The sequence below is a fragment of the Salininema proteolyticum genome (genome assembly GCF_042685645.1).
Classification (GTDB): domain Bacteria; phylum Actinomycetota; class Actinomycetes; order Mycobacteriales; family Micromonosporaceae; genus Salininema; species Salininema proteolyticum.
This window is the reverse complement of sequence record NZ_JBHUNX010000001.1, coordinates 1,980,608-2,038,278: the sequence shown is the minus strand read 5'-3', so window position 1 is coordinate 2,038,278 and position 57,671 is coordinate 1,980,608. Positions and strand designations below refer to the sequence as shown.

At 67.2% G+C, this 57,671-nt stretch carries 46 protein-coding genes and 3 rRNA genes (2 of these 49 running past the window's edge); 31 read left to right on the top strand and 18 right to left on the bottom strand.

The features are described 5' to 3' along the window. Positions 1 to 2,561 carry the 3' portion of a methionine synthase gene (gene metH, locus ACFTE1_RS09500; protein WP_380623452.1) on the top strand. The gene continues 994 nt to the left of window position 1, outside the view, so only the last 2,561 of its 3,555 coding nucleotides appear in the window; its start codon lies beyond the left edge, outside the window; it ends in the stop codon at positions 2,559 to 2,561. Positions 2,562 to 2,579: 18 nt separating this feature from the next. Here the strand turns inward: metH and ACFTE1_RS09495 are convergent, their stop codons facing one another. Beyond that, the gene (locus ACFTE1_RS09495; protein ID WP_380623454.1) at positions 2,580 to 3,275 is read right to left on the bottom strand and encodes a hypothetical protein; all 696 of its coding nucleotides are present in this window, start codon (positions 3,273 to 3,275) and stop codon (positions 2,580 to 2,582) included. 228 nt (positions 3,276 to 3,503) lie between these two features. Here ACFTE1_RS09495 and ACFTE1_RS09490 point away from each other — a divergent pair, with 228 nt between their 5' ends. The 9 genes from ACFTE1_RS09490 (at position 3,504) to ACFTE1_RS09450 (ending at position 14,973) form a co-directional block, all read left to right on the top strand. Further along, positions 3,504 to 5,504, top strand: a complete 2,001-nt coding sequence (locus ACFTE1_RS09490) for a hypothetical protein (protein WP_380623456.1) — start codon at positions 3,504 to 3,506, stop codon at positions 5,502 to 5,504. Continuing rightward, complete coding sequence (locus ACFTE1_RS09485) at positions 5,501 to 7,165, top strand: hypothetical protein (RefSeq protein ID WP_380623458.1); 1,665 nt, start codon at positions 5,501 to 5,503, stop codon at positions 7,163 to 7,165. Before ACFTE1_RS09490 ends, ACFTE1_RS09485 begins: the two co-directional genes overlap by 4 nt. A gap of 168 nt (positions 7,166 to 7,333) precedes the next feature. Further along, positions 7,334 to 8,344: a LacI family DNA-binding transcriptional regulator gene (locus tag ACFTE1_RS09480; protein WP_380623460.1), complete on the top strand. Its 1,011-nt coding sequence runs from the start codon at positions 7,334 to 7,336 to the stop codon at positions 8,342 to 8,344. Positions 8,345 to 8,383: 39 nt separating this feature from the next. Beyond that, positions 8,384 to 9,676 (top strand): sugar ABC transporter substrate-binding protein, encoded by a 1,293-nt coding sequence (locus tag ACFTE1_RS09475; protein WP_380623462.1) that lies wholly within the window; start codon positions 8,384 to 8,386, stop codon positions 9,674 to 9,676. 1 nt (position 9,677) lies between these two features. Then, positions 9,678 to 10,634, top strand: a complete 957-nt coding sequence (locus ACFTE1_RS09470) for a carbohydrate ABC transporter permease (RefSeq protein ID WP_380623464.1) — start codon at positions 9,678 to 9,680, stop codon at positions 10,632 to 10,634. A gap of 1 nt (position 10,635) precedes the next feature. Continuing rightward, complete coding sequence (locus tag ACFTE1_RS09465; protein WP_380623466.1) at positions 10,636 to 11,541, top strand: carbohydrate ABC transporter permease; 906 nt, start codon at positions 10,636 to 10,638, stop codon at positions 11,539 to 11,541. A gap of 14 nt (positions 11,542 to 11,555) precedes the next feature. Beyond that, positions 11,556 to 12,494: a family 43 glycosylhydrolase gene (locus ACFTE1_RS09460; RefSeq protein WP_380623468.1), complete on the top strand. Its 939-nt coding sequence runs from the start codon at positions 11,556 to 11,558 to the stop codon at positions 12,492 to 12,494. Further along, complete coding sequence (locus ACFTE1_RS09455) at positions 12,491 to 13,387, top strand: carbohydrate kinase family protein (protein ID WP_380623470.1); 897 nt, start codon at positions 12,491 to 12,493, stop codon at positions 13,385 to 13,387. The genes ACFTE1_RS09460 and ACFTE1_RS09455 overlap by 4 nt, the downstream gene beginning before the upstream one ends. Before the next feature lie 35 nt (positions 13,388 to 13,422). Continuing rightward, positions 13,423 to 14,973 (top strand): glycoside hydrolase family 32 protein, encoded by a 1,551-nt coding sequence (locus ACFTE1_RS09450; RefSeq protein WP_380623472.1) that lies wholly within the window; start codon positions 13,423 to 13,425, stop codon positions 14,971 to 14,973. On the opposite strand, the gene ACFTE1_RS09445 is transcribed toward ACFTE1_RS09450, so the two are convergent. Further along, on the bottom strand, positions 14,954 to 15,607 hold the full coding sequence (locus tag ACFTE1_RS09445; protein ID WP_380623474.1) for a flavin reductase family protein: 654 nt from the start codon (positions 15,605 to 15,607) through the stop codon (positions 14,954 to 14,956). The genes ACFTE1_RS09450 and ACFTE1_RS09445 overlap by 20 nt on opposite strands. A gap of 411 nt (positions 15,608 to 16,018) precedes the next feature. Continuing rightward, positions 16,019 to 16,399 carry a winged helix-turn-helix transcriptional regulator gene (locus ACFTE1_RS09440; protein ID WP_380623499.1) on the bottom strand — a complete coding sequence of 127 codons (381 nt, stop codon included), beginning with the start codon at positions 16,397 to 16,399 and terminating at the stop codon, positions 16,019 to 16,021. Positions 16,400 to 16,529: 130 nt separating this feature from the next. Here ACFTE1_RS09440 and ACFTE1_RS09435 point away from each other — a divergent pair, with 130 nt between their 5' ends. From ACFTE1_RS09435 to ACFTE1_RS09415, 5 genes are all read left to right on the top strand, one after another. Then, positions 16,530 to 17,375: an NAD(P)-dependent oxidoreductase gene (locus ACFTE1_RS09435; RefSeq protein WP_380623476.1), complete on the top strand. Its 846-nt coding sequence runs from the start codon at positions 16,530 to 16,532 to the stop codon at positions 17,373 to 17,375. Between the two features lie 81 nt (positions 17,376 to 17,456). Continuing rightward, the gene (locus ACFTE1_RS09430) at positions 17,457 to 18,014 is read left to right on the top strand and encodes a thymidine kinase (RefSeq protein ID WP_380623478.1); all 558 of its coding nucleotides are present in this window, start codon (positions 17,457 to 17,459) and stop codon (positions 18,012 to 18,014) included. A gap of 72 nt (positions 18,015 to 18,086) precedes the next feature. Next, positions 18,087 to 18,740: an HAD family hydrolase gene (locus ACFTE1_RS09425; RefSeq protein WP_380623480.1), complete on the top strand. Its 654-nt coding sequence runs from the start codon at positions 18,087 to 18,089 to the stop codon at positions 18,738 to 18,740. A gap of 51 nt (positions 18,741 to 18,791) precedes the next feature. After that, positions 18,792 to 19,463 (top strand): HAD family hydrolase, encoded by a 672-nt coding sequence (locus tag ACFTE1_RS09420; RefSeq protein WP_380623482.1) that lies wholly within the window; start codon positions 18,792 to 18,794, stop codon positions 19,461 to 19,463. A gap of 52 nt (positions 19,464 to 19,515) precedes the next feature. Further along, positions 19,516 to 20,187: an HAD family hydrolase gene (locus ACFTE1_RS09415; RefSeq protein WP_380623483.1), complete on the top strand. Its 672-nt coding sequence runs from the start codon at positions 19,516 to 19,518 to the stop codon at positions 20,185 to 20,187. Between the two features lie 112 nt (positions 20,188 to 20,299). Here the strand turns inward: ACFTE1_RS09415 and ACFTE1_RS09410 are convergent, their stop codons facing one another. From ACFTE1_RS09410 to ACFTE1_RS09400, 3 genes are all read right to left on the bottom strand, one after another. Continuing rightward, a complete protein-coding gene (locus tag ACFTE1_RS09410; protein WP_380623485.1) occupies positions 20,300 to 21,847 on the bottom strand; it encodes a glycerol-3-phosphate dehydrogenase/oxidase in 1,548 nt (515 codons plus the stop codon). Positions 21,848 to 21,919: 72 nt separating this feature from the next. Then, positions 21,920 to 23,419, bottom strand: a complete 1,500-nt coding sequence (gene glpK / locus ACFTE1_RS09405; RefSeq protein ID WP_380623487.1) for a glycerol kinase GlpK — start codon at positions 23,417 to 23,419, stop codon at positions 21,920 to 21,922. A gap of 31 nt (positions 23,420 to 23,450) precedes the next feature. Continuing rightward, complete coding sequence (locus ACFTE1_RS09400) at positions 23,451 to 24,194, bottom strand: MIP/aquaporin family protein (RefSeq protein WP_380623489.1); 744 nt, start codon at positions 24,192 to 24,194, stop codon at positions 23,451 to 23,453. A gap of 298 nt (positions 24,195 to 24,492) precedes the next feature. Here ACFTE1_RS09400 and ACFTE1_RS09395 point away from each other — a divergent pair, with 298 nt between their 5' ends. Further along, on the top strand, positions 24,493 to 25,257 hold the full coding sequence (locus ACFTE1_RS09395) for an IclR family transcriptional regulator (protein ID WP_380623491.1): 765 nt from the start codon (positions 24,493 to 24,495) through the stop codon (positions 25,255 to 25,257). Positions 25,258 to 25,338: 81 nt separating this feature from the next. On the opposite strand, the gene ACFTE1_RS09390 is transcribed toward ACFTE1_RS09395, so the two are convergent. Together ACFTE1_RS09390 and ACFTE1_RS09385 are read right to left on the bottom strand one after the other, a co-directional pair. Continuing rightward, entirely contained in the window at positions 25,339 to 26,637 is a 1,299-nt protein-coding gene (locus ACFTE1_RS09390) for a KamA family radical SAM protein (RefSeq protein WP_380623493.1), read from the bottom strand. Positions 26,638 to 26,868: 231 nt separating this feature from the next. Then, positions 26,869 to 27,294 (bottom strand): OsmC family peroxiredoxin, encoded by a 426-nt coding sequence (locus ACFTE1_RS09385; protein WP_380623495.1) that lies wholly within the window; start codon positions 27,292 to 27,294, stop codon positions 26,869 to 26,871. Between the two features lie 1,389 nt (positions 27,295 to 28,683). Here ACFTE1_RS09385 and ACFTE1_RS09380 point away from each other — a divergent pair. The 4 genes from ACFTE1_RS09380 to ACFTE1_RS09365 all read left to right on the top strand — a co-directional run bounded on the left by ACFTE1_RS09380 (position 28,684) and on the right by ACFTE1_RS09365 (position 35,519). Then, a 16S ribosomal RNA gene (locus ACFTE1_RS09380) occupies positions 28,684 to 30,212 on the top strand. Between the two features lie 362 nt (positions 30,213 to 30,574). Next, positions 30,575 to 33,698 (top strand): 23S ribosomal RNA (locus tag ACFTE1_RS09375). Between the two features lie 129 nt (positions 33,699 to 33,827). Further along, positions 33,828 to 33,944 (top strand): 5S ribosomal RNA (gene rrf / locus ACFTE1_RS09370). The 16S, 23S and 5S rRNA genes sit together here, the layout of an rRNA operon. An 897-nt stretch (positions 33,945 to 34,841) precedes the next feature. Continuing rightward, entirely contained in the window at positions 34,842 to 35,519 is a 678-nt protein-coding gene (locus ACFTE1_RS09365; protein WP_380624649.1) for a hypothetical protein, read from the top strand. An 83-nt stretch (positions 35,520 to 35,602) separates the two neighbouring features. Here ACFTE1_RS09365 and ACFTE1_RS09360 read toward each other — a convergent pair whose 3' ends face one another. Beyond that, a complete protein-coding gene (locus tag ACFTE1_RS09360; protein WP_380624647.1) occupies positions 35,603 to 35,746 on the bottom strand; it encodes a hypothetical protein in 144 nt (47 codons plus the stop codon). A 300-nt stretch (positions 35,747 to 36,046) separates the two neighbouring features. On the opposite strand from ACFTE1_RS09360, the gene ACFTE1_RS09355 reads away from it, so the two are divergent. Next, positions 36,047 to 37,417: a sugar porter family MFS transporter gene (locus ACFTE1_RS09355; RefSeq protein ID WP_380624659.1), complete on the top strand. Its 1,371-nt coding sequence runs from the start codon at positions 36,047 to 36,049 to the stop codon at positions 37,415 to 37,417. Between the two features lie 57 nt (positions 37,418 to 37,474). On the opposite strand, the gene ACFTE1_RS09350 is transcribed toward ACFTE1_RS09355, so the two are convergent. From ACFTE1_RS09350 to ACFTE1_RS09330, 5 genes are all read right to left on the bottom strand, one after another. Beyond that, a complete protein-coding gene (locus tag ACFTE1_RS09350) occupies positions 37,475 to 39,970 on the bottom strand; it encodes an ABC transporter permease (RefSeq protein ID WP_380624645.1) in 2,496 nt (831 codons plus the stop codon). A 23-nt stretch (positions 39,971 to 39,993) separates the two neighbouring features. Beyond that, complete coding sequence (locus tag ACFTE1_RS09345) at positions 39,994 to 40,761, bottom strand: ABC transporter ATP-binding protein (RefSeq protein ID WP_380624643.1); 768 nt, start codon at positions 40,759 to 40,761, stop codon at positions 39,994 to 39,996. Between the two features lie 218 nt (positions 40,762 to 40,979). Beyond that, positions 40,980 to 41,654 (bottom strand): response regulator, encoded by a 675-nt coding sequence (locus ACFTE1_RS09340; RefSeq protein WP_380624641.1) that lies wholly within the window; start codon positions 41,652 to 41,654, stop codon positions 40,980 to 40,982. Next, positions 41,651 to 42,910 carry a sensor histidine kinase gene (locus tag ACFTE1_RS09335; RefSeq protein WP_380624639.1) on the bottom strand — a complete coding sequence of 420 codons (1,260 nt, stop codon included), beginning with the start codon at positions 42,908 to 42,910 and terminating at the stop codon, positions 41,651 to 41,653. The genes ACFTE1_RS09340 and ACFTE1_RS09335 overlap by 4 nt, the downstream gene beginning before the upstream one ends. Positions 42,911 to 43,001: 91 nt before the next feature. After that, on the bottom strand, positions 43,002 to 43,829 hold the full coding sequence (locus ACFTE1_RS09330) for a RecB family exonuclease (RefSeq protein WP_380624637.1): 828 nt from the start codon (positions 43,827 to 43,829) through the stop codon (positions 43,002 to 43,004). 123 nt (positions 43,830 to 43,952) lie between these two features. On the opposite strand from ACFTE1_RS09330, the gene ACFTE1_RS09325 reads away from it, so the two are divergent. Together ACFTE1_RS09325 and ACFTE1_RS09320 are read left to right on the top strand one after the other, a co-directional pair. Then, entirely contained in the window at positions 43,953 to 45,059 is a 1,107-nt protein-coding gene (locus ACFTE1_RS09325) for a site-2 protease family protein (RefSeq protein ID WP_380624635.1), read from the top strand. 52 nt (positions 45,060 to 45,111) lie between these two features. Next, positions 45,112 to 45,972, top strand: a complete 861-nt coding sequence (locus ACFTE1_RS09320; protein ID WP_380624633.1) for a tRNA (adenine-N1)-methyltransferase — start codon at positions 45,112 to 45,114, stop codon at positions 45,970 to 45,972. 110 nt (positions 45,973 to 46,082) lie between these two features. Here ACFTE1_RS09320 and ACFTE1_RS09315 read toward each other — a convergent pair whose 3' ends face one another. Continuing rightward, on the bottom strand, positions 46,083 to 46,385 hold the full coding sequence (locus tag ACFTE1_RS09315; RefSeq protein WP_380624657.1) for a ferredoxin: 303 nt from the start codon (positions 46,383 to 46,385) through the stop codon (positions 46,083 to 46,085). Between the two features lie 103 nt (positions 46,386 to 46,488). On the opposite strand from ACFTE1_RS09315, the gene arc reads away from it, so the two are divergent. The 6 genes from arc (at position 46,489) to pafA (ending at position 53,426) form a co-directional block, all read left to right on the top strand. Next, a complete protein-coding gene (arc, locus tag ACFTE1_RS09310; protein WP_380624631.1) occupies positions 46,489 to 48,264 on the top strand; it encodes a proteasome ATPase in 1,776 nt (591 codons plus the stop codon). A gap of 80 nt (positions 48,265 to 48,344) precedes the next feature. Further along, positions 48,345 to 49,853, top strand: coding sequence for a depupylase/deamidase Dop (gene dop, locus ACFTE1_RS09305; protein ID WP_380624629.1), 1,509 nt, complete (start codon positions 48,345 to 48,347; stop codon positions 49,851 to 49,853). Positions 49,854 to 49,956: 103 nt separating this feature from the next. Beyond that, the gene (locus ACFTE1_RS09300) at positions 49,957 to 50,172 is read left to right on the top strand and encodes a ubiquitin-like protein Pup (RefSeq protein ID WP_380624627.1); all 216 of its coding nucleotides are present in this window, start codon (positions 49,957 to 49,959) and stop codon (positions 50,170 to 50,172) included. A 160-nt stretch (positions 50,173 to 50,332) separates the two neighbouring features. Then, entirely contained in the window at positions 50,333 to 51,160 is an 828-nt protein-coding gene (gene prcB / locus ACFTE1_RS09295) for a proteasome subunit beta (protein ID WP_380624625.1), read from the top strand. Between the two features lie 14 nt (positions 51,161 to 51,174). Further along, positions 51,175 to 51,915: a proteasome subunit alpha gene (prcA, locus tag ACFTE1_RS09290; RefSeq protein ID WP_380624623.1), complete on the top strand. Its 741-nt coding sequence runs from the start codon at positions 51,175 to 51,177 to the stop codon at positions 51,913 to 51,915. Between the two features lie 152 nt (positions 51,916 to 52,067). Continuing rightward, positions 52,068 to 53,426 carry a Pup--protein ligase gene (pafA, locus tag ACFTE1_RS09285; RefSeq protein WP_380624621.1) on the top strand — a complete coding sequence of 453 codons (1,359 nt, stop codon included), beginning with the start codon at positions 52,068 to 52,070 and terminating at the stop codon, positions 53,424 to 53,426. 54 nt (positions 53,427 to 53,480) lie between these two features. Here pafA and ACFTE1_RS09280 read toward each other — a convergent pair whose 3' ends face one another. Then, positions 53,481 to 54,461, bottom strand: a complete 981-nt coding sequence (locus tag ACFTE1_RS09280) for a serine hydrolase domain-containing protein (RefSeq protein WP_380624619.1) — start codon at positions 54,459 to 54,461, stop codon at positions 53,481 to 53,483. A 167-nt stretch (positions 54,462 to 54,628) separates the two neighbouring features. On the opposite strand from ACFTE1_RS09280, the gene ACFTE1_RS09275 reads away from it, so the two are divergent. Further along, on the top strand, positions 54,629 to 55,318 hold the full coding sequence (locus ACFTE1_RS09275) for a GntR family transcriptional regulator (RefSeq protein ID WP_380624617.1): 690 nt from the start codon (positions 54,629 to 54,631) through the stop codon (positions 55,316 to 55,318). A gap of 156 nt (positions 55,319 to 55,474) precedes the next feature. Continuing rightward, positions 55,475 to 55,969: an AAA family ATPase gene (locus ACFTE1_RS09270; protein WP_380624615.1), complete on the top strand. Its 495-nt coding sequence runs from the start codon at positions 55,475 to 55,477 to the stop codon at positions 55,967 to 55,969. Here ACFTE1_RS09270 and ACFTE1_RS09265 read toward each other — a convergent pair. Both ACFTE1_RS09265 and ACFTE1_RS09260 read right to left on the bottom strand, forming a co-directional pair. Continuing rightward, the gene (locus ACFTE1_RS09265) at positions 55,961 to 57,187 is read right to left on the bottom strand and encodes an MFS transporter (protein WP_380624613.1); all 1,227 of its coding nucleotides are present in this window, start codon (positions 57,185 to 57,187) and stop codon (positions 55,961 to 55,963) included. The genes ACFTE1_RS09270 and ACFTE1_RS09265 overlap by 9 nt on opposite strands. 153 nt (positions 57,188 to 57,340) lie before the next feature. Continuing rightward, positions 57,341 to 57,671, bottom strand: the 3' portion of a protein-coding gene (locus ACFTE1_RS09260; protein ID WP_380624611.1) for a DUF3866 family protein. It continues 809 nt past the right edge of the window; only the last 331 of its 1,140 coding nucleotides appear in the window; its start codon lies off the right edge, out of view; its stop codon occupies positions 57,341 to 57,343.

Sequence of the window (57,671 nt, the reverse complement as noted above, 5' to 3'; positions counted from 1 at the left end):
TCTCCTCCTCCTACCACCACGTCCCCTTCCTCCAGGACGCCTCGATCCTCAACGTCGGCGAGCGCACCAACGCCAACGGATCCAAGGCCTTCCGCGAGGCCATGCTCGCCGCCGACTGGGACGCCTGCGTGGAGATCGCCCGCGAGCAGAACCAGGGCGGCAGCCACGTCCTCGACCTCTGCATCGACTACGTCGGACGCGACGGCACCGTCGACATGGCCGAACTCGCCGGGCGCTTCGCCACCGCCTCCACCCTCCCGATCATGCTCGACTCCACCGAACCCGAGGTCATCGAGGCGGGCCTGGAGAAACTGGGCGGACGCTGCGTCGTCAACTCCGTCAACTTCGAAGACGGCGACGGCCCCGACTCCCGCTACCGGCGCGTCATGCCCGTCGTCGCCGAGCACGGCGCGGCCGTCGTCGTCATGTGCATCGACGAGGAGGGCCAGGCCCGCACCCGCGACTGGAAGGTCCGCGTCGCCTCCCGCACCATCGACGACCTCGTCGAGAACTGGGGCATGGCCGTCGAGGACATCTTCATCGACACGCTGACCTTCCCCATCACCACCGGACAGGAGGAGACCCGCCGCGACGGCATCGAGGCGATCGAGGCAATCCGCGAGATCTCCCGCCTCTACCCGGCCGTCAACTTCACCCTCGGCATCTCCAACATCTCCTTCGGCGTCAACCCCGCCGCCCGCCAGGTGATCAACTCCGTCTTCCTCAACGAGTGCGTCGAAGCCGGGCTGACCTCCGCGATCGTCCACTCCTCCAAGATCATCCCCATGGCGCAGATCCCGGAGGAGCAGCGCAAGGTCGCCCTGGACCTCGTCTACGACCGCCGCGAGGGCGAGTACGACCCGCTCCAGAAGATCATCGAGATGTTCGACGGCGTCACCACCAAGGGATCCAAGGCCGCCCGCGCCGAGGCCCTCCAGGCCCTGCCGCTGTCCGAGCGGCTCTCCCAGCGCATCATCGACGGCTACAAGGACGGCCTCGACGCCGACCTCGACGAGGCCCTGGAGACGATGAGCGCCCTGGAGATCATCAACGACCACCTGTTGAACGGCATGAAGGTCGTCGGCGACCGCTTCGGTTCCGGACAGATGCAGCTGCCCTTCGTCCTCCAGTCCGCCGAGACGATGAAGACCGCCGTCGCCCACCTCGAACCGCACATGGACAAGGCCGACGACGCTGGCAAGGGCACCATCGTGCTGGCCACCGTCAAGGGCGACGTCCACGACATCGGCAAGAACCTCGTCGACATCATCCTCTCCAACAACGGCTACTCCGTGGTCAACCTCGGCATCAAACAGCCCATCAACGAGATCATCGACGCCGCCGAACAGCACCGGGCCGACGCCATCGGCATGAGCGGCCTCCTGGTCAAGTCGACGGTCATCATGAAGGACAACCTCGCCGAACTCACCGCCCGCGGACTGGCCGGACGCTGGCCCGTCCTCCTCGGCGGCGCCGCCCTCACCCGCGCCTACGTCGAAGACGACCTGCGCGACCAGTTCGACGACGGCGAAGTCCACTACGCGCGCGACGCCTTCGAGGGCCTCACCCTCATGGACCGCCTCATGGCCCACCAGCGCGGCGACATCGGCGAAGTCCTCACCGAGGAGCAGAAGCGCAAGATCGCCGAGCGCAAGGCCCGCCGGGAGAAGACCCAGGCGCTCAAACGCGACAACCTCCCGCCGCTGGACGACACCACCGTCCGCAGCGAGACCAGCCTCGACAACCCGATCCCCGAACCCCCCTTCTGGGGCAGCCGGGTGGTCAAGGGCATCCCGCAGGCCGACTACGCCGCCTTCCTCGACGAACGCGCCACCTTCCTCGGCCAGTGGGGCCTCAAGGGCACCCGCGGCGACGAAGGACCCGGCTACGAGGAACTCGTCGAGACCGAGGGGCGCCCGCGGCTGCGCTACTGGCTGGAGCGCCTCGCCGCCGACGGCGTCCTCGACCCGCAGGTCGTCTACGGCTTCTACCCCGCCTACAGCGAGGGCAACAGCGTCGTCGTCCTCGACGAGAACGCCCGCGACGAGCTGGCCCGCTTCACCTTCCCGCGCCAACGCACCGACAAGCGCCTCTGCCTGGCGGACTACTTCCACCCCAAGGACGGCGACCTGGACGTCATCGCGCTCCAGACCGTCACCATGGGCGGCGGGGTCAGCCCCTACACCGCGAAGCTCTTCGCGGACAACGACTACCGCGACTACCTCGAAGTCCACGGGTTGACGGTGCAACTCACCGAGGCGCTCGCCGAGTACTGGCACGCCCGCGTGCGCGGCGAGTGGAGGTTCCCCAGGGGCGGTTCCGTCGCCGACGGCGACCCGGAGCGGCTGGAGGGCATGTTCCGCACCGAGTACGCCGGCTGCCGCTACTCCTTCGGCTACCCGGCCTGCCCGAACGTGGAGGACCGCAAGGCCCTCATCGACATCCTCGACGCCTCCCGGATCGGAGTCGAGCTGTCCGAAGGAGACCAGCTCCACCCCGAGCAGTCGACCGACGCGATCGTCCTGCACCACCCGGAGGCGACCTACTTCGCGGCCAAGTGACCGCGCCGTCTCCGAGGACTACGGAGACGGCGCGGCGCGGCTCGGCCCAGACACCGCGTCAGGGCCGAGCCCGCCATTCTCCGCCTCGCGGAAGGAGGCGATCTCCCCGGCCGGCGAGAAGCGGACGACGTGCGCGATCTCGGTGAGGTACCGGCGCTCCCCCCAGGGGATCCGCTTCTCCAGTTCCTCCGGACCGGCCATGAGCGCCTGGAAGATCCGCTCGCCGTCGGCGAAGAACAGGTCGACGAACCTGGGTTCGCCCGCGGCGTCGGCCATGATGTTCCCGGGGTTGAGGTCCAGCCCGCCCCAGTAGGGGATCGACCTCTCCGCCTCGGCGTTCAACCTCTCGGCCGCCCGCCGCACCTCTGAGACGGGATCGCCGTCCGCCGCCCTCTCCCAGCGCTCCTTGAGGTCGGCGGCAGCGCCCGCCTCCACCGGGCGCATGAACTCCATGGCGGTGAACCGCCCGCCGCCGTCGAGGGCGACGTCGACGTCGATCACCGGGAGCAGCTCGTTCCCCGGCAGAGCGCGGCACAGGTCGGTGAAGACGCCGTAGGCCGGTTCGCACGGGCTCACCCGCGCGGCGCGGAGCCCCTCGGGAGACCGCCACACCGTAGCCCAGTCGCCCAGGCCGCAGACGTTCCAGCCGGCCGAGGCCAGTCGGACGGAGGCGTCCCGGTGCGAGAGGCCCTCCAGATCTTCGAACTCGGTCATGGAGGGAGCCTAGCGGCCCGTCCGGGCGGAGGCGATCCCTTTTCCGCGCTCCGGGACGTCGCGGAGGAGCGGCACCGCACGGCGCGACACACCTTGCGAAGAGTGCGAACCCGCCCAACTGTCGGGTCGCCGACATTGCGGCCCTTGGTTTTTCGCCCCGGGTTCGATAGCCTTGTATGCCCTGCCCGTTCCCCGCTCCGCGTGAGGCCCCGGATGAAGCTGCGACCCGTGTCCGCCCGAATCACCGTCCAAGGATCCACCCTTCTGCGCGGCGAACCCCTCGACGCGATCCTCGAGACCGTCCGCGACGACTCGGGACAAACGGAGAACCTGATCCTCCACGGCCCCTCCGGCTCCGGAAAGACCACGCTCCTGGCCCAGGCCAACACCCTGTTCCGCCTCCTCACGGCCACCGCGCTGATCGACTGCAAGGCCTACCGGCCGGACACCGTTCCCGAGATGATGCAGGACGTCCGAGACCAGATGGCCGCCCCCGTGCGGGGCCTACCCCGCTACCGGTTCCCGCGCCTCGACCTGGCGCTCGCGGCCGTGTCGCAGGGGCTCACCCCGTTGACCGACTTCGAAGCGGAGTGGAGGAACCTCACCCGGGGTTCCCGTGACTTCCGGCGGGAACAGCGCCGCAAGAAGAGGGCCGTGGCCGGGAGGGCGCAGAAGGAGATGGCGTTCAATATCCAGTTCGCCTTCAAACTGCCGTTCTTCGACATCAAGTTCAGGCCCGACCGCAAGGTCCGGGTCGGGCCGCCCCCGCTCCCGCGCCGCATCCCCCGGGAGGTCCGCCAGTGGTTCGCCTCGCACGGCTGGGAGCCGATGATCTACTCCTATCCGGAGAAGACCGGCTCCGACGACCCCCGCGAGGCGAGCGAACGGGAGTGGGCGGCCCAGACCAGCCGCAACGAGTGGCTCGTCCACGCGTTCCTCACGGACCTCCGCGAATCCAATGGGCGCGCCGGCCAGTACCGCTGCGTCCTCTTCCTCGACGATGTCGACAGCCTGCGGCGACCCGCGCGCTACGGCGGCGGAATCCCGGCCCTCTTCCGCTCGGCTCAGGCCGCCCCCGCCGGCGCCCGGGACGAACCCCTGCCGCTGCTTCTGGTGGGCAGCACCCCGGAGCCGGAGCGGATGGAGAAGACGAGGACGCTCGCGGTACCGGACTTCGGGCGCAGCGACCTGCACCGCCTGGCCGACCTTTCGCCCCACCCGATCGACGGGTACTTTCCCGAACTGGTCCACGGTCTCACCGGCGGATACGTCGACGCGGGGAGCACGCTGCTGCGCCACCCGGCCATCGCCCGGCTGCGGGCGCACGACGGCCTCCACCGGCTCCTGCGGGAGCCCTGGGAGGAGACCCGCGACTCGCCCACGCTGGAGGACCACCTCTGCCTCACCCTCGCCAAGGCCCTCTTCAAGGAGACCGACCTGGACCTCGACGAGGCCACCCTGGAGGCGCTGGCGATCTGCTCGCTGGCGAAGGTCCGCGAGGACGTCGGCTACCTGGTCGGGACGTACGACCTCGCGGAGGACCTGGTGGGGCTGGGAGACCGGTCCTGGTTGGCGTGGAACGAGAACTCCGGCCCCGCGCGGTCGGCCCGCGCGCTGCTCATGCGGCTGCTCCTGCGGCGCTGGCAGGCCCACGACGAGTGGACCCGGTGCGACAGGACCATGGCCTTCCGCCGCCTGGCGGCGAGGGCGGACCTGAAGGCCGCCGACGGCCCCGGCCGTCACCCGAACTGGCACTACTACAGCCTCGGCGCCGGCGACCTGATGCGCGTCTGCCTCGCCCTGGACCGCCTGCTGGACCGGCCCGGCAACGAGGAGAGGGTCGTCGGGCTGATCCGCCACGCGACCACGGTTCCGCAGCCGGCGCTCGACGATCCGGGCTCCGGGTCGTTCACCCCGCTGGAGCGCTACAAATTCCTGGTGGGAAACCGCGGGCCGGAGCGCGGCCCCGAGTTCCCGCCGATCCTGGAGGACCGTCTGGGACGCCTGGTGAGGATCGTGGCGGGCCGGTGGATCATCAACGACCCCCTGGAGAGCATGTACACCAAGAACGTCCACCTCCGGGTCCGATCGGCCCTCCTGGAACTGGGGACGATGTGCGGTGACTCGCGGCCGTTCGAGACCGAGGCGGAGTTCCACGAGAGCACGTCTCTGGAGCGGCCGGTCAATCCGCTCGACGACGACCTGGAACTCGAAAGGGACAGACAGTGAGCGGAGACGGATCGTCCATCGGAGACCTCGCGTTCCCCGTCACGCACGGCGAGCTCGTGCGGCGGCTGGGCTCGCCCATGCAGCAGAAGCGGTTCCGCCGCAAGCGGTTTACGGCCTTCGGCACCGCCCTGGCCCTCGTCGCGGCCGCCGTCCTGACCTTCGTCACCTACCTGCCCAACCTGAGATGCGACTGGGGGAGCACGGGCCTGGAGATGGCCGGCGGCGAGTGCGTCGGGGTGGACGACGGTTCACACTCCTTCGACCCGGGCCTGGACTGGATCACCGGGCGCATCCACTCCATGAACCGGAAGGTGGAGGAGCGCCTGGAGAACGACGGCGACCTCAAGGCCTTCCGGATCGTCCTGATGACGTCCTTCTCCCTGTCGGGGGACGCCGACCTCGACCAGTCCCAGATCGAGCGCGCCGTCGAGGGCGCCTACGCGTCCCTTATGCGGCAGAACGGGTTCGCCGAGAACACCGACGGGAGCCTGGAGACGGTGGCGGAGGGGAGCCGTCTCTTCCAGCTCTACCTGGCCAACGAGGGGAGCCTGCAGCAGGGCGCGGACGTCGTGGTGGAACAGTTGGAGGACATGAAGGGCGACGAGATTCCGCTCTCGGCGGTGATCGGGCAGTCGTCCACGACCACCGCCACCGAGTCGATCGCCCGCGACCTCTCCGAGCGGGGCATCCCCATGATCGCCAGTTCGAGCACGTCCACGACGATCAACAACGACGACTTCCCCGGACTCATCCGCGTGGCCCCGAACAACGAGGACTACGCGGCGGCCATCCGGGGCCGGCTGGACGCCGAGGACGAGGCCGGCCGCGACCCGGGGCGCGGCATGCTGCTGTTCGACGACAACCGCGAGGACATCTTCGCCTCCGACCTGGCCTTCCAGTTCGAGGAGTACCTCGACCCCTACCTCGTGGAGCACCGGCGGTCCTTCACCGGCAGCGCGGGGCGGGAGAAGTCGCCGGTCTACTTCGACCACATCATCAATGAGATCTGCGGCCGCAACGCGCCGGACATGGTCTTCTTCGCCGGCCGCTTCTCCTATCTGGAGGACTTCCTGCACGCATGGGAGTTGCGCGGCTGCCGCACCCCCGACGGGGACCCGATCACCGTGTACTCCATCGAAATCGGCCTGCACCCGGGCATCATCGGCGACTACGCGACGGAGTGCGGGGCGGCGGAGGACGAGCCGGCGCCGGGGGACTTCCGGCTCATGCAGGCGAGCGCCTTCGACCCCGCCTGGCTGGAGGAGGGCGGGTGGCGACCCGAGGGGTTCGACGTCTACCGCGAGGCCATGACCGGCACCGTCCGCGGCGAGTCCCAGTCGACCGGTTCGGAGTCGGACTTCTACAACGGCTACTCCCTGATCTACTACGACGCGGCCGACATCGCGGTGCGGGCCACGCTCCTGGGGCACGAGGCCGGGGACGAGGACACGCTCGCCGAGAGCGTCCGCAACCACCTGTTCCGCGTCAGCGGCGAGCAGACCGGCAGCGGGTACCTCGACTTCGTCGAGGAGCTGGACGGGCGGGTGACGGGCCGCTACGTGCCCATAGTCAGCTTCCCGTGCGTCGAGGCCCCGTCGGCGACCGTGCCCTTCCAGACCCCGGACGAGCCCTACGACGAGCTGTACCCCGACTTGAAGTGAGGGGTCCGCCCGGCCGGGCGGACCCGCCGGAGCCGCGCTCGCTCGATTTTCCCCGGCGTCCCCTGTTGACCGCGCGAGTTTCCTGTTGTTAACATCTGTGTCAGCAGATAGTTAATCGTTTAACTTCAGCAGTTGCGATCGACACGCCCACCGGACGAAGGACGCCCCATGGCGAAACGCCCCCGCATAGCCGACGTCGCCGCCGCGGCCGGAGTCTCCACCGCCACGGTCTCCATGGTGCTCAACGGCACCGGCGGCCGCCGCATCGGAGCCGAGACCAGCCACCGCGTGCGCCAGGCGGCCGAGTCCCTCGGCTACCGTCCCAACTCGGTCGCCCGCGGCCTGCGCACCCGGCGCACCCAGATGATCGGCTTCATCGGAGACGACGTCGCCACCACCCCCTTCGCCGGGCAGATGATCCGCGGCGCCCACGACGCGGCCAAGGACGCCGGCCACCTCCTGCTCATGACCGACACCGGAGGCGACCCCGGAGAGATCGCCGAGGCGGTCGAGGCGCTCCAGCAGCGCCAGACCGACGGACTGGTCATCGCCACCATGTACCACCAGGTCGTCGAACTCCCCGAGAGCGCCGCCGCCCTCCCGCACGTCCTCCTCAACTCCCGGCCGGCCCGGGGAGGCTGCTCGTGGACGGCCCCCGACGAGAAGGGCGGGAGCGAGGCCGTCCTGTCCGAACTCACCGCCCTGGGGCACACCCGCATCGCCCACCTCACCACCGCCGAGGACGTCCCCGCCAAACACCTCCGCGCCGAGACCTGGCGCGACCTGGCCGGCCCCGAGGCCGCCGACCTCTACCGGGAAGTGCCCTCCGCCTCGACGCCGCACGGCTACGCGGGCGCTCTGGAACTCCTGCGCCGCGCCGACCGCCCCACCGCGGTCTTCTGCTTCAACGACCGCATGGCCATGGGGCTCTACCGCGCCGCGGCGGAACTCGGCCTGTCCCTCCCCGACGACCTGTCGGTCGTCTCCTACGACGACCAGGAGCTCATCGCCCCGGCCCTCCACCCCGGCCTCACCTCGGCCGCCCTGCCCCACTACGACATGGGGCGCTGGGCGGTCGAGGAGCTCCTGCGCCGCATGAGCGAACCCGGCGCCGAACCCGCCGGCCGCCTCATGCCCTGTCCTGTCGCCCGCCGCGACTCGACGGCCCCGCCCGCCTGAAACATCGACCGCCTGGACCGCCCACGAACGGAGAACACCATGAACCGCCCCAACCTGCAGCGACGCAGGCTGCTCCAGATGCTCGGGCTCGCCGGCGCCTCGGCCCTGGCCGGCCCGGCGCTCACCGCCTGCTCTAGCGGAGCCGAGGCCGACGGCCGGCTCGGCCTGTGGACCCACAACGCCGGCAACCCGCTGGAGATGGAGGTCATCGACGCGATCATCGCGGACTTCAACAAGTCCCAGGAGGACTACTCCGTGCGCACCGAGTCCTTCCCGCAGGACGCCTACAACGACGCGGTGAACGCCGGGGCGCTCGCCGGGGACCTCCCCGACGTCCTGGACGTGGACGGCCCGAACACGCCGAACTGGGCGTGGTCGGGCCACCTCCAGGAGCTTCCGCTCGATAGTAAATCGATTAACCGACTCCTGCCCTCCTGCGTGGGCAGGTTCCAGGACAAGGTCTACTCGTTCGGGCTCTACGAAGCGGCCGTCTGCCTCTTCGCCCGCGAATCGGTGCTCGAGAGGCACCGGATCCGCGTCCCCTCCATGGACGACCCGTGGAGCGGGGAGGAGTTCGACGAGATCCTGGAGAAACTGGGCCGGGACTCCGGCTACGAGTTCGCCATCGACCTCGGAGTGGGGGACAAGGGGGAATGGTTCCCCTACGCGTTCTCCCCGTTCCTGCAGAGCCACGGAGGCGACCTCATCGACCGGGAGGGCTACGCCGGCGCCGAGGGAGTCCTCAACGGCACCGAGGCCGTAGCGTTCGGACGCTGGTTCCAGAGCCTCTTCGCCCGCGGGCTGTCCAACCTGGAGTCCACCGGCGAGCGCGAGGAGTTCGTCCAGGGCGCCTCCGCGCTGGCCTGGAACGGGAACTGGGCGGCCGTGGAGGCCATGGAGACCTACGACGACGTCCTCTTCCTTCCTCCGCCCGACTTCGGACGGGGGCCGGTGACCGGCGGCGGATCCTGGCAGTGGGCCGTCTCGGCGACCTCGCCCGAGACCGACGGAGCGAAGGCCTACCTGGAAACCTCCCTGCGCCCCGAGTACCTCGCCGAGCTGTCCGACCGCACCGGCCTCATCCCCGCCACCGACGAGGCGGCCGAGATGACCGAGAACTACGGCTCCGACGGGAGACTGCGCGACATCATGGAGTACTCCCGCTCCTACGCCCGGCTACGGCCGGAGACCCCGGCCTACCCCGTCATCTCCTCGGTCTTCCTCTCCGCGATCGACGACGTCGTCCACGGCGGCGACGTGGCCGAAACGCTCGACGAGGCCGTCGGCGAGATCGACAACGACATAGACTCCAACGGCGGATACGGGTTCTGAGATGGTCTCCGCCCCACCGCGCCCAGACACCGCCGCTCCCGCGAGGCCCGCGGGAGGCCGGCGTCGGCCCTCCCGCCCCACCGCCGCCCGCAAAGAGGCCCGCGCCGGCCGGCTCTTCGCCGCGCCCGCCGTGCTCCTCCTCGTGACGTTCTTGGTGGTGCCCACGGCCATGGCCCTATGGCTGAGCGTCACCAACGCCCGCCTCATCTCACCGACCGCCCCGGAGTTCACCGGCACGGCCAACTACGTCCGCGCCTTCACCGCGGACGGCGATTTCCAGAGGGCCCTGCTCAACACGTTCCTCTTCGCCGCCGCCGTCGTCCCCCTGCAAGGAGGCCTGGGCCTGGTCCTGGCGCTCCTGGTCGACCAGAAGCTGGCCGGACGCAACTTCTTCCGCACCGTCTACTTCATCCCGGTCATCACCTCCATGGTCGTCGTGAGCGTCCTGTGGCGGTTCCTCTATCAAGAAGAAGGGCTGATCAACTCGCTGATCTCCATGCTCAGCGGGGGAGCGCTGGAGGGGACGGCGTGGCTGTCGAACCCCTCGACGGCGCTGGGGGCCATCGTGGTCATGAGCGTCTGGCAGGGAGTCGGGTTCCACATGGTCATCTGGCTGGCCGGGCTGCAGAACATCCCCGAACAGGTCTACGAGGCCGCGCGGCTGGACGGCGTCACCGCTTGGCAGCGCTTCCGCCACATCACGCTGCCGCTGCTCAAACCGACCTTCGTTTTCGTGCTCGTCACGATCACCATCGCCGCCATGGGCCTGTTCGTCCAGGTCGACGTCATGACCAACGGCGGCCCGCTCTCCTCGACGACCACCATCGTGTTCGAGATCGTCCGCAAGGGATACCAGCAGCAGCAGATCGGCTACGGCGCGGCGCTCTCGGCCGTGTTCTTCGCGATCGTGCTCGTCCTGGCCTTCGTCCAGCGGCGACTGACCAGGGACAAGGACTGACATGACCCGAACTGTGAAAACCGGGGCGGGCGCGGGGAGGCGCCCGCTGTGGGCCTACGCGCCCATGGCCGCACTGGCGGTGTTCTTCCTCTTCCCGATCGTCTTCATGCTCGTCTCGAGCCTGAAGACCGACCGCCAGATCTTCGCCGACCTGACCTCGCTCAGGGCGTTCCTGCCGGTCGGGGAGCTGTCCCTCGACAACTACACGGCCGTGTTCGCACGCGTCCCGGTAGGGCGCTTCCTCCTCAACTCCGTCCTCGTCACCGGGATGATCGTGGGCCTCGGCCTGATCGTCAACTCCCTGTGCGGCTACGCCCTGGCCCGCATGCGCTGGGGCGGCAGGAAGCTCGTCTTCGCCTTCATCATCGCCACCCTCGTGGTGCCCTTCGAGACGATCGTCGTCCCGCTGCTCTACCTCGTGGCCAACCTCCCCTGGGTCGGGTTCGACGGACTCACCCCGGTGCTGGAGCAGGGCTGGCTCAACAGCTACCGGGTCCAGGTCGTCCCCTTCGTGGGCAACGCCTTCGCGGTCTTCCTCTTCGCGCAGTACTTCAAGAGCCTGCCGCCCGGACTGGAAGAGGCCGCGCGCATGGACGGGGCCGGCTGGTTCCAGATCTACCGGCGCATCATCGTCCCCCTCTCCACACCCGTATTCGCCACAGTAGCGATCCTGACGTTCGTGACCAGCCCGGGAACGTGGAACGCCTACCTCTGGCCGCTGATGACCGTGCAGAGCGAGGAACTGCGGCCGGTCATGGTCGGAGTCCAGTACTTCTTCCAGCTCGACACCGCCTGGGGCGAGGTCATGGCGTACATCTCCATGATCACCGTGCCGGTCGTCGCCGTCTTCCTCGCCTTCCAGAGAGCCTTCATGCAGAGCATCGCCGATTCCGGCATGAAGGACTGACTAGAAAGAGAAACATGCTCGAACTCGCCGACCACTGGGTCTGGGACTCCTGGTACGCCCGCGACGGAGAGGACCACCACGTCTTCTTCCTGCGCGCCTCGCGCGCCCTGGGCGACCCCGACCGCCGCCACCTCAGGGCGTCGGTGGGGCACGCCGTATCGCGCGACATGCGCGAATGGACGCTCCTGCCCGACGCCCTCGTCCCCGCCGACAGCCCCGCCTGGGACGACCAGGCCACCTGGACCGGCTCCGTCGTCCGCCACGGCGGAACGTGGCACCTGTTCTACACCGGCGTGTCCCGCGCCGAGAACGGCCGCGTCCAACGCATAGGGCACGCCGTGTCCGCCGACATCCTCACCTGGGAGCGAAAGGGAATGCTCCTCGAAGCCGATCCGGCCCTCTACGAGAGGTACACGCCCACCTCGGGCTGGTTCGACGAGGCCTTCCGCGACCCCTGGGTCTTCCCCGACCCCTCGGGCGAGGGCTGGCACATGCTCTTCACCGCCCGCGTCGCCGGACCCGACCACACCCGCACACGGGGCGTCGTCGGCCACGCCACATCACCCGACCTGGAGTCCTGGACCCAGCAGAAACCGCTCTCGCGGCCCGCCGCGACGGGATTCGGCCAGATCGAGGTCACCCAGCTGCACAAAGTGGACGGACAGTGGGTCCTCCTGTTCTGCTGCGGCCCCCGGGAGGCCTCGGACGCCCGCCGCGCCCAGAACCCGGCGGGAGACAACTACACCGTCGTGGTCGACGACCCGCTCTCCGGCTTCGACATCGACGCCGCCCGCCCTTTCGAGCACGAGAGCCTCTACGCCGCCCGACTGGTCGACATCGACGAGCGGCCCCACCTCATCGGATTCCGCAACATCGAAGAGGACGGCTTCGTCGGCGGGCTCATCGACCCGATCCCCGTCAGGCTCGAAGACGGAAGGCTGGTGCGCGCGTGATAGGCGTCGTCGGAGAAGCGCTCATAGACCTCTCAGTACCCCGGTCCGACCCCCGCCGGCCCGCCGCGCGCCCCGGCGGCAGCCCCATGAACGTCGCGGTCGGCCTCGCCCGCCTGGGCACCGAGACCGCCTTCGTCGGCCGCCTCTCCGGCGACGCCTTCGGCACGCTCCTGCGCGGCCACCTCACCGACTCCGGAGTGGACCTCACCTACACGGTGGAAGCGGCGGAGCCGACCGCGCTCGCCGTGGTCACCCTCGACGACGACGGGACGGCCGACTACTCATTCCACGTCGAGGGCACCGCCGACCGGTGGTTCACCCCGGCGGAGCTGCCCGAGGCCGACTTCGCCTGCGTCCACGCCGGCTCGCTGGCCCTGGCCCTGGAACCGGGGGCGAGCGCCGTCGCCGACTGGCTGGCCGCCCGGGGCACCGTCAGCCTCGACCCCAACGTCCGCCCGGGCCTCCTCGGCGACCGCGAAGCCTACCGCCGCCGTTTCGACCGGTGGCTGGAGTTCACCGACATCCTCAAACTCAGCGACGAGGACTTCGCGTGGATCAGCCCCGGAACGGACCCCGACCGGGCCGCCCGCGAGTGGATCGACAAGGGCGTGCGCCTCGTCGTCACCACCAGGGGACCGAGAGGGGCCACCCTCCGCACCTCCGACGGAGCGCTCTCCGTCGAGCCCTCGCCCGCCGCCGTAGCCGACACGATCGGCGCCGGCGACTCCTTCTCCGCCGCGCTCCTGCACCACCTGGAGCAGAGCGGGGACCTTGCCGGCCCCATAGACCTGGACCGGGCCGCCGAGGCCGTCCGGTTCGCCTCCAGGGCCGCCGCCCTGACCGTCTCGCGCCCCGGCGCCGACCCGCCCCGGCGCGGCGAACTCACCCCGTGACGAATGCACCGCACCCCTGCGACAAAGGAGTCACCATGGCCCTGACACGCAAGAGTTTCCTGGCCGCCACAGCGGCCCTAGGCGGCGCCGTGGCCGCCCCGGCCGTTCCCGGCGTGCCGACCGCGGCGGAAGCGAAGCCCGGTCCCCGGCGCGGGACCTCGCGGCGCGCCCGCTACCACTTCACCGTTCCCGAAGGGTGGAAGAACGATCCGCAGCGCCCCCTCTACCGCGACGGCGAATACCTCTACTACTACCTCTACAACGGCGACTACATCGAGGCCGCGGAAGGCACCGACTGGCGCCTGGCCACGACCGCCGACGGCGTCTCCTTCACCGACCGGGGGATAGCGGCGCCCAAGGACGCCAGCCCCAACGGCGACCTCTGGTCCGGCTGCGCCGTGGCGGACGAGGAGGACACCGCCGGGTTCGGCGCCGGCGCGATCATCATCCTGGCCACCCAGGAGGACCGCGCGGACGGCGACTCCCAGGCCCAGTTCCTCTGGTACTCCACCGACGGCGGCCGCTCCTTCACCCACGACGGGGCCGCGCCCGTCCTCGCCAACCCCGGCGTCGAGGACTTCCGCGACCCCAAGGTCCTCTGGCACGGCCCCACCGCCCGATGGGTCATGCTGTTGGCCGAGGGTCCGTCCGTCGGCTTCTACACCTCCCCGGACCTCAAGAGCTGGACCGAGTCCGGCCGCTTCGACCACGGTGGACTGGGGACTCTGGAATGCCCCGACCTGTTCTGGATCGAGTCCGACAGCGGCCCCGGCCGCTGGGTCCTCGGGGTCTCGGGCAACGCCAAGGGCGCGGGGCTCTACTGCACCTACGCCTACTGGACCGGGGATTTCGACGGAACCTCCTTCGCCGCCGACCGCGCCGAGCCCCGCTGGCTCGACCACGGCTTCGACTGGTACGGGGCCGTCACCTGGGAGAAGGTCGACGCCGGCGAACCCGACCCGGCCACGCGCTACGCCCGTGCGTGGATGAACTTCTGGGACTACCCGCACGAGACGCCCACCTGGGACTCCGACGGCTACAACGGGACCGACTCCCTCACCCGCGAGATCCGCCTCCACTGGCCCTCGCCCGACGAGGCGGTCCTCCTCTCCTCTCCGGTGGAGGCGCTCGAGGAGTACGCCACGTCCGTCGTCCGGCTCGGCGACGTCGCCGTTGAGGGCCGCCTCCCGCTCGACTACACCGGGCACGCCTACGAGATCAGCGCCGACATCTCCTGGGAGACGGCCGAGAACGTCGGGTTCCAACTGCGCCGCAGCCCGTGGGGGTCGCGGCACGTCGACGTCGGCGTCCACGCCGACTACGTCTACCTCAACCGGGGCGGCACGTGGAACCCCGACCGGACCGCCACCTGGCTGGAGTCCACCTCGCCGTTCGATCCCGCTCGCAAGAGCGTCAGGCTGCGGATCTTCGTCGACCACACCAGCGTGGAGGTCTTCGTCGACGACGGCCGGCACGTCCACACCTCGCAGGCCTTCCCGGACCTGCGCGACGAGGGGATCGCGCTCTACTCCCACGGGGGAGGGGCCGTGTTCTCGGACCTCGTGATCACCGAGTACGAGGTGTGAGCCCCCGCCTGTCGCCCGCGGGCATGTTCCAGGCGCCGGCCAGGTCGGACTCGGCGACGTTGGAGCCGCCGCCGTAGAACTCGGTGAACTTCATGATCAACGGGTCCCAGGCGTCGGGGTCGATGTGCGAGGTGCCCGGCAGCACGAGGCCCTCGTCGACGTGGACGCGTCGCACATGGACCTCGAAGCAGGTCGCGAAAGGCTCGGGATACCCGAGTGGGCGGGCCTTGACCAGGCAGCACTCGAGTTGGATCGGCGACTCTGCCACGCGGGTCGGCTCGACGAGCACGGATTCCCGCTCGGTCAGGCCCGCCGCCCCGTACTTGTCCGCCTCGAACCGGTAGCCCTTGGCCCTCTTGCTCTCCGAGGGCGTCCGGCTGCCGGTCAGCAGCGCGATCTTATTGACCGCGCCGGCCATCTCCGGAGGCACGAGGTTGATGACGACCTGGCCCTGGCGCTTGAGGTTCGCGGTGGTCTGGCTGGAGGCGCCCATGCCCAGCAGGGCGGAGCGCCCCAGCCACCACACCGACGACATGGGCGCGATGTTCGTCGTCCCGTCCGGGTTGAGGGTTCCCAACAGGACCACCGGGGTGCCGAAGTACAGGACTTTGAGATCGTTCAGTTCCGTTGTCACAGGGCAATGGTCGCTCGCCTCGGGCACCTTCGACCGGCAGGAAAACGACGTCGCGCCGGGACTGCGGGGCAGTCCTCCGAGGGCGGCCTCTTCCACTCGCCCGTCCGGCACAGTTGCTCGCCGTCGCGCCGCACGCTCTCGATGTAGTCGAACGCGTAGCCCAGCGGCCCGGAGCGTTTCATGGACGTCAGCTCGTCGCCCGCCTGGAGATCCATATTGGAGCAGACTCGGGCGCGCGCCTCCTCCGACTGGCCGGGTATCCGCTGCAGCTCCCATTCTCACAGCCCGGTCCACCACCACACCGACCCGGGGGTTCGAGCGTCGTCAACCGTATGGGTATCCGGGGACTCCCGGGTGCGGCCGGGCGACTTCCGCCGGAGTCTCACTCGGGGGCAGGGGCCTCCGTCCACGCTACCGGGCGGGGCCGACTTCCAGATCCCTCACCGGACGGTCCCCACCGTCCAGGCCCTCCCCGCTCCGCTCTCCGGCGCCCTGCTTCCGCAGGATGCGCTCGCGCACGGTGTCCCCCCAGTCCTCCAGGGGTTTGAGGGCGCCGGCCAGCTCCCAGCCCAGCTCGGTCAACTCGTACTCCACGCGCGGCGGGATCTCGGCGTAGACGGTTCGGCTGACGATCCCGTCCTGCTCCAGCTGGCGCAGCTGCTCGGTCAGGACCTTCTCGCTGATGCCCTCCAGAAGGCGGCGGATCTCCCCGAACCTCCTGGGGCCCTGGTCGAGCACCCACATCATGTTCAGCTTCCACTTTCCGCCCACGATCTCCACCGCCAGGCTCATCCCGCACATGTTATCCACGTCTCTTGTAAGGTCCACCGCGACTCCTCGACGGTATTGCGTACGTTTCGGTAAGTACCGCACCGGAAAGTGCGTTCTTGCAGGTCGATGACGATACAGTCATCATAATGGCATGAGTAGCAACGAAACCGCCAATGAAAATGTTCCCGCCGTCACCGTCATGGGCCTGGGGCCCATGGGACGCGCGACCGTCCGATCGCTCCTCAAGGCCGGCTACGCCGTGACGGTCTGGAACCGCACCGCCTCCAAGGCCGAGGACCTCGTCGCGGAGGGGGCCATGATGGCGCCGACCGTCTCCGAGGCCCTGCGCGCCAACGAGGTCGTCATCCTCTCCCTCACCCACTACGAAGCCATGTACGCCATCCTCTCCCAGGCCGAGGAGGCTCTCGCGGGCAGGTTGATCGTCAACCTCTCCTCCGACACCCCGCAGGAGACGCGCGAGGGCGCCCAGTGGGTCGAGGACCGGGGGGCCCGGTTCCTGGCGGGAGGCTTCATGAGCCAGTCCGACGACATCGAGCACGAACTGTCCTACCTCTTCTACAGCGGCCCCAAGGCCCTGTACGAGGAGTACGCCGACCTTCTGCGACCGATCTGCCGCCCGGAGTACCTGGGGGAGGACTACGGACTCTCGCAGCTGTACTACCAGGCCATGCTCGGGGTGTTCCACCCCTTCCTGCTGAGCCTCCAGCAGGCCTTCGCCACGGTCGACGCCTACGGGGCCGACAGCGGCGACTTCGCCGCCTACGCCGAGGGTTTCGCGGCCAACCTCGGGGCCTTCGTCCCGTTCGTCCACGCCCTCCACAAGGGGGACGGCCTCGAGGAGAACGCCGGCGACGCGATGATGGAGGCCAGCGCCGACCACGTCGCCAAGACCTCCGAGGCCGTCGGAGTCGACGCGCCGGTCACGAGGGCCGTCCGCACCGTCTACCGCGAACGCCTGGGCAAGTCCGACGACTGACCGAACGGCGGGGTTGTCCTGGGCCATGCGACGCAACCCCGCCCTCTCCCGCGGTCGGCCGATGTACCAGAATGTTCCACCGTGTCTCACGAACTCGTCGCGTACCTCGGCGTCATGGACGCCGGAAAGTCCACCCTCGCCCTCCAGTACCACCACTCCCTCGGCGGTGACGGCGTCCTCTACACCTGCCAGGACCGCTCCGGCACGGGAATGATCTCCAGCCGCATAGGGCTCTCCCACGAGGCCCGCGAGGTCGCCCCCGACCTCGACGTCTACGACGAGCTCGCCGACCTCAAACCCTCCTACGTGGTCGTCGACGAGGTGCAGTTCCTCCAGGCCCCCAAGCAGATCAACCACCTGGCCGACGCCGTGGACGGCCTCGGCATCGACGTCTACGCCTTCGGCCTCAAGACCGACTTCCTCGGCCGCCTCTTCCCCGCCTCCGCCCGCCTGCTCGAACTGGCCGACCGCGTCGAGGAGCTGCCCGTCCCCGTCCGCTGCTGGTGCGGCGCCAAAGGCACCCAGAACGCCCGCGTCCGCGACGGCGTCATGGTCTTCAGCGGCGACGTCGTCGAGATCGGCGACATGGACTCCTACACCGTCCTCTGCCGCAAGCACCACCGCGCCGGACTCGCCTGAGACCTGGCCCCGGCCGCGCCACACCGGCGGGCCTCCCCGTCCCGTCGCACCCGGACGGTAGACTGTCCCCGCATGACGATCCAACCGCGAACCCTCCTGTGGGACATGGACGGCACCCTCGTCGACACCGCCCCGATCTGGGCAGGGGTCTGGGGCGAGGTCCTCTCCTCGCTCGGCGTCCCCCTCCGGTCCGAAATCCGCTCCCGCCTGGCCTACTGCGCCGAACGCCAGGCCATCGACCTCGTCCTGCGCGAGACGGGACTCGGGACCGAGCACACCGACCTGGTGCGCGACCAGATGAACGAGAAGGCCCGCGCCCGCTTCGCCGAAGACGTCCCCCTCATGCCCGGCGCCGCCGGGATCCTCCGCGAAGCGAGTGAGCGCGGCATACCCCAGGCCCTGGTCACCTCGTCGGTCAGGGAGGTCACCGACCTGATCCTGCCGCACATCGGACGCGGCCACTTCGCCTTCACCATCACCTTCACGGAGGTCGCCTCGCCCAAACCGCACCCCGAGCCCTACCTGCGGGCCGCCGAGGCCCTCGGCGCCGACCCCGCGAGCGCGCTGGTCGTCGAGGACTCTCACTCGGGAGTCAGGGCCGGCCTCGCCGCCGGCGCCCGCGTCCTGGCCGTCAACGACGCCCTCGACCTGGACGACCACCCCCGCCTCCACCGGCGCACCACCCTGGAGGACACCGCGCTGGACGAGCTCCTCGCCACGGGGTGACGACGGACACCGCACCTGCGGAGGAGCGAGTCGCCACGTAACCTAGAGGACGTGAACGATTTTCCGGAGGCCCTGTTCTGGGACATGGACGGCACCCTCGTCGACACCGAGCCCCTGTGGGACGACGCCACCGCGGCCTTCCTGGCCGACCACGGCGTCGACCACTCAGACGAGCTCCGCCACCAGATGGTCGGCGCCCCCGGTAGCGTCGTCATCCCCCTGATCCTCCAGGCCGCCGGGCTCGGACCCGAACACGCCGACCAAGTCAGGGCCCGCATCAAGGCCCACGTCGTCACCGCCTTCTCCGCCGGCGTCCCCCTCATGCCCGGCGCCGTCGGCCTCCTCGAGGAGGCCGACGCCAAGGGCATCCCCCAAGTCCTGGTCACCTCCACGTCCCCCGACCTCACCGACATCCTCCTGGAGAGCATCGGACGCCGCCGCTTCGAGCACATCGTCACCCCCGTCGACGTCGACCACCCCAAACCCCACCCCGCGCCCTACCGGAAGGCCGGAGAGCTGATCGGCGTCCCCGTCACCGAAACCCTGGCCATCGAGGACTCCGCCTCCGGCATCCGCTCGGCGCTCGCCGCCGGGGCCGGCGTGATCGCGGTGCCCTCCTCGGCTCCGCTGCCCGAGGAGCACCCGCTGCTGCGCGTCAGGAGCCTGGACCACTACCGGCTGGCCGACCTCCCGGCGCTGGCCTACCGCGCGCCGGCTGTGTGAGGCCTCCCTCAAGGCCCTTCCCGCCCAAGGAGCCGCACGTAGCCTGGAGGGCGTGAACGATATTCCGAAGGCCCTTCTGTGGGACATGGACGGCACCCTCATCGACACCGAGCCGCTGTGGGACGAGGTGATGGAGGAGATCCTCGCCGAGCACGGCCGGGCGATGACCTCCGAGATCCGCCACAGCATGGTCGGATCCTCCGAGAGCGGCTCCATCCCCATCATGCTCGACGCCTCCGGTCTGGAGCCCGACGCCGAGAACTACGAGTGGATGCGCGTGCAGTTCAACACCCGCATCACCGCCAAGTTCCAGCGGGGCGTCGCACACCTCGCCGGCGCGCAGGACATGCTCCGCGAGGCGGCCGCGGCCGGAATCCCCCAGGCGCTGGTCACCTCCACCAACCGGGAGCTGACCGAGCACCTCCTGCCGCACATCGGACGCGGCCACTTCGACCTCACCGTCACCTCCAGCGACATCGAGCGCCCCAAACCGGACCCCCAGCCCTACCTGAGGGCCGCCGAGAAGCTGGGCGTCGACCCCGCCGACGCGCTCGTGCTGGAGGACTCGCCGACGGGCATCCGAGCGGCCGTGGCCGCCGGCGCCAACGTCGTGGCCGTGCCCTCCCCGGTCCCGCCGCCTCCCGAACTGGGCCTGGAACGCACCGGACCGCTCGACCGCTACCGCCTCTCCGACCTGTTCGCCATGTCCTACCGGGCCGCGTGACCGCACGGGCCGACTTCCGCGCGCCGCGGCTGCGAACGGACTCCGCACACTGAAAGGGCGGGTGCCTCCCACATGGGAGGCACCCGCCCTTTCACTCAGCAGTCGCCGCCGTTCAGGCGTCGACGAGCTCCGTCTCGGAGATCAGCTCGGCGGTCCGCCGGCGCACCTCCTCGGTGTCGAGGCCGCGGATCATCACCGTCGTCCGGCGCCGCAGCACGTCCTCGGTGGTGTGCGCCCACTCCTGGCGCGCCGCCCAGACCGCCTGCGCCCAGATGTCCGGGCCGTCGGGGTGGATGCGCTCCAGCAGCGACGGGTCGGACTCCCCGAGCGCCAGCACCTGGTGGCTGAGGGTGCCGTAGTGGCGCGACAGGTGCGCCACTATGTCCTCGTCCAGGTCCGGGTGGGAGTTGCGCAGGACCCGGTCGACCAGCGCCGGATCCGCGGCTCCGGGCAACGGGGCCGGACCGACGGCGGGCGGGCCGCCGGGAAGGCGGTCGCGGACGGCCTCGTAGATCTTCGTGCCGATGTGGACGAAGGTCGTCCACTTGCCGCCGGCCACGGAGACCATGCCGCCCTTGCCGACGGTCACCACCGTCTCGCGGGCGGCGTTCTTGGTGTCGCCGTCGCCCATCGGCAGCACCCGCAGACCCGCGAACCTGTAGGTGATGTCCTCCCGGCGCAGCTGCTCACCGCCCAGCGAGAAGCTCGCCTCGTCCAGGATCTGGTCGACGTCGGCGTCGGTGGCGCGCACCTGGGACGGGTCGCCCTGGTAGTCCTCGTCCGTCGTCCCCAGCAGAAGGTGGCCCTCCCACGGGATCGCGAAGGACACCCGCACGTCGTCGATCGGCGTGGTGACGGCCGCCCGCCAGTGCTGCTTGCGCTTCACCACCACGTGGGCGCCCTTCGACAGCCGGATGCTCGGCTTCGCGTCCGGGTCCTCCATGCGCCGCAAGTGGTCCACCCACGGCCCCGACGTGTTCACCACCACCGACGCCGAGACGCCGTACTCGGTTCCGTCCAAACGGTCGCGCAACTCGGCGCCGCGCACCTGCCCGTCCTGGAACCGCAGCCCGGTGACCTCGGTGTGGTTGAGGATGACCGCCCCGGCCTCCACCGCCGCCCGCGCGACCGTGACGGCCAGGCGCCCGTCGTTCATCTGGTGGTCCCAGTACTTGCCCGAACCCTTGAGCCCCGACGTCTTCAACGCCGGCACCGCCTGGCGGGACTTGGCCGGGTTGACCAGCCGGCCCATACCGTCGCCGAACCGGGAGAGCGCCGAGTACAGCACCACGCCCGCGCCGATGGCGGCCTTGCCGTGCGGCCCGCCCTTGTACAGCGGCACCATGAACGGAAGCGGCCTCACCAGATGCGGAGCCAGGTAGTCGGCCAGCTCCCGGCGCGCCTGGTGGTTCTCGCGGACGAGCCCCACCTGGCCCATGGCCATGTAACGCAGCCCGCCGTGCACGAGCTTCGACGAGGCGGTCGAAGTGGCCCCGGCGAAGTCGCCCTTGTCGACCAGCGCCACGCGCAGTCCCGAGCGCGCCGCGGTCCAGGCGGCGGAGATCCCCAGGATTCCCCCGCCGATGATGAGTACGTCGAACGATCCGTGTCCGATACCGGCGCGGAGGATGCCCCTCTGCTGGTCTGCCACGGGTTCCATGTCGTCCCCTTCCGTTCCTTGCTTAGGTGTTCGCTGTGGCGGTGTTCGTTGCGGCGGTAGGAGTCCGGGGTGCTAGGACTCCGCGCGGTCCACCCAGCCGAGCGACCGCTCGACGGCCTTGGACCACTGCCGGTGCTCGCTCTTGCGGCGCTCGGCGTCCATCGACGGAGTCCACTCGGCGGCCTTGTGCCAGTTGTCCCGCAGCTCGTCGAGGTCGTTCCAGTACCCCACGGCCAGGCCGGCGGCGTAGGCCGCGCCCAGACAGGTCGTCTCCGCGACCATCGGCCGCACCACCGGAGCGTCCAGCACGTCGGCCAGGTCCTGCATGAGCAGGTTGTTGGCCGTCATGCCGCCGTCGACCTTCAACTCGGTCAGATCGACGCCGGACTCCTTCTCCATCGCGTCGGCGACGTCCTTGGTCTGCCACACGGCCGACTCCAGGGCCGCCCGCGCGATGTGCCCCTTCTCGATGTACCCCGTGAGACCCACGATCACGCCGCGCGCGTCGTCCCTCCAGTGCGGGGCGAACAGGCCGGAGAACGCCGGGACGATATAGCAGCCCCCGTTGTCCTCCACCGTCCGCGCCAGCGTCTCGATCTCCGGAGCGGAGTTGATCAGCCCCAGGTTGTCGCGCAGCCACTGCACCAGGGCCCCGGCCACCGCGATCGAACCCTCCAGGGCGTAGTGGACCGGCTGGTCGCCGATCTTGTAGGCCACGGTCGTCAGCGAGCCCCGCGCGCTCATCACCGGCTCCTCACCGGTGTTGAGCAGCATGAACGAACCCGTGCCGTAGGTGTTCTTGGCCTCGCCGGGGGAGAAGCAGGTCTGGCCGAACAGGGCCGCCTGCTGGTCGCCCAGCGCCGAGGCGACCGGGACGCCCTCGAGCGAACCGGTTCCCTCGCCGTAGATCTCGGCCGAGGAGCGGATCTCCGGCAGGATCGCCCGCGGAATGCCCATGGCCTCGAGGATCTCGTCGTCCCACTGCATGGTCTCGAGGTTCATCAGCATCGTCCGGCTGGCGTTGGTCACGTCGATGACGTGCTTCCCGCCGGTCAGGTTCCAGATGACCCAGGAGTCCATGGTCCCGAACACGACCTCGCCGGCCTCGGCGCGCTCGCGCAGACCCTCCACATTGTCCAGCAGCCAGCGGATCTTCGGACCCGAGAAGTACGTCGACAGCGGCAGCCCGCACTTGTCGCGGAAGCGGTCGTTGCCCTCTTCCCCCGCCAGCTCGTGGACGATGTCCGCCGTGCGGGTGTCCAGCCAGACCAGCGCGTTGTGCACCGGCTCGCCGGTCTTCTTGTCCCAGATCAGCGTCGTCTCGCGCTGGTTGGTGATGCCGATGGCCGACAGGTGCTTGGTGGTCACGCCGAGCTTGTCGAGCGCCTCCTGCACCACGTCCTGCACATTGTCGCGGATCTCGACCGCGTCGTGCTCGACCCAGCCGGGCTTCGGGTAGATCTGGCGGTGCTCCTTCTGCGCCACGGAGACGATCGCCCCGGAGTGGTCGAAGATGATGCACCGGCTAGACGACGTTCCCTGGTCGATCGCGGCTATGTAGTACTTCGGCATTGGTTACCTCTCATCCTTGAAAAGTCAGTGGCTAGAGTGCGAATCCGGTGGCCTGCCACACCAGCGCTCCCGCCACGCCGCCCACCACGGGGCCGACGACGGGGACCCAGGCATAGGCCCATTCCGAGCCGCCCTTGCCCGGGATGGGCAGCACGGCGTGCATGATACGGGGTCCGAGGTCGCGCGCCGGGTTGATCGCGTAACCGGTCGGCCCGCCGAGACTCATGCCGATGGCGACGACCAGGAGGCCGGTCAGCAGCGGCGCGGTGCCGGTGGCATAGGCCGACTGCAGGTCCACGCCGTCGATGTGCTCGCCGTTGGCGCCGATCGCGAGGACGCCGAAGACGAGCATGAAGGTGCCGACGACCTCGGTGACGAGGTTCCACGGCTTGGACTTGATAGCCGGGGAGGTCGAGTAGGGGGCCAGCTTGACGTCCGAGTCGTCGGTGGCCTCCCAGTGCTTGTAGTAGGTGAGGAAGACCAGCAGCGCGCCGGTCATGGCGCCGAGGATCTGAGCTCCCAGGTATCCGGGGACCATCGCCCAGTCGAACTCGCCGATGCTGGCCAGCCCGATGGTGACGGCGGGGTTGATGTGAGCGCCGCTGATGCTGCCCACGGCGTAGACGGCCATGGCGACCGCGAGGCCCCAGCCGAGCGTGATGAGGACCCATCCGCCGTTCTCGGCCTTGGACTTCTTGAGGACGGCACCGGCGACCACGCCGTTGCCGAGCAGGATCAGGATCGCGGTGCCGATGAACTCGGCCAAATACTCCATCTCCGACCACTCCTTTGTCGTTGGAAGAGGACAACCGACGGCTTCGATTCCGTTCCGCGGGGTCGGGCACCGGTCTCAAAGCCGAACAACATTCGATAATGTCGAACGCATAAGGGAAATGTTAATGGAGTCCTACGGCATTCGGCAAGGCTGAAATATTACGAAACGGCAACAAAATCTAAACGCCCGTGCGCTGGTTCCGAGACTTCCCACCATCAAACCACACAGAACCTCGACTACGCCACACCCATTCGACAGTGCCGAACGAATCTCACCACGAGCCGTTATCCTTGGAGGCGTGGCCAAGTACATCCAAAGCATCGAGCGCGCCGCCGAGATCCTGAAACTGCTGGCCCGGGGCACGCAGCCCTACACCCTCGCCGAAATCTCCGCCGCCCTCGACCTCCCCAAACCCACGGTCGTCGGCATCCTCCGGACCCTCCAGTCCGTCGACTTCGTCGACCAGGACACCGAGACCTCCCGATACGGACTCGGCCCCGGACTCCTCCACGTCGGCGCGCGGTACCTCGACGGCAACGAGCTGCGCCAAAAGGCCATTAACTGGTCCGACGCGCTCGCCGCCCGCTCCCGTGAATCCGTCCGCATCGCCACCCTCCACCACCACCACGCACTCGTCGTCCACCACGTCTTCCGACCCGACGACACCTACCAGACCCTGACCGTGGGAGAACTGCTTCCCCTGCACGCCACCGCCATCGGCAAGATCCTCATGGCCTACGGCGGCGTCCTCCCCGAGGAGATCGCCGAGAAGGCGACCCCCTACACGCCCCGGACGGTCGCCTCGACCGAGGAACTCACCGACGAGGTGGCCCGCATCCGCTCGCAGGGCTGGGCCGACGAGATCGAGGAGTACATCGTCGGCGAGACCTCCATCGCCGCGCCCATCCGCGACCGCCAGGGCATCGTCGTCGGGGCCATCGCCATCACCGGCGCCGTCGAACGCACCTGCACCGACGGGCGGTCGCGCATGGACCTCGTCTCCTACGTCCGCGACTCCGCCCGGGCGATCTCCCGCGAGCTGGGCTTCATCCCCCACGCCTGAGCCTTCGAACCGGGAGGCGCGTTCACACGCGAAAAAAGGGGCGGCCCTCGGGCCGCCCCTGCTCACCTTATCGATCCCCGGTTACTCCCAGGGGAACTTGTCCGCGAACGCGGGCTTGAGGTGGTCCACCCACACCGCGTCCTCGCTGTACTTCGCGAAGAACGGGCGCCCGACCAGGTCGGGGTTCCGCGCCTGCAGCAGGCGCAGGGCGAAGACCTTCTCGCCGTTGATCTCGGTGACGCCGTCCACGGTGACCTTGCCGGGCGTGGCCGACATCGACGGGCCGCGCACCGTGCGGCACAGGCCGGAGACCTGGCTCAGCGCGTCGCGGTAGATCTCCCACGCGCGCCACAGCGGCACGGAGAAGTAGTCCTGCGGGCCCGTGTCGCGCTCGACGAACATGTAGTAGGGGATCATGCCCATCTTGTGCTGGGTCTTCCACATGCCGGCCCACTCTTCGGCGTCGTCGTTGATCGTCCGGATCAGCGGGGCCTGGGTGCGGATGGTCGCGCCGGTGTCGAGGATGCGCTGCACCGCCTCCTGCACGATCTCCGACTCCATCTCGCGCTGGTGCGAGAAGTGCGCCATGAACGCCAGGTTGCGACCGGACTTGACGACCTTCTCGAACAGCTTCAGCGTGGCGTCGGCGTCCGGGTCGGTCACGAAGCGCTGCGGCCAGTAGGCCAGGGCCTTCGAACCGATGCGGATCGACTCGACGTGGTCGATCTCCAGCAGCGGGTCGATGTAGCGGCTCAGCACCGGCTCGCCCATGATCATCGGGTCGCCGCCGGTCATCAGCACCGACGAGACCTCCGGGTGGCGGGCCACGTAGCCGGTCATCTCGGCGACGTCGTTGTTGGCGATCTTCAGGTCCGCGATGCCCACGAACTGCGCCCAGCGGAAGCAGTAGGTGCAGTAGGCGTGGCAGGTCTGGCCCTGCTGCGGGAAGAAGAGCACCGTCTCGTTGTACTTGTGCTGGATGCCGTCGACGGCGTCTTCCTCGGCGGCCTTGTTCTTCGGGATGTTGAGCTGGATCTGTCCGGCCGGGTGGGGGTTGAGCCGGTAGCGGATCTCGTTGGCGACCGGGAGGATCTCCTTCTTCGGAGCCTCTTTGCGGAGCAGGTCCGCGAGACGGTCCACGTCCTCCTTGGGCAGCATGTCCTCTTGCGGGAACACCAGACGGAACATGGGATCATCCAGGGCGTTGTCCCAGTCGATGAGCTCATCGACGACGTAGGCGTTGGTGCGGAAGGGCAGGACGGAGGAAACCGCCCTGGTGCGAAGCCGCTGCTCCTCGCTCAATGGAGCCTTTTTGAGCAGCTCGTCCAGGTGGCGGTCGGTATAGGCACGGAAACGCCGACCTTGGCTTTCTTCGGTCATGGCGGTCTCGCCTCCTCACATCGTACGAATATCGGGCATGGGACCGGGGTCCCCGAAGGTCCCCCGGCCGTCGCTTGTAGCAACGCGAAACATCATTTCAAACAGAGGAGCGAAATTTCGGAACACCAAGCGCACGGGCTATTTCTGCCACACCCCGGTCCGCGGAGCCACGCTCCGGCGCAATTCGGTCACTCTCCCACAAAACAGTATTTCGCAAGCTTATCGCCGATCTTAACGCAAGGTCGCCTCGAGGCTGATGGGCACCGCTTTCAGGGCCTGGCTGACCGGGCAGCCGTCCTTGGTCTTGTCGGCGATGTCGGTGAACGCGTCCAGGTCGATCCTGGGGACCGAGGCCTCGCACACCAGGGTGATTCCGGTGATTCCGGTCCCCGGGGTGAACTCTACGCTCGCCTGCGTGTCGATGCTGTCCGGCGGGAAGCCGGCGCCCGTCAGGCCGTGTGAGAGGGCCATCGAGTAGCAGGTCGCGTGAGCCGCGGCGATCAGTTCTTCGGGGCTGGTCTTGCCGTCGGGGTCATTCGCCCTCGACGCCCATGTCACGTCTACGTCGGGCAGGCCCGACGACACGAACGCCGTCTTGCCGCCCCCGTCCTCGAGGCTTCCGGTCCAGTGGGTGCGCGCGTTGCGGATTACCGGCATTGTGCGTTCCTCTTCCTCTGCGTTGGAATGGTTCGAGGAGCCCGCCGGCCTCAGCCGGGCAGCGGCGGTCTCCCCGCCTGAGCATAGGTGCCCGCGCCCCGGGCGCGGGCCTTTCACGGGAATGCGGATCGCGTCGTCACTCTCGTCGCCACATGTTCTCTACGCCGTACGGGTGAAGATGGGCCGCGAGGTCGCTCCGACCGGAGAGACGTCGAGCCGAGTACACCGGCTACTGCCGTCGGTTCGGGACCGCCCCGGCCACCGCCGGCCGTCCGGCCCCGGCAGCGATTTCCGCTGCGTTGCCGCACGGAGTCTTCCGCTCTGTTGTCGTACGGAGAGGGAGCACAGTTCAATCCACGAGACGGGCGAGAGGTACTCCTCTCTCCACCGTTCAGTACTCGCACCGCTCCTCCAATACGGGGACCGGATACCTCCCTCCGTCGGTCACCCCGGCTCCTTGATCGGCATAATGCAGACGGCCGTGGCCCTGAGCGGGCACCCGGGGTCCCGCGGGGCCGGTCAGAAGCGACGGATCCCCCGCTCTCCACTCCCCACCTATTACTCTCCACCGTCGTTCGAAGCCGTACCCCCGAGTCCGCTCGGCCCCGGACGGCCCTCGCACCCACTGCGCACGGCTCCTTTTCTCCGTGGCTACGTCCGGCACCTCCCCTGTTCCTCTTCCTCTCCTCACCCGCCGTCTTCGAACGGCCAGCTGTCCCCTCCTCACGCCGTCAGCGGTGCGTCGAGCCGTCCTCGTTCATGGCAGCCCGGCTACCGCGCATGCCGCTCATCCGATGCTCGCAATCGGTAATCCCGGTGCCCCAACGCTTTTGACCAGGAGATACGTCCAGTGACACGCGCAATCCGACCCCCCGTTGACGGGGGTTTGCGGGTGGGTGTATATTAGTTCTTGCCCGCGAGGGAACGGACAAGACCGAAACGGTCGAGGCCGGAGAGATGGTCGAGAGTTTCGACGACAACCACTTGAACTTCTTGTTCTAAGGTGTGGCGCGATCCGACATCTGCGGGACTCCCAGAGCTTTGATGCTTGAGCATTGGTTGCCTTGAAGTTGATCTTCACTGTGATCGGGGTTACGAACCCCCTTCGCGGACAGGGTTTTTGCGAGTGTTAAGGTTTACGGGTTGCTCCGATCGGGGAAAGTCAAAGGGTTTTGATGGACTTTGGTTGTGGCGTGTTGTTTGAGAACTGAACAGGGTGTTTGGATGGTCAGCGTGCGGGCCATTGGATTTGCTGGGGGCTTTCGGGTTTCTGGTGGGTTCATGGTTTGTATTTGACTGTTGATTTCTTTATTTACAAGAATCGGTCAGGTATCGCTTCGACACACTGGTTATTTTGCGTTGCTTTGCGATTGCGAATTTATTAGTTTTTTGTTGGAGAGTTTGATCCTGGCTCAGGACGAACGCTGGCGGCGTGCTTCACACATGCAAGTCGAACGGAAAGGCCCCTTCGGGGGTACTCGAGTGGCGAACGGGTGAGTAACACGTGAGTAACCTGCCCTAGGCTCTGGGATAACCATTGGAAACGGTGGCTAATACCGGATATGACATCGGATCGCATGGTCTGGTGTGGAAAGTTTTTTCGGCCTGGGAGGGGCTTGCGGCCTATCAGTTTGTTGGTGGGGTAGTGGCCTACCAAGACGGCGACGGGTAGCCGGCCTGAGAGGGCGGCCGGTCACATTGGGACTGAGATACGGCCCAGACTCCTACGGGAGGCAGCAGTGGGGAATATTGCACAATGGGCGGAAGCCTGATGCAGCGACGCCGCGTGGAGGATGACGGTTTTCGGATTGTAAACTCCTTTTATTCATGACGAAGGCATGGTTTTTGCTGTGTTGACGGTAGTGTTTGAATAAGCGCCGGCTAACTACGTGCCAGCAGCCGCGGTAAGACGTAGGGCGCGAGCGTTGTCCGGATTTATTGGGCGTAAAGGGCTCGTAGGCGGCTTGTCGCGTCTGCCGTGAAAGGCCTCGGCTTAACTGGGGTTTTGCGGTGGATACGGGCAGGCTTGAGGCAAGTAGGGGAGATTGGAATTCTACGTGTAGCGGTGGAATGCGCAGATATGTGGAGGAACACCGGTGGCGAAGGCGGATCTCTGGGCTTGTACTGACGCTGAGGAGCGAAAGCATGGGGAGCGAACAGGATTAGATACCCTGGTAGTCCATGCTGTAAACGGTGGGCGCTAGGTGTGGGGTGGTTTTTCTGCTCTGTGCCGTAGCTAACGCATTAAGCGCCCCGCCTGGGGAGTACGGTCGCAAGGCTAAAACTCAAAGGAATTGACGGGGGCCCGCACAAGCGGCGGAGCATGCGGATTAATTCGATGCAACGCGAAGAACCTTACCTGGGTTTGACATCACCCGGACGCTGCTAGAGATAGTGGTTTCTTCGGACTGGGTGACAGGTGGTGCATGGCTGTCGTCAGCTCGTGTCGTGAGATGTTGGGTTAAGTCCCGCAACGAGCGCAACCCTTATCCTGTATTGCCAGCACGTAATGGTGGGGACTTGCGGGAGACTGCCGGTGTTAAACCGGAGGAGGGTGGGGATGAGGTCAAGTCATCATGCCCCTTATGTCCAGGGCTTCACGCATGCTACATTGGCCGGTACAGCGGGCAGCGATACCGTGAGGTGGAGCGAATCTCTGTAAAGCCGGTCTTGGTTCGGATTCGAGTCTGCAACTCGACTCGATGAAGGTGGAGTCGCTAGTAATCGCAGATCAGCAACGCTGCGGTGAATGCGTTCCCGGGCCTTGTACACACCGCCCGTCACGTCATGAAAGTTGGCAACACCCGAAGCCTGCGGCCTAACCCCTTGTGGGGAGGAGCGGTCGAAGGTGGGGCTGGCGATTAGGACGAAGTCGTAACGGTAGCCGTACCGGAAGGTGCGGCTGGATCACCTCCTTTCTAAGGAGTCTATGGAGGCTACGGTGAAGTTTTAGTAACTGTTGGTTTCCGACCATCCCGATCGTTGAAGAGGTGACATTCGGTTGTCTCTGTGAGTGTTCGGGGTGTGTAAGACTGAATGTTTTTTTGGTGTGTCAGAGCAAGACGTACGTTGATTATCCTTCAGCATCAGTGAGAGAGTACTTTGTGTTTTCTTCTGGTGCTGGCACCCTGTTTAGGTTCTGAGGCAATACGTCTCGGAGCCTGGTCTGTTTCTGAAGCCGCGTGTGTGGTGGAGGGTTCGGGCTGGTGTGTTGTTTGAGATTTGTATAGTGTGCGTGAGTGTCTTTATGTTTTCTATCTGATTGACACCTGTGTGTGTTGGTTAAGTTAATGAGGGCGCATGGTGGATGCCTTGGTGCCAAATGACCGATGAAGGACGTGTGAGGCTGCGATATTCCTGGGGGAGTTGTCAACAGGGCGTTGATCCCAGGGTTTCCGAATGGGGTAACCTAGCCGGCTTGGTGGTCGGTTGCTCTCGCTTGAATGTATAGGGCGAGTAGTGGTGTGGTGGGGAAGTGAAACATCTTAGTACCTGCTGTGGAGAAAACAATAGTGATTCCGTGAGTAGTGGCGAGCGAAAGCGGAGGAGGCTAAACCGTGTTCGTGTCAAGGCGGCAGCTGTTGCGGATGCGGGGTTGTGAGGTTGGATCGTTGTTTCCTGCCGGGAACAGGTTCTCTGTGGATGTTTTAGTCGAATGGTGTGGGAAAGCCGACCGTAGTGGGTGATAGTCCCGTAGGCGAAGGAATGTTCATGGGTTCGGGTCTGATGCTCGAGTAGTGCGGGGTTCGTGGAGCCTTGTGTGAATCTGCCAGGACCGTCTGGTAAGCCTAAAGAGGTTTGGTGACCGATAGTGGATGAGTACCGTGAGGGAATGGTGAAAAGTACCCCGGGAGGGGAGTGAAATAGTGCTTGAAACCGTGTGCCTGTAATCCGTCAGAGCCTGGCGATGAGTTTTTGCTTGTCGGGTGGGTGATGGCGTGCCTTTTGAAGAATGAGCCTGCGAGTTAGGGTATGCAGCGAAGTTAACCTGTTGTGGGGTAGCTGGAGCGAAAGCGAGTCTGAATAGGGCGTTGAGTTGTGTGTTCTAGACCCGAAGCGGGGTGATCTACCCATGTCCAGGGTGAAGCGCGTGTAAGAGCGTGTGGAGGCCCGAACCCACCTAAGTTGCAAATTGGGGGGATGAGGTGTGGGTAGGGGTGAAAGGCCAATCAAACTCCGTGATAGCTGGTTCTCCCCGAAATGTATTTAGGTACAGCGTCAATGTTTATGTGTAGTGGTGGTAGGGCTCTGATTCGGGAATGGGCCGTGTTGGTTACTGACTCGAGTTAAACTTCGAATGCCATTATTCATGGTTGGCAGTGAGACTGTCGGTGAGAAGATCGATTGTCGAGAGGGAAACAGCCCTGATTACCGGCTAAGGCCCCTAAGGGTGTGCTGAGTGGAAAAGGATGTTTGATCGCGTTGACAGCCAGGAGGTTGGCTTAGAAGCAGCCATCCTTGAAAGAGTGCGTAATAGCTCACTGGTCGAGTGGTTGAGCGCCGATAATGTAGCGGGGCTGAAGTGCACCGCCGAAGCCGTAGCAAAGTCTGATTCACTTGTGAGTCGGGCGTTGGGTAGGGGAGCGTCGTACATGCGGGGAAGCGGAAGCGTGAGCTAGCCCGTTAGGGTGTGTCCGTGGAGTGTGTGCGAGTGAGAATGCAGGCATGAGTAGCGTGAGGCCAGTGAGAATCTGGTCCGCCGATTGACTAAGGGTTCCAGAGGACGGTTGTTCCGCTCTGGGTTAGTCTGGGCCTAAGGCGAGGCCGAGAGGCGTAGTTGATGGATAACCGGTTGATATTCCGGTACCCGAATCATACGTGTTGTGCGAAGGCAGTTATGCTAACTGGCTGGTGACTGGTGGTTGAGGGCTTCGGTTCTTTTCTATCGTGATCTGGTTGGGGTCCTTTCTGTTGTTAGTGTAGTGATGGGGTGACGCATGGGGATAGCGGTACCGTCTGGTGGTTTAGGCGGGGTAAGGTGGTAGCCCGTGTTCTAGGTAAATCCGGAGCACATTGAGGGTGAGCGCTGATGCATAGTTCTTTTGAGTGAATTCCGTGATTCCGTGGTGTCGAGAAAAGCCTCTAGCGAGTGTGGTTCGGCCAGTACCCTAAACCGACACTGGTGGTCAGGTAGAGTATACTGAGGCGTTCGAGTTATGTATGGTTAAGGAATTCGGCAAATTGCCTCCGTAACTTCGGGAGAAGGAGGGCCCTTGCTGGTGTAGTCAAGCGACTGTGAGCTGGTGGGGGTTGCAGAGGCCAGGGGGGAACGACTGTTTACTAAAAACATAGGTCCATGCTAAGCCGTGAGGTGATGTATATGGACTGACGCCTGCCCGGTGCTGGAACGTTAAGAGGATCCATTAAGAAGTAATTCTGTCGTGGTGAATTGAAGCGCCAGTAAACGGCGGTGGTAACTATAACCATCCTAAGGTAGCGAAATTCCTTGTCGGGTAAGTTCCGACCTGCACGAATGGCGTAACGATTCCCCTGCTGTCTCAACCATATGCTCGGCGAAATTGCAGTACGAGTAAAGATGCTCGTTTCGCGCGGCAGGACGGAAAGACCCCGGGACCTTTACTATAGCTTGGTATTGGCATGTTGTTTGGTTTGTGTAGGATAGGCAGGAGACTGGGAAGCTGGCACGCTAGTGTTGGTGGAGTCGTTGGTGAAATACTGCTCTGGCTAAATGGTGTGTCTAACCTTCGGCCCTGATCGGGTTGGGGGACAGTGCCTGGTGGGTAGTTTAACTGGGGCGGTTGCCTCCTAAATGGTAACGGAGGCGTTCAATGGTGCCCTCGGGCTGGTTGGAAACCAGTTGGTGAGTGTAAGCGTATAAGGGTGCTTGACTGTGAGACTGACGGGTCGAGCAGGAACGAAAGTTGGGGCTAGTGATCCGGCATCAACGTACGGGTGTGGTGTCGCTCAACGGATAAAAGGTACCCCGGGGATAACAGGCTGATCTTCCCCAAGAGTCCATATCGACGGGATGGTTTGGCACCTCGATGTCGGCTCGTCGCATCCTGGGGCTGGAGTTGGTCCCAAGGGTTGGGCTGTTCGCCCATTAAAGCGGCACGCGAGCTGGGTTTAGAACGTCGTGAGACAGTTCGGTCCCTATCCGCCGCGCGCGTTGGAGATTTGATGGAGGGCTGTCCCTAGTACGAGAGGACCGGGATGGACGAACCGCTGGTGTGCCAGTTGTCCCGCCAGGGGCATGGCTGGTTGGCTACGTTCGGGAGCGATAACCGCTGAAAGCATCTAAGTGGGAAGCGTGCTTCGAGATGAGGTCTCCGTCAGTATTATTGCTGGTGAGGTTCCCTAGAGATGATGGGGTTGATAGGCTGGGCATGGAAGCGCCGTGAGGTGTGGAGTGGACTGGTACTAATTACCGAGGGCTTAACCAATATTCAACCCGTGGGGTTGCATGTGGGTGTTGAGATGATAGATGGCTAAACGGGATATTCACGCACGCTATATGATTCTGAGGCAGCACACCTCGGATCCCGAGGATATGTTTGTGTCTCGTGGGTTTGTTTGGTGGTGTTAGCGGGAGGGGTACACTCAGTTCCATTCCGAACCTGGTTGTTAAGGCTCCCTGCGCCGATGGTACTGCACTCGAGAGGGTGTGGGAGATTAGGTCGCCGCCAAACATTAAACATTGATTGAGGGTTGTTTCTTTCCTTGGTAGAGGGGGAGGAGCAACCCTCTTTTTCGTGTGTCCGGACTTGGGTGAGGGTGGTGGGTGTCCCCCCTTTGTTTTTCTGGGTGTGTCGGGCGAGGGGCGACGGGTCTCGGACGCTCGGGAGTGTCCCATTCGCGGTGTCTTGGCGTGTTTGCGGGTCAGGGTGTTGTCGGGTGTATCGAGCCGGGTGCGGTGCGGTGCGGTGCGGTGCGGTGCGGTGCGGTGCGGTGCGGTGCGGTTTCGCGGTTCGGGGTTGGTGGTCGTGCCGGCGCGTGTTGCAGGGTTTTGGAGTTGGTTCCTTCTGGGGGCCGGCCCCTTTTTTTGCGTCCAGGGCACGGTCGAAACCGGGCCGCCGGCCGGGGACCGCGAGATATAGGGCGAAGCCGAGTTTACTGGCCGGGGCCGCTTCCGATGTAGCAAGGAACCGAAACCGCTAGACGGCAACAGTGCCCCGAGTACGACCTAGCGGAAGCAGCTGTTCAGATTTTGTGGGACTGCGATCGGTGGTAGATGTTTGCTTGGGCGTTGAAAGGATGCTCCTTCATCTTGTCGGTCGCCTAATGGAGGCGAGCGTCTCATGATCCGTGAAGTCCTGATCAAAGATCCCGAGCCGGGACTCTACTCAATCGGGGGAGAGGGAAGCGGAAGCCTTCGAGGATGTGTCCCCTTTAAGAATGTCTATGAAGGACGGAATGGGAATTGTAGAAGCGGTCTGACCGCCGTTGGCGACTTCTGGGTCCGAGTGACGGCCTGGTCAAGGAAGCAGTGATTGGCGAAGGAGCGGTCGACGATCATGTGCGGGCCGGATCGAGGGTAGGGCGCAAAACGGCACACGGTGGTCACAGGGACCGCTTAGTCTTCAAGGATGGGAAAGAGCGGCGGGGCCGATATCGGACGGGCCTCTACGGCCACGGCGACGACGCTGTCGGTTACGGGAGCGGGTGTGCTGTTCCTGTTGTTGCGTCTGTTCGCGGTCGTCGACTACAACTGGGACTCGGCGTTCGCCATCGCGGAGACGATGGGCGTTGACGATATTCCTTCCATTATGTTCGGCAGTCTGCTGGGGGAGCGTTTTTACCACGGGTTCTTTCTGGCGGTGCTGTTGCCGTTTACCGTGGGGCGCCAGATACGGCTCGGGCGGCCGCTGCGCGAACACACTGCGAACCTGGCCCTGCTGGTGATAGCGGCCGTACTCATGTTTTCGTACGTCGCGACGTACCGCGACTGGTGGATGCTAGGCGTGACGGCGGTGCTGATGGCATTGGAGCTGGTGTGGATTCGCCGGCGCAAGGGCTGGGGCGAAGAATTCGCCACGTACGTGAGCGTCCATTTCTGGAAAATCGTGCTCGTGGCGGTGTTCTTGAGCGCGGCGTTGCTGAGGACGCCGTGGGTGCCGTTGGAGAGGATCGAACTGGCCGACGGCGAGACGGTGGAGGGCTACGTGATGGACACGCCGTCGGGATTTCTGAAGGTCCTGGAAGAAGAGGGGCGCGAGATCAGGATCCTCATCAGCGGGGACGTGGAGAGCAGGGAAGAAGTCTGAAGCCTCGCGGGAACGGCCGCGGACGGATGCGGACGCGATAAAAGGACCGGGGCCGATGGCTCCGGTCCGGTCGAGGAAGGCTGTCAGCTGGTGACGAGCTCGCGTATCTTATAAGCGCCGATGGCGACGGCGAACAGCGCGCCGACGGCGAGGAAGGCCACTCCTACGACACTGAGCAGGAGCACTGCCAGGCCGACCGCGGCGAGGGTGGAAAAGAACGAGCCCATGGAGCCTCCTTCATTGCAGGCTTTGTCGATCTATTGATTGTCGCATATTGTCAACTGATCTATATCTTACTTCACAGGTGATGTACAGCACATTTTGGGTGGTCGGAGGGTGCTGGGTACGGGGGTGGGCGAGTGTTGCCGGGAGTGTCCGAAACGACGTAATAGCCCTGTTCGCCCCCGCTTGGCCGTAACCGGCCGTAAGCTTTCGGTTGCTGGTTTTATAAGGAGGAGGCTGAGGTGAAAAGCGAAGGACCCACCGGGGATTTGAGCGTCTCGACGACGGGGACGGTCTTCGTGGCGATGGCGGCCGCGTTGGGCGGCTTCCTGTTCGGTTATGACACGAGCGTCATCAACGGGACGGTGAACGCGCTGGAGGTGACGTTCGGGATTTCGTCGGTGGCGCTGGGATTCGTGGTCTCCGCGGCGTTGATCGGAGCCGCGTTCGGCGCCTGGTTCGCCGGGGGACTGGCCAACCGCTTCGGCCGCACCAGGGTCATGCTGGTGGCGGCTGTCCTGTTCTTCGTGTCCTCCTTCGGCTCGGCGCTGGCGGTGGGACCGTGGGACCTGGTGGTGTGGCGTGTCATCGGCGGTATCGGCGTCGGCGCGGCGAGCGTCATCGCCCCCGCCTACATCGCCGAAATCTCGCCGTCGAGGATCCGCGGCCGGCTGGGATCGCTGCAGCAGATGGCGATCGTTGTCGGCATCTTCGCGGCGCTGCTGGTCAACTTTTTGATCCAGAAAGCGGCGGGCGGATCGAACGAGCCGGCCCCGTGGGGCGGTACGGCGTGGCGGTGGATGTTCGCCGCCGAGTCGATCCCCGCGTTCATCTACTTCGTGGTGGCGCTCCAGATTCCGGAGTCGCCGAGGTACCTGGTGTCGAAGAACAAGACGCGCCAGGCCAAGAAGGTGCTGGCGAAGTATGTCGGCGGAGACGTGGACGCGAAGGTGGAGGAGATCCAGACTTCGCTGAAGTCGGACCGGCCGCCCCGGTTCGGTGACATCAGGGGCTCCATGGCGGGCCTCATGCCGATCGTGTGGGTCGGCATCCTGCTGTCGGTGTTCCAGCAGTTCGTGGGCATCAACGTCATCTTCTACTACTCGAACACGCTGTGGCAGGCGGTCGGGTTCACCGAGGAGAACTCGTTCCTGACGTCGGTGATCACGTCGATCACGAACGTGGTCGCGACGATCATCGCCATCGCGTTGATCGACAAGGTCGGGCGCAAGACGCTGTTGCTGGTCGGTTCGTCGGTCATGGCCGTGTCGCTGGGCACGATGTCCGTCCTGTTCGCCACGGCGCCCGTGGTGGGCGAGGACCCCCAGCTGGGCAACTGGGAGGGCCCGGTCGCCCTGATCGCGGCGAACCTGTTCGTGGTGGGCTTCGCGTTCTCGTGGGGTCCGACGGTGTGGGTGCTGCTGGGTGAGATGTTCCCCAACCGGATCCGCGCCTCTGCGCTGGCGGTGGCGGCGGCGGCCCAGTGGGCGGCCAACTGGATCATCACCACGACGTTCCCCGAACTGGTGGAAGTGGGCCTGGGACTGGCCTACGGCCTGTACACGGCATTCGCGGTGCTGTCGTTCTTCTTCGTGCTGAGGTTCGTGCCCGAGACTAAGGGCGTCGAGTTGGAGGACATGGAGAGGCTCGACGAGGAGCAGTTGAAGCACCACTGAGACGAGAAGGGGGGCCGGCGTTCTACGCCGGCCCCCGGTTTCCTTTCCGAGGTGTGTCTATTCGGTCGCGATCGCCCGAAGCGCGTTGAGCTTCGCGGCGCGCGCGGCGGGTGCGAGCGCGGCGAGGAAGCCGACGACCAGGGCGGCGATCAGGTAGGTGGCTATCAGGTTCCACGGCAGGGCGAAGATATCGATGCCGTTGTCCTTGAAGCCCTGCTGGATGGCGAAGCCGAGCCCTACGCCCACGCCGATGCCCATGACGGCACCGAAGAGGCAGATGATCAGGCTTTCGACGGTGACCATGCGGCGCAGCTGGCCGCGGGTCATCCCGACCGCTCGGAGCATCCCGATCTCGCGGGTGCGTTCCAGGATGGACAGGACGAGGGTGTTGACCACGCCGATGACGGCGATGATGATCGCCAGGCCCATGAGGACCTGCACGGCGATGATCATGTTGTCCAGCCCCGACAGCTGCTGGTCGAGGAACTCGGCGTTGTCGTAGACGCCGACTTCGGGCTCGTTGGCGAGGACCTCGTCGACCTGGTCGCGGACCTCGGCGACGTCGGCGCCGGGCATCACGGTCAGGTAGGCCGAGGTGGGCCTGGTCAGCATGAAGTGCTCGGTGTAGGCGTCGGAGACCCAGGCGCCGCCATCCTCGGTGACCGCGGCGATCTCGAGGTCGGCGGTGGTGCCGTCGAAGAACGTCACGGTGATCGTGTCGCCCTGTTCGGCGCCGATCTCCTCGGCCACGAAGTCGCTGATGACGACGTCGTCGTCGCCGAACCCTGAGACGGAGCCCGACTGCAGCTTCTGCCCGGTGAGGTCGAACAGCGCCGGTATGTCGGACGACGAGGAGGCGATCAGCTCCTTGTCCCCGGCCTTGGCGCCGGGGTCGGCGTAGACGTCGACGGCCTCATCGACGTCCGGCAGGGCGGCCACCTCGTCGAAGGTGGCGGACTCGAAGGACGGGGGCGTTTCGCTCATCTGGGCGCCGCCGATGATCAGGTCGGAGCTGACCTGGTCCTCCATGGTCTGCTCGGCCGAGGCCTTGAGGCTGGAGACGATGCTGGCGATGGCGGTGACCAGCGCGACGGAGATCATCAGCGCCGAGGCGGTGATGGCCGTGCGGCGCGGGTTGCGCGCGGCGTTCAGGCGGCCGAGCTTCCCCGACAGCCCGAAGCCCATGATCCGTCCGAGCAGCGCCGTCAGCGGGCGGGAGAGGATCGGAGTCAAGAGGATGGCGCCGATGAAGGTCAGGCCCACCCCGGTGAACGTCGCCGGGAGGTTGCCGGAGTCGAAGGCCTCGCGGAGGCCGGCGATCATGAGCCCCAGACCCGCGGCGGTGACGATGGAACCGGCTATGGTGATGCCGCGCAGCGACTTCGGCGGGTTGGCGGCGTCGCGCATGGCGGCCACCGGCGGGATCTTCGCGGCGCGCCGGGCCGGGCTGAGCGCGGCCAGGAGCGTGACGATGATGCCGATGCCGATCGCGGAGTAGGCCCCGGCGGGTACGACCGTCTCGACGGTCAGGCCCTCGAAGAGGGTGTTCCCGACCAGTGAGGACAGTCCCATGCCCAGCAGGATGCCGATGCCGAACCCGACCACGGAGGCGACCGCGCCCACCAGGAGCGCCTCGACGAGCACCGACCTGGTGGCCTGCCCGGTGCTGGCGCCCATGGAGCGCATGAGGGCCAGTTCCTTCTGACGCTGGGCGACGACGATGGTGAAGGTGTTGAGGATGAGGAACACCGACACGATGATCGCCACGGCCCCGAAGCCGAGGAAGACCCAGTTGATGATGTCGGTGAAGGCGCTGAAGGCCTCGGCGTTGTCCTCGTCGGCCTCGGCGCCGGTCTTGACGGTGCCGGCGTCGCCCACGACGGACTGGAGGTCGGCCTTGTCGGCGTCGCCGGCGACGCTGATGGTGGTGTAGACGTCCTCGCCGCCGGCCATGAGCGCCTGGGCGTCCGGGGTCGTGAAGGCCACGGCGGTCTCGCCGATGAGGCTGTCGCGGCCGCCGGGGTACTCGTAGGCTCCCACGATCTCATAGTCCGAGGACTCTGAGGTGGGCGAGTAGACCGGGGCCTCGTCGCCGACCTCGTAGCCGGACTCGGAGATGAACTTGGCCGAGACCATGACCTCGCCGTCGGCCTCTGGGGCCCGGCCGTCGGTGATCTCGGCGAAGCCCTCGAGCGCCTCGGCGTTGAAGCCGATGGTCGGCTGGGGCTGGCCCACCAGTTTGCCGTCGTCGCCGATGGCGGAGACGGTGCCGGAGACCTCGCCGGTGGCGTCCGTGACGCCGGAGACGTCCTGGAGGTCGTCCGTCAGTTCGGCGGGGAGGAGGTCCGAGGGGCTGGTGCTCCCGCCCTCGATGTCGGCGGAGTCGCCGTCACCGGGCTGGACGACGTAGTCGACGTCCTCGTAGAGGTTGGAGAAGGTGCCGGCCAGGGCCTGGTTGAGCGAGGAGGTCAGGACCATCGCGGCGGAGACGAACATGGTTCCCAGCACGATGGCCAGGGAGGTGAGGATCAGGCGCCCCTTGCGTTGCGCCATGCCTTTGAGTGAGGCGCGCAGCATCAGGCGGCCTCGCTCTCGGTGCGGGCGGCGACGAGCTCCTCGAAGTGGCGCATGCGGTCGATGACCGCGTCGGCGGTCGGGTCGGCCATGTCGTCCACGATCAGGCCGTCGGCCAGGAAGACCACTCGGTCGGCGTAGGCGGCGGCGCCGGGGTCGTGGGTGACCATGACGATGGTCTGTCCGAACTGGTCGACGCTCTGGCGCAGGAAGCGCAGCACCTCGGTGCCCGAACGGGTGTCCAGGTTGCCGGTGGGTTCGTCGGCGAAGATGACCTCCGGGCGGGTGGCCAGGGCGCGGGCGCAGGCCACGCGCTGCTGCTGTCCGCCGGAGAGCTCGGTGGGCTTGTGGTGGAGCCGCTCGTCGAGGTCGAGGGTCTTGGTGATCTGCTTGACCCACTCGTCGTCGGCCTTGGTGCCGGCGATGGCCGCGGGGAGGGTGATGTTCTCCTGGGCGGTGAGGGTGGGCAGCAGGTTGAACTGCTGGAAGATGAATCCGATCTTCTCGCGGCGCAGCTTGGTCAGCTGCTTGTCCTTCATGCCGGTGATCACTGTCTCTCCAATGGAGACGGCGCCCCGGTCGGTGGTGTCCAGGCCGGCCAGGCAGTGCATGAGGGTGGATTTGCCGGAGCCCGAGGGGCCCATGATGGCGGTGAACTGCTCTTTGTGGAACTGGACGTTGATGTCGCGCAAGGCGACGACTTGGGCTTCGCCGTTGCCGTACACCTTCCAGACGTCGGAGGCGGAGGCGGCTGGGGAGGCGGAGGTCATGGTGCTTCACTCTCTCTTGCTGATGATCTGTCGCCGTCGCCTCTCGGGGGAGGGTCGGGCGGAGGACCCGCGGTGTCCCAGGAGCGGAGTCCTGATGACATCATAGATAATGTCATAGTGACACCGCAAGCGGGTACCATGACTACATCTTAATCGGCGCCCCGACGCGGCACATCGTCTCCGAGGCCTGTTTTCCGACTCCTACCGCGGGAGGAGACCTAGGACCCCGGCTGGACGAGCCCCGACTCATAGGCGGCGATGACCGCCTGAACACGGTCCCGAGCACCGAGTTTGGCCAGAATATGACCCACATGGGTCTTCACGGTAGTCTCTCCGACCACCAAATGTGCGGCTATCTCGGTATTCGTCAGCCCCTGGGCCATGAGGACCAGCACCTCCCGCTCCCGCGACGTCAGTGATGTCAGTTTGGAGTCATCGACTGCCAGAGCCTGTCGCTCCGGTCCGCTCAGACGCGAGAGGAGGGTGGAGAGCAGATGCGGGGCGATCACGGACCCGCCATTGTGCACCGACCGGATCGCCGAGGCCAGATCGTCCGGCCGCGCGTCCTTCGTCAGGAACCCCGCCGCCCCCGCCTGCAGCGCCCCGTAGACGTAATCGTCCAGGTCGAACGTGGTCAGCATGAGCACCCTGCTGGGCACGCCCGCCTCGGTCAGCTCCCTGGTGGCGGTGACGCCGTCCTTGCGCGGCATGCGGATGTCCATCAGTACCACGTCCGGAAGCAGCCGCGAGATCATCCCGACGGCCTCCTCGCCGTCGCCGGCCTCGCCGACGATCTCGATGTCGGGCTCCGCCCCGAGCACGAGAGTGAACCCGGCTCGCAGAAGCTGCTGGTCGTCGACGAGGACGAGGCGGATGGGCTCGGTCTGGGTCATAATCCCTCTTTCGTAGGACGGGCGATCTCCACCGGGCGGTCCGAACCCGACCGCGGGAAACGGGCCTCGACGCGGTAACCGCCGTCGGGAAGCTCCGCATTGCGCAGGCTGCCCCCGTACAACTGGGCGCGCTCGCGCATCCCGATCAGGCCGTGCCCGCCCTGGAACCCGAACGGACGCTGCTCCCGCCGGCGGACCGGCGGCGTCGGGGCCTGGTTGACGACCACGACGGTCAGCCTGTCGGACCCGTAGTCGAGCACGACCTCCGCCGGCGCGTCGTACCCGGCGTGCTTGATGATATTGGTCAGCGCCTCCTGGACGATCCGGTACACCGCCAGCCCCACGCCGTAGGGGATCTCGAAGTAGTCCCCGCGCACCGTATAGGTCACCGGAAGGCCCGTGTCCCGCGTCTGGGCGATCAGGCTGCGCAGGGAATCCAAAGTGGGCAGAGGCTGCGTCTCCGTCTCCTCGGAGGTCCGCAACACCGTCAACAGCGAACGCATCTGCGTCAACGCCTCACGCGAGGTGTCGCCGATGGTGTCCAGCGCCCCCTTGGCCGTCTCCGGATCCGCGTCGATCGTCCGCTTCGCCCCCTCGGCCATGACGCCGATGACGGCTATGTGGTGGGCGACCACGTCGTGCAGCTCACGGGCGATCCGGCGCCGCTCGTCGCCCACCGCCTGGGAGGCGAGCGCCTCCTGCGTCGCCTCGGCGACCGAGGCCCGCTCCGAGAGCTCGATGAGCCGCAGCTTCCTGCTGCGCACCACCCAGCCGATGAAGTACGACGTCAACGCCATGGCGTAGTTGACCGCGAGCATCCCCACCAGGCCCGACCAGTCCTGGAACTCCACCAGGATCCACACCGTCGCCGCCGCCCACACCACCGCGCTGGCCGCCAGAGACCTCTTCGGGGCCAGGTGCGCCGCGGCGGTATAGGTCAGGACCAGGAAGGGGTAGCCGCCCGCGCCGATCTCCGGCCACGGCGAGAAGGCGGCCAGCGCGGTCGTGACCACCAAGAGGGCGACGGCGGCCCACAGGTTCACCCGGCGCAGCGCGATGGGCGACTGCCCCAGCGCGACCAGAAGGTACGTCCAGTTGTTGAACTGCAGGGCACCGTCGCTGTTCTGCGCGGCCACGTACACGAACGCCACCGACATGACCCACATGGCGAAGGCCAGGAGCGTGTCGCTGATGAGGGGGTGTCTCTTGGTCCAGCCCAAGAACCGGTTCGGCGGCGCGGAGTCGTAGGAGGTCACCACTCAACTGTAGAGACCCGCTCCGGCGCCGGCCTCCTTCCCCGGGAGGAGGCGAGCCCTCCTCGAGACCGAGCCGGAGACCGCCGAGACCTCAGTCCGCCTCAGGGTTGAAAAGCGACAACGGCAGCGGATAGGACGGCTCCTCCCCGCCGAACTCCGGACAGTACTCCTGGAAGTTGCACCAGTCGCACAGCCGCGAGCGCTTAGGAGGGAACACCCCGGTGTCCACCGCCCGGCCGATCTCGCCCCACAGCTCCGCCAGCGACGCCTCGAAATCCACCAGCTCCTCCTCGGTCGGGGAGTGGTCGAGGATCTCGCCGTCGCCCAGGTACACCAGCCGCAAACCCGACGGAACGACGCCCTCGGTCCGCCACCACACCAGGGCGTAGAACCGCATCTGGAACAGGGCCTTGTCCCTGAACCGCGGCGGCGGGCACTTGCCGGTCTTGTAGTCGGTCAGCCGGACCATCCCCGAGTCGTTGACCTCGACGCGGTCGATGAACCCCTTCACCGGCGTCGGCCCCTGCGGAAGGGTCGCCTGCACGAGCTTCTCCAGGGACGACGGACGCAGCCGGGCGGGATCCTCCAGCGAGAAGTACGTCTCCAGGTGCCCCCGCACCTTCCGCTTCCACGCCTCCAGGTCGCCCGACCCGGGGAACAGCTCGTTCACATCGACCTTCCGCTGCAGGCGCTCCCACTGCTCGCGAAGCACCCGCATCGCCGTCCCAGGCGTCCGCTCGCCCGGAGCCGCCTCATAAAGGTGCTCCAGCACCGAGTGCACCAGCGTCCCGGCCACCTGCGCGGTGGAAGGCGGCTCGGGCAGCTTGTCGATCGTCCGCAACCGGTACAGGAGCGGACACTGCTGGAAGTCGTTGGCCCGGGACGGGGACAGCTGAGTAGGTCGGCGAACGGTAGGCATCGCCTAAGGATATTCCGATCCCCGGACCGAACGCGCTGGGGGGAGCGGTGATCACCGCCGCAGGTCCCGCCGCGCCGCACTCCGCCGCCGACAAGGGACGGAGGAGGCGATTAACATTGCGGTGTGTCTGCACTGCTATCGTTCCGCCGCTCCGGCCTGACCATCGCCCGGTTCAAGGACATCCCCGTCACCATCGGCTACTCGTGGTTCCTCCTAGCGGTGCTCATCATCGCCCTCTACGCGCCCATCGTCGCCGGCCGCGTCGCCGACGCCTCGAACCTGGTCGCCTACGCCTACGCGGCCCTCTTCGCCGTCATGCTCCTGACCAGCGTCTTCCTCCACGAACTGGGCCACGCCCTGACCGCCCGCCACTACCGGATCGGTGTCCGCTCCATCACCCTCGACGCGCTCGGCGGCTTCACCGAGATGGACCGGGAGGCCCCCAAACCCGGCCAGGCCGCCCTCATCGCGCTCGCCGGACCGGCCGTCTCGGCCGTCCTCGGAATCCTCTTCCTCCTCCTCACCCGCGTCGGCGACCCCGGCACCCTCACCTGGCTGCTGGCCCTCCAGATGGCCGTCGCCAACCTCCTGGTCGCCGCCTACAACCTCCTGCCCGGCCTCCCGCTCGACGGCGGCAAGGCCGTCCAGTCGGCCATCTGGAGCGCCACGAAGAACGAGTGGACCGGCTACAGCGTCGCCGGGTGGATCGGGCGCGGCGTGGCCGTCCTGACCGGACTCGCCGGGATGTGGCTCTACTTCCAGGAGCTCTACTCGGTCTTCGGACTGGTGCTGATGCTGCTGGTCGCCGTCGAACTCTGGCGCGGCGCCGGGGCCTCCATCGAGTTCTCCCGGCGCGGCGAGACCGTCCGCGGGCTCAAGGCCCGCGAGCTGGCCCGGCCGATCGAGCTGGTCGCCGCCGACCGGCCCCTGGGCGAGGCGCTCGCCGCCGCCGAGGGCCGGATCATGGTCGTCGTGGCCGACTCCAAGCCGGTGGGCATCGTCGACGAGGCGGCCGCAGCGGCGGTGGAGCCCGAGCGCGTCGACCATATCGGCCTGGAGGGCCTCATGCACCCGGCCGGGGCGATCCCGCCGGTCGAGGCCTCCCTGGAGGGCAGGGAGCTGCTGAGATCCCTCTCTCAGCGGGGGAGCGACTATTATTGGGTGCTGGACGGCGACCAGCTGGCCGGGGTGCTGCGAGCCGACGACGTGGTGGCGGCGCTCCAGGGCTAGCGGACCGCTCCCGATCTCCGATTTCAAGGACACGACCTCAGAAGGGTGCCGCATGCTGCGCGAAGGCGACCGTGTGCAATTGACCGACGCGAAGGGCCGGAAGGCCACGATCACGCTCAAGGAGGGCGGCGAGTACCACACGCACCGCGGCCGCATCATGCATGACGACTTGATCGGCAACCCGCAGGGGATCACGGTGACCTCGACCGGGGGAACCTCGTACCTGGCGCTGAAGCCGCTGCTGCCGGACTACGGCCTGTCGATGCGCCGCGGCGCCCAGGTGATCTACCCGAAGGACATCGCCCAGATCATCACCCACGGCGACATCTTCCCCGGCGCGAAGGTCGTCGAGGCCGGCGCCGGGTCGGGCGCCCTGACCAACTGGCTCCTGCGCACCGCGGGCCCGGAGGGCGAGGTGCACTCGTGGGAGCTGCGCGAGGACTTCGCGGCCATCGCCGAGCAGAACGTGGCGAACTGGAACGGCGGGGCGAAGCCGGAGAACTGGCACCTGACGGTCGGCGACGTCGCCGAGGCGAAGCTGGAGGACGTCGACCGCGTCATACTCGACATGCTCACGCCCTGGGAGGTGCTCGAGACCGCCGAGTCCATGCTCAAGCCCGGCGGTGTCCTGGTCGGCTACGTCGCGACGACGACGCAGATGAGCGACCTGGTCGAGGCGCTGCGCGAGCGGCGGACCTTCACCGAGCCCGAGGCCTGGGAGTCCATGGTCCGCGGCTGGCACCTCGAGGGCCTCGCCGTGCGTCCCGACCACCGGATGGTCGCCCACACCGCCTTCCTGGTCACCACCCGCAAGCTCGCCCCCGGCACGGTGGCGCCGCAGCGGAAGTTCAAGCCCTCCAAGGGGCAGCAGGCGCTGCGCGAGCGCAAGGCTCGCGAGTCCTCCTCCGAGTGAGGCCCCGGAACACGGCGAGGGCGCCCGCGAAAGGCTGAAAATGAAAGCCTTTCGCGGGCGCCCTTTTTCGCGCCGCGCCGTTTCCGTCCATTGAGGGCGGTGGAGCGGCGTCAGTCGTCCGCGCCGGGTCCGGCCACGGCCTCTCCGTCGGATTTGCGCTTGACGTATATGCATTCGCCGGGGCAGTCGTGTGCGGCGTTCACGATCGACTCTCCGAGGTGCAGCGGTACGGGCACGCTTTCCCCTGGAGCCGTTCGTAGTTCACCGGCGGCGTCCTTCACGTACGCCAGCCCGTCTATGTCGAATTCGAACACATCGGACGCGTATTGGACGCACAGACCGTCCCCTGTGCAGGCGTCCTGGTCTATGAGAACTTCCCAGTCACGGTCTTCATCAGCCATACACTCCAGAATAATTGCTCCGAACAGTCTGGCCAATGTCAGTGGGACAGACTACTATTTAGGTCTTCAATCCGTTAGGGTTGAGGCAAGTACCCTCATGTGGGAGGTGTGACCCGTGGCACGCAACAACGATGACCTTCGACCCAATGACGCCGGCCTCGGCGACGACGACCTGTCCCAGCAGGTGGAGGAGCTGAAGGACGAACTGGCGGCAGCCAGAATGCAATTGCGAGAGTCTCCCAGGCACGTCCAGCTCCTGGAGGAGCGCCTCTTGGCGGCCCAGGCCCAGGTGGACAGGCTGAGCGAGCAGAACGAGCGGCTGGTGGCCACACTCAAGGAGGCGCGCGAGCAGATCGTGACCCTCAAAGAGGAGATCGACCGGCTGGCGCAGCCGCCGAGCGGATACGGAATCTTCCTTCGCGGAGTCGAGGACGGTCTCGCCGACATCTTCGCCTCCGGACGCAAGTTCCGCGTCTCGCTGGCCCCCTCCATAGATCCCGAGGACGTCGAGCGGGGACAGGAGGTCCTGCTCAACGACGCGATGAACATCGTCGAGGTCCTGGACTACGACCGCACCGGCGAGGTCGCCTCCATCAAGGAGCTGCTGGCCGACGCCGAGAGCGGCCTGGCCGACCGGGCGCTGGTGACGACGCACGCCGACGAGGAGCAGGTCGTCCTGCTCTCCGACGCGCTCATGAACCAGCCCCTGCGCGCCGGGGACGCGGTGATGATCGAACCGCGCGCCGGGTACGCGTACGAGCGCATCCAGAAGAGCGAGGTCGAGCAGCTCGTCCTCGAGGAGGTCCCCGACGTCGACTACTACGACATCGGCGGTCTCGACGGGCAGATAGAGCTCATCCGCGACGCGGTGGAGCTGCCGTTCCTGCACGCCGACCTCTTCCGGGAACACCAGCTGCGCCCGCCCAAGGGCATCCTGCTCTACGGCCCGCCCGGCTGCGGCAAGACGCTGATCGCCAAGGCCGTGGCCAACTCGCTGGCCAAGAAGGTCGTGGAGAACCGCGGCGAGGGGCACGCGAAGAGCTACTTCCTCAACATCAAGGGCCCGGAGCTGCTGAACAAGTACGTCGGCGAGACCGAGCGGCACATCCGCCTGGTCTTCCAGCGGGCCCGCGAGAAGGCCGGCGAGGGCATGCCGGTCATCGTGTTCTTCGACGAGATGGACTCCATCTTCCGCACCCGCGGATCCGGCGTCTCCTCCGACGTGGAGAACACCATCGTCCCGCAGCTGCTGTCGGAGATCGACGGCGTGGAAGGGCTGGAGAACGTCATCGTCATCGGCGCCTCCAACCGCGAGGACATGATCGACCCGGCGATCCTGCGCCCGGGCCGCCTGGACGTGAAGATCAAGATCGAGCGCCCGGACGCCGAGAGCGCCCGCGACATCTTCTCCAAGTACATCACCACCGACCTGCCGCTGCACGGCGACGACCTCGCCGAGCACGACAAGGACCGGGAGTCGACCGTCCAGTCGATGATCCAGGCCGTGGTCGAGCGGATGTACTCCGAGAACGACGACAACCGCTTCCTCGAGGTCACCTACGCCGACGGCGACAAGGAGGTCCTGTACTTCAAGGACTTCAACTCCGGCGCCATGATCGAGAACATCGTGGCCCGCGCCAAGAAGATGGCCATCAAGGACTTCCTCACCAACGAGCAGAAGGGCGTCCGCCTGCAGCACCTCATCCAGGCGACAGTCGACGAGTTCCGCGAGAACGAGGACCTGCCCAATACCACCAACCCCGACGACTGGGCCAGGATTTCCGGTAAGAAGGGCGAGAGGATCGTGTACATCCGTACCCTGGTCTCGGGCAAGGGACAGGACTCCGGACGCAGCATCGACACCGTCAACAACACCGGACAGTACCTCTGACAGAAGCCGGGCCGAGGTCCGGACCTCCACGTGCGGGCCGCTAGACGCGGCCCGCACGCACATTAGATCGGAAGAAGACTATGTCCGTACGCCGGATCATGGGCACCGAGGTGGAATACGGCATCAGCGTGCCCGGACAGCCCGGTGCCAACCCGATGATGACCTCCTCCCAGATCGTCAACGCCTACGCGACCCATCCGGACTTCTACCGGGGCGGCCGCGCCCGCTGGGACTACGAGGAGGAGACGCCGCTGCGCGACGCCCGCGGCTTCACCTACAACGGCACCCTGCACGACCCCGCGGAGAACCTCGCCGACGACGACACCGGCCTGGCCAACATCATCCTCACCAACGGGGCCCGCTTCTACGTCGACCACGCCCACCCCGAGTACTCCACGCCCGAGGTGACCAACCCCCGCGACATCGTCCTCTACGACAAGGCCGGGGAGGCGACCCTCGCCGCGGCCGCCGAGCGCGCCGCCCAGACGCCGGGCGTCAACCCCATCACCCTCTACAAGAACAACACGGACAACAAGGGCGCCTCCTACGGCGCCCACGAGAACTACCTGATGAGCCGCTCGGTGCCCTTCGCCGAGATCGTCACCCACTTCACGCCCTTCCTCGTCACCCGCCAGGTGTTCGCCGGGGCCGGGCGCATCGGGGTCGGCCAGGACGCCTCGGAGAAGGGCTTCCAGATCTCCCAGCGCGCCGACTTCTTCGAGGTCGAGGTCGGCCTCGAGACGACCCTGAAACGGCCCATCATCAACACTCGCGACGAGCCGCACTCGGACGCCGACCGCTACCGGCGCCTGCACGTCATCATCGGCGACGCGAACATGTCCGAGACGGCCACCTACCTGAAGGTCGGCACCGCCGCGATCGTGTTGTCGATGATCGAGGCCGGCGCCTTCGACGGGTCGCTGACGGTCGCCGAGCCCGTCGCCGAGCTGCGGGCCGTCAGCCACGACCCGACGCTCAAGCACAAGATCGAGCTGCGCAACGGTTCGCAGGTCACCGCGGTCGAGCTCCAGCAGCGCTTCCACGCCGAGGCCGTCGCCTTTTACGGCTCCGAGGCCGACGAGGAGACCCGTGAACTGCTCGACCTGTGGGGCGAGGTGCTCGACAGGCTCGAGCGCGACCCCATGGACTGCGCCGACATCCTCGACTGGCCGGCCAAGCTGCACCTGCTCAACCGCTACCGCGACCGCGAGGGCCTGAGCTGGGACAGTCACAAGCTCCAGGCCATCGACCTGCAGTACCACGATGTGCGCCCCTCCAAGGGCCTCTACCACAAGCTCGTCGCGCGGGGCGCGATGAAGCGCCTGGTCGGCGACGACGAGGTCCGCCGTGCCATGACCGAGCCGCCGAAGGACACCCGCGCGTTCTTCCGGGGCCGCTGCCTGGAGCGCTTCCCCGCGCAGGTCGTGGCCGCCTCCTGGGACTCGGTCATCTTCGACGTCGGACGCGACTCGCTCGTCCGCGTCCCCATGGCCGAGCCGGCCCGGGGGACGGAAGCCCACGTGGGAGAGCTCTTCGATCGCTGCGAGAGCGCCGAGGACCTCCTGGAAGTGCTCACCGGAAGGGAATAGGCTCCCCGCTCATAGCGTTGAGTACCTTGCACTATCCGATTCGGGCGCTACGATATCGACAAACGGACGCGGCCCGCGGGTCGCCCGACAGGAAGGGGCCGGTATGGCAGCCAAGGAAACCGGCGGGCAGTCGCAATCCCAGCGTTCCCGCACCGAGGAGACCGAGGAGACCGCCGAAGCCACGGCGGAGGCCGAGGTCGCCGAACGGCAAGAAGAGCTCACCGAAGACGTGGACGACCTCCTCGACGAGATCGACGACGTCCTGGAGACCAACTCCGAGGAGTTCGTCCGATCCTTCGTCCAAAAGGGAGGACAGTAGCCGCCGCCGGGGCCCCGTCCCGGCCGAGTGGACTTCCCGCGGCGGGCGCTCGGCGCCCGCCGCCTCCCTTCCCTCACCTCCCCGCACCGCGGCTCTCGCCGCCACAGTGGATAATGAACGCAAACGACCTCACAGACAGTGACCAGACGAGGGGGCCAAGATGACCGACGCATTCCCTGGAAGGATCCCGCCGCAGTTCGCAGCCGTGGGAACTTCCTCGTTCACCGACTTCGTCTCGCAAGCGGCCCCGGACCTCCTGGCCGGCAAGCTCAGCCTTCCCGAAGGAGACCACTCGGAGATGTCCGCCCACGCCACGACCATCGTCGCCCTCCGCTGCGAGGGCGGGGTCGTCATGGCCGGCGACAGGCGCGCCACCATGGGCAACCTGATCTCCTCGCGCGACATAGAGAAAGTGTTCCCGGCCGACTCGCACAGCCTGATCGGGATCGCCGGCACCGCCGGCCTCGGCCTGGAGATGGTCCGCCTCTACCAGACGGAGCTGGAGCACTACGAGAAGATCGAGGGGCGCCCGCTGACCTTGGACGGCAAGGCCAACCGCCTGGCCACGATGCTGCGGGGCAACCTCGGCATCGCGCTGCAGGGGCTGGCGGTCGTGCCGATCTACGCCGGATACGACCTGGACGCCCCCGAAGGCTCGGCGCTGGGCAAGATCTTCTCCTTCGACGTCGTCGGCGGCGTCTACGAGGAGAAGGACTACGACTCCATCGGCTCGGGCTCCCTGTTCGCCAAGGGATCGCTCAAGAAGCTCTACAAACGGGGGATGAGCCGCGACGACGCGGTCAAGGCCGTCATCGAGGCGCTCTACGACGCCGCCGACGACGACTCCGCCACCGGCGGCCCCGACCCCGTGCGCCGCCTCTACCCGGTCGTCATGAGCGCCACCGCCGAAGGCACCGTCCGCGTCGACGACGAGGAAGTGGCGTCCCAGGCCGCCGACATCATCGCCCGCCGCTCCGAAGAGGCCTAGAAGGAGAACCAGCCATGGCCATGCAGTTCTACACCAGCCCCGAGCAGATCATGCGGGACCGCTCGGAGTACGCCCGCAAGAACATCTCCCGAGGCCGCAACGTCATCGTCCTCTCCAGCGCCGACGGCGTCCTCATGGTCGCCGAGAACGTCTCCACCGCGCTGTACAAGCTTTACGAGCTCTACGACCGCATCGGATTCGCCGCCGTCGGCAAGTACATAGAGTTCGAGAACCTGCGCACCGCGGGAGTCCGGATGGCCGACCTGCGCGGCTACTCCTACGACCGGCGCGACGTCACCGCCGTCTCCTTGGCCAAGGCCTACGCCCAGACCCTGGGAGCGATCTTCACCGAGCAGACCAAGCCCTTCGAGGTGGAGCTCTGCGTCGCGGGAGTGGGGACCACGCCGGAGCAGGACGAGCTCTACCGGCTGACCTTCGACGGCTTCATCAACCACGAGCCGGGCTACCTGGCCATGGGCGGCCAGGCCGACCAGCTGGTGAGCGTCCTGGAGGGCAACCACGACTCGAACGCGCCCCTGCAGGAGGCGTTCGCCCTCGCCCTGCGCGCCCTGGCGGCCGGCGGGGAGAACGGTACCGAGCGCGAACTGTCCAAGGAGGTCCTCGAGGTGGCCGTCCTGGAGCGGTCCAAGCCCGGCCGCACCTTCCGCCGCATCGAGGGCGCCGCCCTGGACGCGATTATGCCCGAGCACCCCGGCGAGCCCGAGGGCGGCTCGTCGAGCGGCTCGGGCTCCTGACGCCCTTTCCGAACCGTCCGCCTCGGCCCGCGAGACCGCCCGCCGGTCCCGCGGGCCGAGCACGTCCAGGTGCTGGTCAAGGACCCTGTCCCCCAGGAAAAACTACGCTCCGAAGTGTGTTCAACGTCGCCCCCGGGGTGTAACCTCAGTGCATGGACAGGCGAATTTTCGGTATTGAGACCGAGTACGGAGTGACATGCACCTTCCGCGGGCAGCGCCGGCTGTCGCCCGACGAGGTGGCCCGCTATCTGTTCCGGCGCGTCGTCTCCTGGGGGAGATCCTCCAACGTGTTCCTCCGCAATGGAGCGCGCCTGTACCTCGACGTGGGCTCGCACCCCGAGTACGCGACCCCCGAGTGCGACTCCGTCGCCGACCTGGTGCGCCACGACCGCGCCGGGGAGCGGATCCTGGAGGGGCTCATGATCGACGCCGAGAAGCGCCTCCACGACGAGGGCATCGCCGGCGACATCTACCTGTTCAAGAACAACACCGACTCCGCGGGGAACTCTTACGGCTGCCACGAGAACTACCTCGTCTCGCGCCACGGCGAGTTCGCCCGCCTCGCCGAGATCCTCATCCCGTTCCTCGTGACGCGCCAACTCATCTGCGGCGCCGGCAAGGTCCTGCAGACCCCGCGCGGAGCGAAGTACTGCCTCTCCCAGCGGGCCGAGCACATCTGGGAGGGCGTCTCCTCGGCCACGACCCGCTCGCGGCCGATCATCAACACGCGCGACGAGCCGCACGCCGACGCCGAGCGCTACCGCCGCCTGCACGTCATCGTCGGCGACTCCAACGTCAACGAGATGACGACCATGCTCAAGGTGGGCTCCGCCGACCTGGTGCTCAGGATGATCGAGACGGGCGTGTCCATGAGGGACCTCAGCCTGGAGAACCCGATCCGCGCCATCCGGGAGATCAGCCACGACACCACGGGCCGCAAGACCGTCCGGCTCGCCTCGGGACGGGAGGCCTCCGCCCTGGACATCCAGCGCGAGTACCACGCCAAGGCGGCCGACTTCGTCGCCTCCCGCGGGGGCGACGAAGTCACGAAGAAGGTCCTCGAACTCTGGGGCCGCGTCCTGGACGCCGTGGAGAGCGACAATCTCGAACTGGTCGAGCGCGACATCGACTGGGTCGCCAAGAAGCAGCTGATCGACCGCTACTGTGCCAAGCGCAGCGTCTCGCTGTCCTCTCCGCGCGTCGCCCAGATGGACCTGGCCTACCACGACATCCGCCGCGGCCGCGGCCTGCAGAGCCTCATGGAGGCCCGAGGGCAGGCCAACAAGTTCACCCAGGAGATAGAGGTCTTCGAGGCCAAGGCCAAACCGCCGCAGTCGACCCGCGCCCGCCTGCGCGGCGAGTTCATCAAGGCCGCCCAGGAGAAGCGCCGTGACTTCACAGTGGACTGGGTCCACCTGAAACTCAACGACCAGGCACAGCGGACGGTCCTCTGCAAGGACCCGTTCCGCTCCCGCGACGAGAGGGTCGACAAGCTGATCGCGTCCATGTGAGCGATTCGGAGACGACAAGGCGGCCACCGGGCCCGTGAGTGCTCGGGGCCGCCTTCACGCCGTCTGCGCGGGGTCAGGGGACATACCGACGGGAACCGTCCATCCGGCGGCCTCTGCGACCGCGGCGACCAGGGGAACGTTCTCTCCGACGCCGTACCCGGCGGGAACGGAGGGGCCGCGCCGGACGAAGGCGTAGGCGATCCCGGCGTCGGGATCGGCGAAGGACAGCGAACCGGTCGCACCGCCGTGGCCGAAGGCGCGATCGCCCGGGAACGGGAGGCTCACGCCCGGGACGGCTCCGAGCAGCGGGCCGTCCTCTTCCCCGCCCTCCAGGCCGGTTCTCGGGGTCCGCGATCCGGCGATCCCTTCCAGCGTCTCGCGATCGAGAAAAGGCTCTCCTACGCCGGTACCGGAGACGGCCGCGGAGTAGAGGGAGGCAGCCCCGCGTGCGTTGCCGACCCCGCAGTTCGGGCCCGGGCCGTCGCCGCCCGGCCCGCGGTCGCCTTCACCCTCCCGACGGTCGCCGCTCGGGCCGCCGCCCGGCGCGGGAAGGTAACGGTACCGTTCGGACTCGGGCAGACCGAGGTAGAGATCTATCCCCAACGGCCGGCGGAGCCTGCGCTCATAGTGCTCCTCCACCGTCCGCCCGGTCGCACGGAACACGGTCTCGCCCAGCGGCCCACCGACGGACCCGCCCCGGGCCGCCCGCCGGAAGGCCGTCCGCGCCGCGACGCGAGGGCCTGACTCGGGCCGCCGATCGGCCGTCGAGTGCTCCACGCCGACGAGCCCCTCCTGGACGAGCAGAGCGGCCGTCAGGCGGACGACCCCCTCCCCGAACGAGTCGTCGCCGGTGAGGGAGTCGGCCTCGACCCCCTCGCCGGCCCACAGGTCCACGACGAGATCGCCGCGGTGGAAGACCGCCAGCTGGGCGCCGAACCCGCCCGGACGGCGCGCGGTCGCCGACGCGAAGGCGTTCCGGACGGGGGCGAACTCGGCGGCGGCCCAGCCTCGGACCATCGGGACGGGGGTCATCATTCCTCGATTCCATTGCTCTGCAAAGGGCAACGCCTCCGCTGCGGAAGGAAATTCCCCACCGTGGGAGGCGCCTCATTCTCAACGCCCCGCTCCCGCGGTCGCGCTCGGCGCGGAGGGCGGACATACTGGAACCAGAGGTATGTCGCGTGCCCGAGGAGGATCCGTCCATGGCGACCCGACCAGACACCACCCCGCCCCGCACGATCACCCTGCCCGACTTGGGAAGCCCCCGGCAGAGCTACCGCGAGCTAATCGGCGACGCCCTGCGCGCGGCCCTGACGGCGGGGGAGATGGCCATCGGCTCGGTCTACTCCGTGCCCGCGCTCGCCGAACAGTTCGGCGTCTCGGCCACGCCGGTGCGGGAGGCGATGCTCGACCTGGTCAAGGAGCAGCTCCTGGAACCGGTGCCGAACAAGGGGTTCCGCGTCCTCGCCGTGTCCGACGAACAGCTGAACGAGTACACGCAGCTGCGGGAACTGATCGAGGTGCCCGTGACGGCGCGCCTGGCCGTCACGGCCGACCGGTCCGACCTGGAGGCCCTGCGGCCCAGGGCCGAGGAGATCGTCGCCGCCGCCCGGGAAGGGGACCTGCTCGCCTACCTGGAGGCCGACATCCGCTTCCACACCGCGCTGCTGGAGCTGGCGGGCAATCGGCACCTGGTGGAGGTCGTGCGAGACCTGCGCCGGCGCTCGCGCCTGTACGGCCTGAACTCCGTGGTGGAGGCCGAGATGCTGGAGGAGTCGGCGGCCCAGCACCTGGACCTCCTATCCGCGCTTCTGGACGGCGATGCCGAGCGGGCCCGGGCGATCATGGCCGAGCACGTCGGGCAGGTCCGGACCAAGGTCTCACGGCGGTGACCGGGGCGTTCTCGGGGCGGGGCCGTCCCTTGGACGCGGTGACCGACGCTACGACGACCTATATCGGCTGGTCGGAGGCACTCTCCCGAGGGGTTCGGGGGTCCCGGTGACCGGCCGGGCCGCCGCGGGGTCGCCGGGGTGCGATAAAGTCGCCGGATGAAGTGCGTACTGATCACCGGACTGTCGGGGACGGGCAAGTCGTCCCTTTTGCGGGAACTGTCCGAGCGGGGTTTCCGTGTCGTGGACACCGATTTCGACGGGTGGAGGGTGCCTCCGGACGGATCGGCGCCGGACAGCACGGTCGCCCGGCCCGACTGGATCTGGGACGGGGATCGGATGCGGGAGCTGTTGACCGAGGAGGTCGACGGCGTCCTGTTCGTCTCCGGCTGCGTCGACAACCAGGGGGAGTTCCGCGACCTGTTCGACGAGGTGATCCTGCTCAGCGTCCCCGAGCAGACGGTGCGGGAGCGCCTGTCCTCGCGAGCGGCGGACGTCTACGGCGGATCGCCGGCGGACCTGGAGCGGGAGTTGAAGCTGCGCGAGGAGGTCGAGCCGCTGTTGCGCGAGTCGGCGACGTTGGAACTGGACACGAGCGGGTCGCTCGAGGTCCTCGCCGACGAAGTTGTGGGATATATATCGACGTCAAGGTAGTTGTCGAAGCCTGCGGACCGGCGACAGGAGAACCGGCAGGCAAGCGGTGAACCCCAGGGCCGTCGACGTCCACAGCGCCGTTCGGGCGTCGACGGCCTCGGCGATCGCTCCTCCGACCAGCGCCCCGGCCACCGCCATGATCCCCGTGGCGAAGCGGAAGGTCGCGTTGACGCGCCCGAGCAGGCGCGGAGGAGTGATGGCCTGGCGCGTGCTGACCTGCGCGACGTTGTAGACCACGGCGAAGAACATCATGCCCGCCAGCCCGGCGCCGCCGAGCGCCGCGGTGGAGGCCCCGGTCGTCAGCGGCAGCATCGCCGAGCAGGGCGCGAAGAGCACCAGCGCGGCGGCCATGGCGGGCCCCTGCCCGAGACGGGCGGCGATCTTCCGCGCGGTGAAGGCGCCCGCGACTCCGCCGGCCCCGCCGGCGGACAGGAGGACGCCGATCTGGCCGGGCCCCATTCCCAAGGAGTGGGCGAGATAGTAGACCTGCACCGAACCGAACATGAAGACGGCGGAGTTGGCGAGCAGATTGCTCGAGGCCAGGACCCGCAGCACCGGCTCGCCGAGGACGAACCTCATGCCCTCGGCCATGTCCCGCCGGAAGCTCCTACTGGCCGCGTCGCCGCGGCCGTCCGGCTTCTCGTCGGTGTCCGCGGCGCTCGCGGGTATGGCGGCGACGGCGATCGAGGAGGCCGCCATGGAGACCGCTCCGGCCAGCATGGTCACCGGGGTGGAGAGGATCGCGACCATCTGCCCGGCCAGGGCGGGTCCTCCCAGCGAGGTCGTCTGGTTGACCGCCTCGAGCCTCGCGTTGGCCTCCACCAGCCGGGGCCTGCCGACCAGCGGCGGCAGCAGGCTCTGGCGCGAGGTCTGGTATAGCAGGTCGAGGGCGCCGGAGGCGAACACGACGGCGGCCAGGTGCCAGTAGGAGAGGGCGTCGGCCCACCACGCCAGCGGCACGGAGACGACGACGGCCGCGCGGACGAGGCCGGAGGCGATCAGGCGCCTCCGGGGCGCCGAGCGGTCGATCCACACGCCAAGGGGGAGGCTGAAGGCGACGACGGCGGCATTGGCCAGCGCTGTTAGGAGCCCGACCTGGAAGGCCGAGGCGCCGAGCGGGCCGATGGCGGCCAGGGGGACGGCGAACAGCCACATCCGCTGTCCGATCGAGCCGAAGACGCCCGCTGCGAAGAAGCGGCGGAAGGCGCTCTGCCTCAAGAGGGGTGATTCGGTGGCGGTGACGATAGGGGGAATCCTACAAATATATCTCGGAGTCAAGGTATGGGGCCTCCGTCGACCCGGACGGTTCCGCGTGCCGCTCGGCCGCGAGAGGCACGCGCCCCGCCGGCGGACAGGCCGAGGCAGGGCCTCTCAGCCGTCGAGCATGGTCGCCGCCAGTCGTCCCGCGACGGCCTCGGCGATGAAGTAGACGTGGTCCTCGTCCAGGCCGCGGCCCATGGTCGACAGCCGCACCGGCAGGTCGCGCAGCGCCTCTTCGAGGCCCTCGGTCGGGACGGGCACCTGCGTGTGCCGCTCGGGCAGCTCGGCCAGCTGCGAGCGGACCTTCTCCAGCAGGGCGGGGTCGGTGGGGTAGGTGTCGAAGTCCGGCACCGGGATCGCGGCGGGGGCCAGGGCCACGCGCCCGTACGAGGTCATGGAGTGGTGGCTGACGCCCCAGTGGCGGGAGCGCTTGTCGCCCTCG

Coding starts and splice junctions, on each gene's coding strand:
- ACFTE1_RS09495 (WP_380623454.1), bottom strand. CDS start 3,275: ATGACCGAGTTCGAAGATCTGGAGGGCCTCTCGCACCGGGACGCCTCC.
- ACFTE1_RS09480 (WP_380623460.1), top strand. CDS start 7,334: ATGGCGAAACGCCCCCGCATAGCCGACGTCGCCGCCGCGGCCGGAGTC.
- ACFTE1_RS09475 (WP_380623462.1), top strand. CDS start 8,384: ATGAACCGCCCCAACCTGCAGCGACGCAGGCTGCTCCAGATGCTCGGG.
- ACFTE1_RS09470 (WP_380623464.1), top strand. CDS start 9,678: ATGGTCTCCGCCCCACCGCGCCCAGACACCGCCGCTCCCGCGAGGCCC.
- ACFTE1_RS09465 (WP_380623466.1), top strand. CDS start 10,636: ATGACCCGAACTGTGAAAACCGGGGCGGGCGCGGGGAGGCGCCCGCTG.
- ACFTE1_RS09460 (WP_380623468.1), top strand. CDS start 11,556: ATGCTCGAACTCGCCGACCACTGGGTCTGGGACTCCTGGTACGCCCGC.
- ACFTE1_RS09450 (WP_380623472.1), top strand. CDS start 13,423: ATGGCCCTGACACGCAAGAGTTTCCTGGCCGCCACAGCGGCCCTAGGC.
- ACFTE1_RS09440 (WP_380623499.1), bottom strand. CDS start 16,399: ATGAGCCTGGCGGTGGAGATCGTGGGCGGAAAGTGGAAGCTGAACATG.
- ACFTE1_RS09435 (WP_380623476.1), top strand. CDS start 16,530: ATGAGTAGCAACGAAACCGCCAATGAAAATGTTCCCGCCGTCACCGTC.
- ACFTE1_RS09425 (WP_380623480.1), top strand. CDS start 18,087: ATGACGATCCAACCGCGAACCCTCCTGTGGGACATGGACGGCACCCTC.
- ACFTE1_RS09410 (WP_380623485.1), bottom strand. CDS start 21,847: ATGGAACCCGTGGCAGACCAGCAGAGGGGCATCCTCCGCGCCGGTATC.
- glpK (WP_380623487.1), bottom strand. CDS start 23,419: ATGCCGAAGTACTACATAGCCGCGATCGACCAGGGAACGTCGTCTAGC.
- ACFTE1_RS09400 (WP_380623489.1), bottom strand. CDS start 24,194: ATGGAGTATTTGGCCGAGTTCATCGGCACCGCGATCCTGATCCTGCTC.
- ACFTE1_RS09390 (WP_380623493.1), bottom strand. CDS start 26,637: ATGACCGAAGAAAGCCAAGGTCGGCGTTTCCGTGCCTATACCGACCGC.
- ACFTE1_RS09385 (WP_380623495.1), bottom strand. CDS start 27,294: ATGCCGGTAATCCGCAACGCGCGCACCCACTGGACCGGAAGCCTCGAG.
- ACFTE1_RS09365 (WP_380624649.1), top strand. CDS start 34,842: ATGGGAAAGAGCGGCGGGGCCGATATCGGACGGGCCTCTACGGCCACG.
- ACFTE1_RS09360 (WP_380624647.1), bottom strand. CDS start 35,746: ATGGGCTCGTTCTTTTCCACCCTCGCCGCGGTCGGCCTGGCAGTGCTC.
- ACFTE1_RS09355 (WP_380624659.1), top strand. CDS start 36,047: ATGGCGGCCGCGTTGGGCGGCTTCCTGTTCGGTTATGACACGAGCGTC.
- ACFTE1_RS09350 (WP_380624645.1), bottom strand. CDS start 39,970: ATGGCGCAACGCAAGGGGCGCCTGATCCTCACCTCCCTGGCCATCGTG.
- ACFTE1_RS09345 (WP_380624643.1), bottom strand. CDS start 40,761: ATGACCTCCGCCTCCCCAGCCGCCTCCGCCTCCGACGTCTGGAAGGTG.
- ACFTE1_RS09340 (WP_380624641.1), bottom strand. CDS start 41,654: ATGACCCAGACCGAGCCCATCCGCCTCGTCCTCGTCGACGACCAGCAG.
- ACFTE1_RS09330 (WP_380624637.1), bottom strand. CDS start 43,829: ATGCCTACCGTTCGCCGACCTACTCAGCTGTCCCCGTCCCGGGCCAAC.
- ACFTE1_RS09320 (WP_380624633.1), top strand. CDS start 45,112: ATGCTGCGCGAAGGCGACCGTGTGCAATTGACCGACGCGAAGGGCCGG.
- dop (WP_380624629.1), top strand. CDS start 48,345: ATGTCCGTACGCCGGATCATGGGCACCGAGGTGGAATACGGCATCAGC.
- ACFTE1_RS09300 (WP_380624627.1), top strand. CDS start 49,957: ATGGCAGCCAAGGAAACCGGCGGGCAGTCGCAATCCCAGCGTTCCCGC.
- prcB (WP_380624625.1), top strand. CDS start 50,333: ATGACCGACGCATTCCCTGGAAGGATCCCGCCGCAGTTCGCAGCCGTG.
- prcA (WP_380624623.1), top strand. CDS start 51,175: ATGGCCATGCAGTTCTACACCAGCCCCGAGCAGATCATGCGGGACCGC.
- pafA (WP_380624621.1), top strand. CDS start 52,068: ATGGACAGGCGAATTTTCGGTATTGAGACCGAGTACGGAGTGACATGC.
- ACFTE1_RS09280 (WP_380624619.1), bottom strand. CDS start 54,461: ATGATGACCCCCGTCCCGATGGTCCGAGGCTGGGCCGCCGCCGAGTTC.
- ACFTE1_RS09275 (WP_380624617.1), top strand. CDS start 54,629: ATGGCGACCCGACCAGACACCACCCCGCCCCGCACGATCACCCTGCCC.
- ACFTE1_RS09270 (WP_380624615.1), top strand. CDS start 55,475: ATGAAGTGCGTACTGATCACCGGACTGTCGGGGACGGGCAAGTCGTCC.